The sequence below is a fragment of the Specibacter sp. AOP5-B1-6 genome (assembly GCF_052376555.1).
Classification (GTDB): Bacteria; Actinomycetota; Actinomycetes; order Actinomycetales; family Micrococcaceae; genus Specibacter.
The window spans coordinates 1-57671 of the sequence record NZ_JBQSVT010000021.1 but is presented as its reverse complement, the minus strand read 5'-3'; the positions used below and the strand labels follow the sequence as shown (position 1 = coordinate 57671).

Below are 57671 nucleotides of genomic sequence, written 5' to 3'. Positions count from 1 at the left end.
AACCTCCCTGGTGGAAAGCCTGTCCCGGCTGTGCAGCAAAACCCAGCGCGAGGCCGCCGCCCGCGGGGGCTCGCTGCGGTGCAGCTTCCGGCTGGACGGCGAGCCCGCCGAGCTGCCGCAACCCTACAAGGTGACCCTCCTGCGCGCCGCCCAGGCGAGCCTCGCCAATGTCTGGCTGCACGCGAAAGCCAAGTCCGCCGTCGTCAGTTTGGCGTTTCTGGGCAGCGAGGTGACCCTTGACGTGTTCGACGACGGCCGGGGCTTTGAGCCGGACAAGCTTGCGGACACTGTGGCCGGGCGGGCGGACGGGAGCGGCTTTGGCCTGCGCTCACTGCGCGAACGTGTGGTGGCGCAACGGGGGACGATGACCATTGAGTCGGCCCCCGGGGAAGGCACCGTGGTGGCTGTCCGACTGCCGTTGAATGGGGGCCGCATCGGCTCCGGCGCAGAACAGTCAGGCACTGAACAATTTGGCGCTGAACAATTTGACGCAGAACAGGGGGAGAGCGCGTGAATGAGATTCGGATTTTGTTGGTGGATGACCACCCGGTGGTGCGTGCCGGGTTGCGGGCCATGCTCACCGAATTTGAGGGGTTCACCGTGGTGGCTGAGGCACCGGAGGGTGGTGCCGCCATTAAGGAAGTCGAACGCCTGCAAACCTTGGGTGAACCGGTGGATGTGGTGCTCATGGACCTGCAAATGGGTGACGGGATGGACGGTGTGAGTGCCACCAAGGCCATCAAGGGGCTGCCGACTGCCCCTCCTGTTCTGATCCTGACCACCTATGACACCGACGCGGACATTTTGGCAGCGGTTGAAGCCGGCGCCAGCGGCTACATGCTCAAGGACGCCCCTCCCGAGCAGATCCGCGGCGCGGTGCAGTCGGCTGCTGCCGGGCAGACGGCGCTTGCCCCGGAGGTCGCCGCACGGCTCATGGGCCGGATCCGCAACCCCGCCCCGGTGTTGTCCGCACGGGAGGTGGAGCTGGTTGAACTGCTGGCCACCGGAATGACGAACAAGGCCATCGCCAAGCAGCTGTTCATCTCCGAGGCAACCGTGAAAACACACCTGGTGCACATTTACGACAAGTTGGGCGTGGACAACCGGACCGCAGCCATTTCCGTTGCGGTCTCGCGCCGGATCATACGCAGCGCGGGATAGCCGGTCGCGGTTGTGGACCGTGCCCCTGGAGCGGGTCCCGGCGTGGAAATTGCGCCGAAACTTGGCCCGAAACCTGAACCGGCCGACTGCCGGGGGACTGCCGGAAACTTGCTGCGTAAAAAAGGGTGCGCCGAGGACCCGGATGCCCTAGGCTGTGACGTATATGACATTCGTTTGGAGTAATCCCGGCCAGGGTGCGCTCCTGAAATGTCGAGTTTCTTAGTGGGAATTTCTTAGTGGAAAAACCTCTACGTTTCTGAAAAGCGGCGTAGGCTCGTCACTACCGCGTGCAAGGAAGCAGGGGGACCACCGAATGACGTTTTCGCAACGAAGGTCGCGGCCGTACCAATTGAGCATGGCGGTGGTTTGCACCTTGCTTGCCTCCAGCGGGTTTGTGGCGGCCGGCTACGTTGGCACGTCTTCCGCGGACGCGGCCGCTGCCGCCAGTGCCCAGGAAACCATCCAGGCCACCACCGCCGCCGTCAAAACCAGTGAAGCCGTCCCCGCCGGATTTGATTCCCTTGCCGCCCAGGGCCTGGGTGTGAAAATGTCCTTCGCCGATACCTTGATCCAGGCCAAGAAGCCTGCCGCCAAGAAGATTTTTGACCTGACGGACCCCAATGGCAACACCCCGCACCTGGCCCAGGGCATCAACGCCATGCGTGGCAGTGCTCCGGAAATCTCCGCAGAGTTGATTTCCCAGGTCCGCAAGGACATCTTGACGGCCGCCTACCAGGGGCTCGGCCATCCCTACGTTTGGGGCGGCACCAGTTTTGCAAACGGCTGGGACTGCTCCGGGTTCGTTCAGTGGGCCTATGCCCAGGCGGGGGTTGCCCTCCCACGAACCGAGCAGTGGCTGCCCATGGTTCAAACCAACAATCCCCAACCCGGCGACATCGTCGTGCAAAATCCCGACGGACCCAACCACTGGTCCCACATTGGCATCTACATTGGCAATGGCAAAATGATCAGCGCCTTGAACCCGTCCGTGGGAACGTTCATGCATGCGCCGGGCGACGTCAGCAGTTCCTCGAGCTACTTCACGATGCCCGCCTTCGCCTCGGACGATGAAAAGGCACGCTCCGACGCCGAGAAGGCAAAGGCAGCGAAGGACAAGGGCGAGGAAACGCCGAAACCGGCCGAAAGCACAGCCCCCGCCGCAGAGCCCTCGACGGAGCCGGCCACAAGCAAACCGGGTACGACCAAGCCGGGCACCACCAACCCCACCACCAAGCCCGGGACGACTGCCCCGAGCAAGCCGGCGCCGACCAAACCTGGCACGACCGCCCCGAGCAAGCCAGCGCCGACCAAGCCCGGGACGACTGGGCCAACCAAACCGGCACCGACAACAACACCCCCGGAGGCCACAACGCCGCCGGCCACGACCGTCCCAGCCCCAACTCAAGCCCCGACGACTGCACAGCCGACGACCGGGACCCCGAGAGCGTCGGAAACCACAACCGCACCGGCAAAGAGCTCTCCGTCCGGCGTGGTGCCCGAGTCACCGGTCACCACCAGTGCGGATTCAAGCAGCTCGCTGTCGGCAGATCCCCAGCCTGGTCACAGCGGGGTTCCAACACCCTAGCTCCAGCAAAGCCCCACGCCGCGTCAAGGCCCCGATCCACGTCACAGACATGACGATGGACGGGGCTCCGAGCCGGTCAAGCTGGCAACAGTGAAGGCTGCCGACGACGGCTCGGCGACGCTGACGGCGGTGATTCCGGCAGCATTCGCGGCCGGGGCACACGAGCTGACACTGGAGCAGGACGGCGCAGTCGTGGCCCGCACGGCAATTGTGATTACGGCTGCAACGGTTGATCCGCCGGTTACTGAAACACCGGATCCCGAGCCGACAGCGCCTGCGCCAACTGCGCCAACGACAGTACCCGAACCGACAACGCCAACGGCGACAGTTTCGCCAACGACAGCACCGGATCCGTCAGCGCCAACGACGGTGGCCCCGACGACGACAGTCCCGGCTGGGGACCACGGCAGCAACAGCGGTGGCGGCTTGGCCGCAACGGGCGCCACAGTCCTGCTGCCGGCAGGCATCGCCCTGCTGTTGTTGCTGGGAGGTGCCGGTGCGCTGGTGGTCATCCGCCGCCGTCGTGCGTAACTAGCGCAGCGCCGCAAAGCAGTACGGCAGCGCAACAGTGGGGGCACATGGGGAGAAATCCCCATGTGCCCCCACTCGTATCCTGGCTAAGCTCAAGCAGGACAAAGGAGTGAACATGGCCGATGGATTTCTGGGCGCCGAGCCCCAACAGCTGGTTGAGCTTGCGGGCACCATGCGGGACGCCGCCGCAAAACTTGATGGCGCCTCAAAATCCCTGACCGGCAAGATCAGCCTGAACTTGCGCTGGCAGGGACCGGACGCAGCTCGGCTCAAAAGTGACTGGCACTCACGCCATTTGCCTCGAATTGCCGCCGCCTCCGCCATGCTAAACAGCTCCGCCGATGGAATTATCAAGCAGGCCAACGAGCAAATTTCGGCCAGTGCCGCCATGGGGATGGCTGACGGGGCAGGCAGTGCCGGGGGAACGACTGCACCGCCGCCGCCCAGCGGATCCAGCGCAGAAGACGTAAAAAAGTGGTGGGACTCCATGACGGACGACCAGCGGCAAGACTATGTCAAAGCCCACCCCGCCGAGGCCGGGAACACTGACGGCATTCCCATGGAGGCGCGCGCGGAGGCCAACAGGATTACGGCCGATCAGCGGCTGCACGAGCTGGAAAACACTGCCAACTACACCGAAGAGTCCACGCGCGAGAAGGAATACCTGCGAAAGGTCATCGACGGGAAAATCCAGTTGGTGGCCTATGATCCCAAGAACGGCAACTTGATTGAAATGATCGGCACGCTGTCCCCGCACACCACCACGGTGCTGACCTATGTGCCTGGGACGATGGCCAATGATGAAGGATTCTTCGACGGAAGTGCCCAAGGAGTGGCGCATTATCTGGCGAGGGCTGACACCACCGGCGGAACCGTCGCATTTGTCTACAAGAACAGCGAATTCCCGCAGGACCCGACGATGCTGCAGTCAAAGGACCAGGAATTTGGCATGGCGGCCGGCCAGAAATTGCACGACTTTGAATCCGGCCTGGGCCTCGAGGTGCCGCCAGGGGCCCAAACTGTGGCGGTCAGCCACAGCTGGGGTGAAGGCGCGGTCTCCTCTGCCGAATATTACGGCTCCCACTATGACAAGCAGATTTCCTTGTCGGGAGCATGGATGCCCGACGACTGGAAGGCTGATCCCAACACGGAATACCACCACTTCAGCTACGACTTTGACGCTTTGCGGACGGCGCAGGAATTGGGTGTGGTTGCCGAACAATATCCCGGCCACGACCCGTCGTTCACCCAGCACGTCTACGATGACCCCAACGACAATTTTCAGATTGGCTCGGTGAAGATCACCACCAATCCAAATGCGAAGATTGAGAACCACTCCTTGATTGCAAACGCAGACGATCCCAGAAACCGGCAGGCCATGCAGGACTTGGCAAGGGCGGTGTACTGATGAGCCTGGCAATGACTGCCGAACAGGCATCTGGCGTGCGACGGCGGCTTGGCCGCAGCGGTGTGGTTGTCCTGCTTCTACTTTCCCTGCTGGTGACACTCCTTGCCGCCGGCTGTGCCAAGACCCAACAACCCGAAAGGCCTGCCGTGGACCTGCAGACAGCCAAGAGCACCACCATGGCGAATGAACGCGACATGGTTGCCGTCATCGCCCCGGAAAACATTGTTGAGACAAAACAAAACCAAATGTCCAACCTGCTCGGCTGCAGTGACGGCGAGTACTCCTGGACAGGCCAAATCAACGTGATGCTTGTGCCGGGAGCCGACGGGCCCGGTTATGTGCAAAAGATCAAGGAAGCGTGGACCGGCAAAGACGACTGGAACGTGGCCGAACGCAGCACGGCGCAGGGCGAGACAGTCGTCGACATTACCAACGATGCCGGATACAGCCATGGCGTTGACTTTTCGGCAGAGCACAACGCCATCCGGGTCATGTCCTTTTCGCCCTGCTTCACCATGGACCCGCCCTATGAGTACGGCAACGAGTACTGACGGCACACCGGAAAACGGCGCAATTTCGGCTCAGCTGCTGCGTTGCAAGAAGCTGACCACGGCAAGCACGCGGCGGTGGTCGTCGGCGCTTTGCTGCAGCCCAAGCCTGATGAAAATGGCGCTGATGTGCTTTTCCACGGCACCGCCGCTGACGACCAGCGCCTTGGCTATGCCGGCATTCGTCAGTCCCTGGGCCATCAATTCCAGCACCTGCGACTCGCGGGGGCTCAGCGTGTTGAGGGGATCGGCGGCGCCTCGGTTGGCAAGCAGGGCGCTGATGACCTCAGGATCGATGACAGTGGCTCCGGCGGCAACACGCTCGATGGCGTCCGCGAAATCCTGGAAGCGGGCAACCCTGTCCTTGAGCAAATACCCCATGCCAGCGCCGTTCGAGGCTCCGGCCAGCAGTTCGCTGGCGTAGCTCAGTTCCACATATTGCGAGAGCACCAGGACAGCAACCGACGGGAATCTTCGCCTGATTTCAAGGGCGGCCTTGAGACCTTCGTCGCGGTGCGAGGGTGGCATCCGGACATCGGTGATCAGCAGCTCGGGGACGTGCTCCTCGACGGCGTGGAGGAGTTCGGTGCCGTCGCCCACGGCCGCGCAAACCTCGGCCCCCGTCTCTTCAAGCAGTCGGACAAGGCCTTCACGGAGCAGGACGGAATCTTCAGCCAGGACAACACGCATAACCTCAGCGTAGCCGCTGGCTGGACCGTCGGCTCCCCTGGATCAAGCGCGCAAAGGGATGCTGGCGCGAAGGGTGGTGGGACCGCCGTCGGGACTGCTGATGTCCAAGGAGCCGTCGACGCCGGAGAGCCTGTCCACCAAGCCGGCCAGGCCGTGGCCCTTGCCCACATGGGCGCCACCGTTGCCGTCGTCGCTGACTTCGATGAGCAGCTCGCTCGGATTGGCGTCTACGCTGATGGCGGCCTGGTTGGCACCCGAATGCTTGGAGACGTTGGCCAAGGCCTCGGACACCACAAAATAGGCGGCATTTTCGGCACTTTCAGGCAGCCGGGTGCCTTGGCCAAGATTTCCGGAGACGGCCACGGGGACTGCGGACTTGCCGGCCAACGACTCCATGGCCGTGCGCAGGCCCCTGTCAGCCAGCAGCGGTGGGGCAATGCCACGAGACAGCTGGCGCAGTTCCGCCAGGGCCTCGCGGCTCTGCTCCAGGGCGCCGTCCATCAGATCACGGGCGGCTTCCGGATCGGTGGTCATGCGGCGCTGTGCCGCCTCAACATCCATCTGCAACCGGATGAGCCGCTGCTGGGGGCCGTCGTGCAGGTCTCGCTCGATCTTGCGCAGCGTGCTGGCTTCCTCCGAAACGACCTGCGCCCGACTGGTGGCCAGTTCCTCGCTGCGGGCGCGGAGGGCGGCTGTTTCGTTGGTGAGCAGGGCACGGGTGGTGGCGGCATCGGCTACGGCGAGCAGGTGGGTGATGAAAGGGAGCAGGAGCAAAAGGACTGCACCGTAGAACAGGCCCAGCCAGGCCTCGGCTATCTCCGGGCTGACGCCCAGGTACTTGTCCAGGCCGATGAGTTCAGCGAGGGGGGTGTTGCCGGCAGGCAGGAACCGGAGCCAGATCCACTGAGTCAGTCCGCCCAGCGTGGCGGCCGGGATGGTGACGGCCACGCAGAACGTAGCTGTGCGCAGCGGAAAAGAGACGAGAAAGCCGTGGATGAAGTCCTTCCACAACTGAGGATCGGCAAGGTTCTTAAACATGCCACCAATGGAAAATTTGTGTCGTTCCCGGTAGTGAACGGGAGGGATTTCCCCGGCCCAGCGCCGCAGGGCGCTGCGGTTAACGTTGGCAAACCATCGGGCCGTGGCCAGGCAGGCCACGAGGATGGGCAAGCCGATCCAAATGACGATCGTGGACAATCCCAGCGAGAACAACGCCACCAAGACGACGAAGGAAACAATCGAGATGAAGAAGCCGGGCAGGATGTATGCCAGGTCGGCGCCGATCTGCCGCCACGTGGCGGGGCGCAGGATCAGCCAGGACTTGGGTGCCGTGGTGGCAGTTGAGTTGTTCATGGTTCAATCCTTGCCGGGGCCGGGTGCTGAAACCATCATGCCAGCCGGTGAATCCGGGGTGGGGATAACCCCACCAGGATGTCCACCCTGATTCCCCGGGACTTGCCCGCCGCGGAGGGGAGCGGCGCTGGAGGGAGGTTCCGGCGTCGTGCTTCCACAGCGCATGGCTGGGAAGGGGGCACGAAGATGCGAGAATTGCAGCGTGGGACATATTGACGTTGCAAACATTGACTACTTTCTCTCCGATGGCCGGCAGCTGCTGAACGGGGTGAACTTTCGCGTCTCCGACGGCACCAAAACGGCGTTGATCGGCCCCAACGGCACGGGCAAGACCACGCTGCTGCGCATCATCTGCCAGGACATCAAAGCCGATGAGGGCGCGGTGTCGCGCTCCGGCACCATGGGTGTCATGCGCCAGTTTGTGGGCCAGGTGCGGGACGAAAGCACCGTGCGCGATCTGCTGCTCTCTGTGGCGGCCGCCAACATTGCCTCCGCCGGCAAGGCCGTGGACGCTGCCGAGCTGGCCATGGTGGAGCTCGACGACGAGCCCAGCCAGATGGCGTACGCACAAGCCATCGCCGACTGGGGCGACATTGGCGGCTACGAGATGGAAACCATTTGGGACGAAGTGACCATGGCCGCCATGGGCATGGACTTTTACACGGCCCAGCACCGGAAGGCCGCTTCGTTGAGCGGTGGCGAGCAAAAGCGGCTGGTGCTTGAGGCCTTGTTCTCCGGACCCGACGAGCTCCTGCTCCTCGATGAGCCGGACAACTACCTCGACGTGCCGGGCAAGCGGTGGCTCGAAGCGAAGATGGCCGAATCGGACAAGTCGGTGTTGTTCGTCAGTCACGACCGCGAGCTCCTGGCCAATGCCGCGAACCGGATCGTCACGCTCGAACCCGGCATCAACGGTGCCTCCAGCTGGACGCACGGCGGCGGCTTTGAGTCGTACATCAAGGCGCGCGAGGACCGCAACGCCCGCTTTGAAGAGCTGCGCAAACGGTGGGACGAGGAGCATGTCAAGCTCAAGGAACTCGTCATCATGTACAAGACAAAGGCCGCGTTCCGTTCCGACATGGCGAACCGCTACCAGGCCGCGCAGAGCCGGCTGGCACAATTTTTGGAAAAGGGTCCGCCCGAGGCACTGCCCATTGAGCAAAACGTGAAAATGCGGCTCAAGGGCGGGCGCACCGCCAAGCGCGCCATCGTGGCCACGAAGCTGGAACTCACGGGCCTCATGAAGCCGTTCACCACCGAGATCTGGTTCGGCGACAGGGTTGGTGTCCTTGGCTCCAACGGCTCAGGGAAGTCGCACTTCCTGCGGCTCTTGGCGGCAGGGGGCTCCGACCCGGACAAGGAACACCAGCCGGTGTCCGACGTCGAGATCGCCCATGTGCCCCACGAAGGGTCCGTGAAGCTTGGCGCCCGCATCCGCCCGGGGTTCTTTGCCCAGACGCATGCCCGGCCCGACCTTTTAACCCGCACGCTGCTGGACATCCTGCACCGCGGCGATGAACACCGTTCGGGGCTTGGCCGGGAAGCTGCCGCGGGGGCCCTTGACCGCTACGGCCTTGCCTCGAGTTCCGAGCAGAAGTACGACTCCCTCTCGGGCGGGCAGCAGGCGCGGTTCCAGATTCTCCTGCTGGAGCTGTCCGGCGCCACGCTGCTGCTCCTTGACGAGCCGACCGACAACCTTGACCTGCATTCGGCCGAGGCCCTGGAAAAGGCCATCGATTCCTTCGAAGGCACGGTCCTGGCGGTCACGCACGACCGCTGGTTTGCCCGTTCCTTTGACAGGTTCCTCGTGTTTGGATCCGACGGCAAGGTGTACGAATCCGACGAGCCGGTGTGGGATGAAAAGCGGGTGGAGCGGGCGCGGTAAGTCCGCTGTCCTTCATGCTTTGCAGCGGTGCCACGGCACGGCACTAGAGTTGAAGTGAAGCGCTTTCCTGCCTCCCTCCTGTAAAGAGTGAATTCACCATGAACCAGCAGACCGTCCGCCGCGCGGCCATTGCCACGTTTGCAGTCTTTGCCATCAACGGCTTCGTCTTTGCCAGTTGGGCCGCACGCATCCCGGCCGTCACCCGCATTCTTGAACTGTCTGCCGGGGACATGGGCCTGCTGCTGTTGACCATCGCCGCCGGATCGGTCATTGCGCTGCCACTGGCCGGAACTGTTGTGGGCCGGTTGGGCACGGCCAACACGATCCGGGTTGGCGGCTTCACGGCAGCCTTTGGCGGGCTGATCATTGCCATCGCCCTGGCGCAGCATGCCGTCCCGCTCACGGCGGTCGGCTTGTTCTTCTTTGGCATCGGCATTGGTCTCTGGGACGTGGCCCAAAACATTGAAGGCGCGGACGTCGAGCGGCACCTGCGACGGACAGTCATGCCCCAGTTCCATGCCGGTTTTAGCGGTGGTGCGCTCGTCGGCGCCCTCGTCGGGGCGGGACTTTCCGCACTGGATGTCAGCATGCCGTTGCACCTGCTGGCCATTGTCATCGCCGTCTGCGCGGCCATGGTGTTTGTGCCAAAATATTTCCTGCCGGAGACGGAGTTGAGCGGCAGCAAGCAAACACAGGCCACCACGACCCTGAAGGGCCGCAGCGCCTGGACGGAAAAACGCACCCTGCTGGTCGGCCTGGTGGTCCTCGGGGCTGCCCTGACCGAGGGATCCGCCAATGACTGGATCGCCAAGGCCAGTGTTGACGGCCTCGGCACCTCCGAAGCCGGCGGGGCCATCATGTTCGCCGTCTTCGTGGCGGCCATGACGTTGTTCAGGTTCTTCGGCGGAACGTTCATCGACAAATTTGGCCGGGTGCCGGTTCTGTACGGCAGCCTCGGCTCGGCGCTTGTGGGCCTGGTGTTGTTTGTTGTGGCACCGAACATGGTGTTGGCCGGTGTTGGTGCCGTGCTCTGGGGTGCCGGCGCAGCCATGGGCTTCCCCATGGGCATGTCCGCAGCGGCCGACGACCCGGCACGGGCCGCCGCCCGCGTCTCAGTGGTGTCAACCATCGGCTACGTGGCATTCCTTGCCGGCCCGCCACTGCTCGGATTCCTCGGGGACCACGTCACCATCCGCTGGGCGCTGCTGGCCATTGCCGTCGCCATCGTGGCCTCGATCCTGACCGCCCCGGCGGCCAAACCACTGCCTGAATCAGAGCACCAGCGCGTCTCTCCCTAAGCGGCCGGAGCTGTGGCCGACCCCGTCTGGGCAACAGGTCCCTGCGCCCTGCGGCTTGGTGCCTAGCGTGGTTGGGCAACGTTGGCGTGCTCATCGCGCAGCTGGCGTTTAATGATTTTTCCGCTGGGGTTCTTGGGCAGCGAGTCAGCGATCACGACGTGTCGGGGTGCCTTGTAGCCGGCCAGGATGGTGCGGGTGTGTTGGATGACCAGTTCCTCGGTGAGGACAGCACCGGGTTTGGGGACGACAACCGCGGCAACGGCCTCGACCCAGCGTGGGTCGCTCACCCCAAAAACAGCAACTTCGGCAACGCCGTCGAGCCGGTAGATGGCTTCCTCCACTTCGCGGCTGGCGACGTTCTCCCCGCCCGTTTTTATCATGTCCTTTTTACGGTCCACGACGGTGAGCCGGCCCTCGGCGTCGAGGCAGCCGAGGTCGCCGGAATGGAACCATCCGTTGCGGAAGGCCTCGGCGGTCTTTTCCTCGTCCCGGTAGTAGCCCAGTGTGGCGTGCGGGCTGCGGTGCACGATTTCGCCAACCGTGCCCGCAGGCACAGGCTGGTCGTTGTCGTCGACGATGGCTGTCTCGACGTTCAGCGTGGCCCGGCCTGCCGAACCGGCGTGGGAGAGCTGCTCGTCGGGGCCGAGGATGGTGGCCACCGGCGACATCTCGGTCTGGCCGTAGAAGTTCCACAACCGCACGTTCGGCAGCCGCCGCTGCATTTCCTTGAGGATTTCAACGGGCATGGGCGAAGCGCCGTAGTACCCCTTGCGCAGCGACGACAAGTCCGTGGCGTCGAACTCGGGGGCGCGCAGCAGCGAGATCCACACCGTGGGTGGCGCGAAGAATTTTGTGACTTTCTCCCGCTCCATGGCGCGCAGAATCAAGGCCGGGCTCGCACCGGGCAGCAGGATGCTGCTGGCGCCCAGGTAAATGTCGGGGCCCAGGAAGCAGTCCAGCTGGGCGCAGTGGTACAGCGGCAGGGCGTGCAGGTCGACGTCGTCCGCGTCCATGCCGCCGTCGAGGGTGGCGCTGACGTACTCCCACAGCAGTGAACGGCTCGACAACAGCACACCCTTGGGCCTGGACTCCGTGCCGGAGGTGTACATCAGGCGCAGCGGGTCGTCGTCCGCAACTGCCACCTCGGGTGGTGGGCCCGCCGCGTTGAACCAGTCGGCCACATCGCTCCATCCGGCCGGCGCACCAGCGCCGGTGCGGCCAATGCAGGCGCGAATGGTGACGGCGGCCGAGGCTGCGGATTCCACTGCCTGGTCCATCACCGGAACCAAGGCAGCCTCCACCACGACGGCCGATGCGCCGCTGTGGTCCAGGATGTAGGCGATCTCGTCGGCGCCCAGCATGAAGTTGACGGGCACCAGGACGATGCCCAGCCGGGCGGTCGCGAAGGACAGGACCGCGAACTCCCAGCAGTTGTGGGAGAGCAGGGCCAGCCTGTCAGCCTTGGCCATCCCCGCACGGGACAGTGCCGCGGCGGCACGGTCGACCAGGGCGTCAAATTCGGCGAAGGTGAGCCGGGTGTCCCCGTCGGCAATGGCAAGTTTTTCCGGAAAGCGGCGTGCGGTGCGTCGCGGCAGGTCACCCAGTGCCTGCTGCCGGACCTGCTGGACGAGTGTGCTGGAATCCATGATTATCTCCCTTGATAATGGCCTCCGGATACTGGAATCCCCGTCCCGCTGCTGACCCGGACGATTCCTGCATCAGCTGTTGGGTCGTGCCAAGTCCTAAGATAGCACCAGGGTCTGCGTCAGCGGCCGGAAATATTCCGTTGCAGGCATGCGTCCTTGACTGCCGACCACAACAGGAGCGTGAGTCCGGCCCCCAACAGCGCTCCGGCAACGGTGTCGGAAAACCAGTGCGCGCCCAGATAGGTGCGGCTGTACATCATGGCCACACTGAGGATTGCACCGCTGATCCACATCCACAATCTTCCAAGCACGACGGCGGTCACCACCATCGCTGCCACCGTCCCGCTGACATGCCCAGACGGGTATGAACCGGAGTCGACGGCCACCAGGCGGTCGTCCGGGCGGGGCCGGCCCACCAGGAGCTTGATCAGGTGGGTGGCGCCCAGTGCGCCGAGGTTTGCGCCCGCGGAAAACAAGGCCAGCCGCGGGTGGCGGCGCAGCAGCACAAGGAACAGCAGCGCACAGTAGATGACCATGCCGGTGTTTCCGACAAAGTTCAGCACGCCGTTCGCGGAAGTCAGCCACGGTGTGCGCGAGGCCAGCATGAACTGGTTCCAGCCGGCGTCGAACGCTCCGAATGGGGGATTGTTGCCGGACGCCCACACCATCAAGGCGCCAGCCACGAGGAAAGCCAGCGCTGGCAAGGAGATCCACAGGAGGCGGGAGCGCGGGCAGTTCAGCGGCAGCAGTGCACCGCGCCTCGGAGGCTGGGGATGCGGCGGTTGTTGGGGCATCTGACGATTCTAGGCTGCTGCCGAAAGATCCGCTCAAACACCGCCGATACAAGCACCGGAACCGCTGAGGGCGCGACCACCCGGCCATCATCCATTCGGACTACCCTGAGTAAACCCTGAATCATCCCTGAGGTAGAAGAAATTCCCCGGATCGTTGCGTACGGTGGTTATAGATTCGCAAGCCGGGCTGCAACGGTCCGTCAGACCATCCAAAGGGGTGTCCACATGATTGAGGCAGTAAACCTGGCCAAGCACTACGGTGCCAAGGCCGCCGTCGGCGGTGTCACGTTCACCGTCAAACCGGGCATGGTGACAGGCTTCCTGGGCCCCAACGGTGCCGGCAAGTCAACCACCATGCGCATGGTCGTCGGGCTGGACAAGCCCTCGGCCGGCACAGTGACCGTCAACGGCAAGCGGTACGCCGAGCACCGCGACCCGCTGCATCAGGTCGGTGCCCTGCTGGATGCCAAGGCGGTGCACACCTCACGCAGCGCCTACAATCACCTGCTGGCCATGGCGGCAACGCACAACATCCCCACCAAGCGCGTCAACGAGGTCATCGACATGACCGGACTGGCCGCCGTCGCCAAGAAGAAGGCCGGCGGATTCTCCCTCGGCATGGGGCAGCGCCTGGGCATTGCCTCGGCACTGCTGGGCGATCCGCAGACGTTGATCCTCGATGAGCCGGTCAACGGGCTGGACCCCGAGGGTGTCCTCTGGGTCCGCAATTTGGCCAAGCACCTCGCCGCGCAGGGCAAGACAATTTTCCTGTCCTCGCACCTGATGAGCGAAATGGCCCAAACCGCTGATCACTTGATCGTGATTGGCCGCGGGCAGATCATTGCCGACGCCCCCATCGCCGAAATCCTTGCCGGCGCACAGCAGGCAAAGGTGCGGGTCCGCACCTCGGACGTCACACGGTTGAGCCAGCTGCTGGGCAGCAATGGCGTCAAGGTGGAGTGCAACGAGAATGAAACCCTCGAGGTTACCGGGCTCGACGCACGCCAGATCGCCGCCATTGCCCTGGAAAACCGGGTGCTGGTCTACGAGCTGACACCGCTGACGTCGTCCCTGGAAGAGGCGTACTTCAACCTGACCAAGGACGCGGTGGAATACCACTCGCAAGAATTGAATGACACCAATACTGGCCCTGATACTGGTTCCGAGCCGGTTCCCGCCGCTGTGAAGGGACTCTAAAGATGAGCACGACGACGATTTCCGCTCCGCACCGCTCGGTTGGCGGCTCATTGACGTTCGCCGGCGTCGTACGCAGCGAATGGATCAAGTTCCGGTCGCTGCTGTCTACGCGTCTGCTGCTGCTGTTCACGTTCCTGGCCGTTGTGGGTGTCGGGGCCATGGCTGCATGGGTTCAGGCCATGTCACTGGAAACGATCATGAAGTACGGCTCCGGCATGGGCATGGAAGGTGCTCCTGCACAAGGCATGTCACTGGCTGAGGCCGAACAGTTTACTGGTTTCAACCTGTACGCCATCCCCAATGCAGGCCTGCAGATTGGCATCCTGATTCTGGGAGCATTGGCCGTGCTGCTGATTTCCTCGGAGTTTGGGACCGGAATGATCCGCTCCACCGTGACTGCCGTGCCCACAAGACTGCCGGCATTTTTCGCCAAGGCCGTGGTCTTGGTCGTTGTCTCTTATATCTTGACACTGCTGGCCGCTGTCGTAACGACCCTGGTAGCCATGCCGATCTTCAGTGCCTACGGCATCGAATTGTCTTTCGTCTTGGACGGCGTGGTGTATTCCATCCTCATGGGTGGGCTATACGTAGCCGGGGTGGCACTGATCGGGCTTTCCCTGGGTACGCTGCTGCGCAGCTCGGCTGGCGGCATCATCGTGCTGGTGGTCGTGTTCTTCCTGCTCGACTTCGGTACGCAGCTGATGAGCATGATGCCCGGTGAATTCTGGAAGTATCTCAACCAGTATGTCCCGAGCGTGGCTGGTGGGCGCATGTTGGAAATCAATGACAAGTTGGCCTTCATCTCGCCTCTGTCCGGTGGCCTGATCTTCATCGGCTGGATTGTGATTTTCATGGTGCCGGCCATCATCGCCCTCAAGACTCGTGACGTCTAGGATCCGCTGACAGCCCGCCACAATTTCGGGGGGCAAAAGCTCACACTTATGCGCACATATGACCAGGCGGGGGACGCGGAACGAACGGCCGCATCCCCCGCCGACTTACGTTCCGCTGAGCGGCGGGCCGCTGAATTTGCGGCCCGCCGCCGCGGCGTTGTCAGAAGGTACTTTCACGCCCACCCCCGCATCATGGATGTGGTGGTGGTTTTGGCGTATCTGGTGGCCGGGTCAGGCATCTTCTTCAGCGGCAACTTCAAGGACGACCTGGGAGCCCACACGGTTCTTGTGCTGGCCTCGGCCACGGTGCTTATGTTCCGCAGGGACAACCCGCTGACCGTGCTGGCCATCCTGTCAGTATTTGAAATACTCAACGTTGCCGTGGTGCCAAATACCGGCAACGTGGGTGCCAGCCTGTGGTTTGCCTTGTACGCCGTCGCGGTGCGCTACCGGGCGGTTGTCAGCTTTGCCCTGGCAGTTGTCGCCGCGGTTCCCCTGGTCCTCTACATGTTGTTCCTCTTCGAGTACCCGGCGGCTTACATGGTCGAGGGCGGTCCCAGCGCAGAGGTCAACAGCATCATTTCCTCGATCGTCATGTTGTTTTCCAACATCATCGCTGTTGGCATCGGCGCGTCGGTGCGGCGCAGCCGCGCCCATGAGGACGAGCTGCGCCAGTGGGCTGTGCGGAACTCGCAACTGGCCTCGGTGGCCGAGCGCAACAGGATTGCCCGCGAAATGCACGACGTGGTGGCCCACTCGCTCACTGTCATGGTGGCGCTGTCAGACGGGGCCGCCGTCGTGGTCAAGCGTGACCCCGCCCAGGCGGGGGAGGTGCTGGGGCAGCTGTCCCACACCGGCCGCACGGCACTGGCCGACATGCGCAGGGTGTTGGGGGTGTTGCGCGATGATTCCGGCTCCAACAGGTCCCCGCAGCCGGACCACACCGACATGGGCGCGTTGATCGAGGGGTTCCGGCAGGCCGGACTGCCCATCACGTTCACCCAATCCGGGCCGCCCACCCCTGAGGACCCGGCGCTGGCACTGACCGTCTACCGGATTGTGCAGGAATCACTGACCAACGTGCTGCGCTACGGGACGGCCGTCTCGCGGGTCCGGGTGACCGTGGACAACAACCTGGTCCGCGGCGAGCTCTCGGTGCACATTTCCGATGACGGGCGCGGCACCATGAACACCTCGGTTGGAACAGGCCGCGGCATTGTGGGCATGCGTGAACGCGCAGGCATTTTTGCCGGTACTGTCGACGCCGGACCAGCGTCACACGGCGGCTGGTCAGTCAAAGCGCTGCTGCATCCCGCAGAGGGGCCGGAATGAAGGAGAAGGCAATGAGCGAATCTGTCGTGGAGGGTGCGGCCGGAGTTCCCGAGCGAATCAAGGTGCTGCTGGTCGACGACCAGCCGTTGCTGCGAATGGGGTTCCGGCTGATCCTTGAAGGTGAGGAGGACCTGCATGTTGTGGGCGAAGCGTCCAACGGCATTGAGGCGCTGGCCGCCGTCGAACGTCTGGACCCCGACGTGGTTCTCATGGATGTGCGCATGCCCCTCATGGACGGCATTGAAGCCACCGGCAAAATCAGCGCGTCCCCCTCCGATGCCAGCATCATCATCCTGACCACCTTTGACATGGACGAGTACGCTTTTGCCGGGCTGCAGGCCGGGGCCAGCGCGTTCCTGCTCAAGGATGTGGCCCCGTCCGAGCTCGTGCAGGCCGTTCGGCTGGTTGCCAGCGGAGACGCCGTGGTGGCGCCGCGGCTGACACAGCGGCTGCTGGAAAATTTTGTCCGCAGCCGCCCCGTCCGCCCCGTGATTCAACCCGACCCGCTGCTGGAGGAACTCACGCCGCGGGAACTTGACGTGGCGCAATGCATCGCCCAGGGGCTTTCCAACGCCGAGATTGCCCACAAGCTCTTCCTGTCCGAGGCGACCGTAAAGACCCACGTGCGGCGCATTCTCACAAAGCTGCACCTGCGGGACAGGGTCCAGGTGGTTGTCTACGCCTACGAAACAGGCATGGTTATTCCCAGCAATCCGGACTACTAACTGCTTCCGAACGCCGAACTGCAACAATTCTTGGGTTGCAAGCAGGCACGGCAGGCACCTGCGCTGTCAGCCTTCGTGATTGAATCGAAGCATGACTTCTGTTGAGCACATTCTGGACCTTCGCGACTTCATCGAGGCGTCGCCGTCGAGCTTTCATGCGGCCCGCGAATCGGGGCGGCGGCTGGCAGCAGCCGGTTTCACCGAGCTGGCGGAGTCGGCTCCGTGGCCTGTTCAAGGCAAGTACTTTGTGATTCGCGACGGTGCCATCATTGCTTGGCTTGTGCCGGAAAATGCTGCAAGCACCACGGGGTTCAATATTTTGGGTGCGCACACCGATTCGCCGTCGTTCAAGCTCAAACCAAAACCGACCACGGGGCGTTTTGGCTGGCTGCAGGCTGGCGTGGAGGTTTACGGCGGTCCCCTCATCAACTCCTGGCTTGACCGGGAGCTGCAGTTCGCCGGCCGCCTGGTTGACCTGGACGGTGCGGAGACGCTGGTGGCCACGGGCCCGCTGCTGCGGTTCCCGCAACTGGCCATTCACCTTGACCGGAGCAGCAATGACGGGCTGAAACTGGACAAGCAGCAACACATGAACCCGATTTGGGGCCAGGGGAACGCCGCGGACGAGGACCTGCTCGGACTGCTGGCGGACCGGGTGGGCGTGGACGCCTCGACGATTGGCGGCTACGACATTGTTGTGGCCGACACGCAGCCCGGGCAGGTGTTTGGTGCCAACAATGAGTTCTTTGCTGCCGGGCGCATGGACAACCTGACCTCGGTGCACGCCGGCCTGCTCGCGTTGATCGCTGCGGCGGAGTCGCCCGCAGCCGACGTGATTCCGGTCCTGGCCGCCTTCGATCACGAGGAAATTGGTTCTAATTCCCGCTCGGGGGCCTGCGGACCCATTCTGGAAGATGTCCTGACCCGGGTGTCGGACGGCCTGGGCGCCTCGGTGAGTGAACGCCGCCGGGCGTTCGTCAACTCCCTGTGCATCTCGGCCGACGCCGGGCACGCGGTCCACCCGAACTACTCCGAACGGCACGACCCGGCGAACCTGCCTGTCCTCAACGGCGGACCGCTGCTGAAGATCAACGCCAACCAGCGCTACGCCACCGACGGCGTTGGCGCTGCCATGTGGGCGAAACTCTGCGCCGCGGCGGGTGCCCCGTACCAGGAATTTGTCTCCAACAACAACGTCCCCTGCGGATCCACGATCGGCCCGCTGACGGCCACGCGCCTGGGCATCAGGACACTCGACGTGGGCACGCCGCTGCTGTCAATGCACTCGGCCCGGGAGTTGTGCGGCGTCGCCGATCCCTATTATTTGGCGCAGATCACGAAGACGTTCTTTGGCGGGCTGCCCGCCTAGCCTGACCCAACACAGAAGCGTCGCTGCCATCCTGCGGCAGGCCGGGGCGTAGTATTTTGCTCGGAATGCCAGCTCCCATCCGTGCGAAGGAAAGAGCGCCACGTGTCCAAGAACCGCATCAGCCATGCCTTCTCCAAAATGGGTGGCAGGGATCCGCAGGAAAAGGGGCGCGTTTCCACGCCCCTTGAACTGTTCTTTGACCTGACCTTTGCCATTTCCTTCGGTGTTGCGGCTGCACAATTCGCCGCAGCCTTGGCGGACGGCCACGTCGGTGCCGGCCTGATCGGCTTTTCCTTCGCCATGGTTGCAGTGGTGTGGGCGTGGATCAACTTCAGCTGGTTTGCCAGCGCCTACGACACGGACGACTGGATCTTCCGGCTTGTCACCATGGTGCAGATGGTGGGCGTGCTCATCCTCGTCATGGGGCTGGAACCCATGTTTGCTTCCATCGCGGCCGGTGAGCATGTCGACAACCGGGTCATGGTCCTGGGCTACGTTGTCATGCGGGTGGCCCTTGTCTTCCAGTGGCTGAGGGCTGCCAAACAAGACCCGCTGCGCCGTGACACGTGTCTGCGCTACGCGAAATACCTGACGCTCGCCCAGCTCGGCTGGGTGGCCGTGATCATCGTTGAGACCAGTGTTCCGGTGATGTTCTTGATGGCGGCGCCCCTGTTCATCCTGGAAATGAGCACCCCGGCGATTGCCGAACGCAAGGCCAAGACTCCGTGGCACGCCCATCACATCGCCGAGAGATACAGTTTGCTGGCCATCATCGCACTGGGCGAATGCCTGCTGGGGACGGTTGAAGCGCTGCGCGCCCTGGTCGCCGTCAGCGGGTGGACCCTGGATACGGCGGTTGTTGGCCTGGCGGGGACGGGGCTGGCGTTTGCCATGTGGTGGTTGTATTTCATCCTGCCGTCCGGGCAGGCCCTGCATGGCCGGCGGAACCGCTCCTTTGTCTTTGGCTACGCGCACATGCTTATTTTCGCTTCGATCGCCGCAACGGGGGCGGGCCTGCACGTGATGGCCTATTACCTTGAGGGCCGCACCGTCATTGGTGAAGGTGCTGTGGTTGCGGCCGTGGCCGTACCGGTCGTCATTTTTGCCCTGACGTTGACGGTGTTGTACGCCGTCATGGTGGAGGTTGAGCCGCTCCATTTCTGGCTGGGCGGCCTCCTGCTGGCCCTGTCTGCAGGCGCTGTTTCACTGGCGGCAGCGGGGGCACCCGTGGCGGTTTGCCTCGTGCTGATCGTTGTGGGCCCGGCGGTCATGATCGTTGTTGACGAAAATGTCGGGGACCGGCGCCGGCAGGCCGTGATGCAACGGTTGGCGGCCGGGAGCGCGGAAGACTAGGCGGTCAGGCTGACCACGAGGTTGATGGTGGTGGCCAGAATGCCGGTGCCAAACACAAAGGCCAGCAGGCTGTGCCGCAGCACCGCCGACCGCATGGCCCGGGTCGTGATGTTGGTGTCCGAGACCTGGTAGGTCATGCCCACGCTGAAGGCCATATAGGCAATGTCGGTGTACTGCGGCGGTTCCGCCTGGTTGAAGCTGATGCCGCCGGGCTCACCGGCATAGTAAATTTCGGTGTAGCGCAGGGTGAACAAGGTGTGCACCATGAGCCAGGACATGGCGGTGCAACTCAAGGCCAGCAACGCCAGCAGGAACCGACCCGTGCCGTGAACATCTGTGCTGCCCACCACAACAAGGACGACGGCGGCCAGGGAACCCACCGCGGCCAGCAAAATCAGCACATCGGAGATTCGGCGCCCGGGGTCTTCCTCCGCCGCGTAGGCGGCTGTGCGCCCGGCATCCATGGGCACAATCTGCAACCACACGGAGGCGTTGTAGAACAAGGCCGCCACCGCCCAGCCGACGGCGGGAGCATAAAACCAGGCACCCAGCACGACCGTCAGAACAGTGGCCAGGGCGCCACACAGCACCATCACGAGCAAGCGCCGCCGCCGGTGCCGTGCCCGGGACGAGATCACAGTGTTCATGGTGTGATCATGCCATGGTCGCGGTGCTGTTTCCCTGTCCAGCTGCGCACAGTCCGATGAAGGCCCCCAACTCGGCCATGCCCGAGGGCTTGCCCGGCATGAAGTTGCTCAGCCCCGGGGACCGGATGATGACGGCCCGCCACTGGCCGCGCGACACGGCCACGTTGATGCGGTTGCGGTTAAGCAGGAACTCCATGCCGCGCGGGGCGGCCGCGGGGTCGGCGCAGGCCATGGTCACCAGGACCACGGGGGCTTCCTGGCCCTGAAACTTGTCCACCGTGCCCACTCTGACGTCGGGCAGTCCCGCATTGTCCAGCGTTTCGCGCACCAGATGGACCTGGGCGTTGTACGCGGCGACCACCAGGATGTCACCCTGGTCCAGCGGACGTGGTTGTGCATCCGGGCCGGGCGTCCACATCAGCCCAAGGTGCGCCCGTGCCTGGGCCACCACCTCGGCGGCTTCCTCGGGGGAGGACTGCTTGTTGTCCTTTTCGTTAGCCGGGTCCTGGCTGATGTACACGGTTTCGACGCCGGGCGCCCTGCCCTCGAGGTGGCGCCGGGTGGCCGCCAGGGCGGATGACAGTTTGCCGTCGTAGCTCAGGCGAGACACCGCGGCGCACAAGTCCGGGTGCATGCGCCAGGAATCGGCCAAAAAGTATCCCAGCTCTTCAGGCAGCGTGGCATGACCCTCCGACAGCCAGCCCAGTGCCGATTCATCCACGGGTGCCGGATGTGAGCCCTGCGTGACCTGCGGCAGCTGCTGCGGATCGCCCAGCAGGAGCAGGTTCCTTGCCGCCCGGGAGACGGCGAGGGTGTTGGCCAGCGAATACTGCCCCGCCTCGTCAATGACAAGCAGGTCCAGCGATCCCGCCGGGACGTTCGCTCCGGTCATGGTCCACGCCGTGCCGCCAATCAAGGCGCCGCCGTCACCGTTCAGCAGCTTGGCGAACTGCTTGTCGTCGGTGATCTTCCATGGCACCTCGTGGGGTGCCGCGAGCTTTTTGCCCACACGCCCGGGGTCGGCCTTGGCCTTCTCGATCGCCGCACGCAGCATGTTTTCCACCACGGCGTGCGATTGTCCCACCACACCAATCTTCCACCCCTTCTTCATGAGCCGCGCGATGACGTGCGAGCCCACATGCGTCTTCCCGGTGCCGGGCGGGCCCTGGACGGCAAGATAGGAATGGTCAAGGTTCAGCACCGCTTCGGTGATGGCGCTGACGTAGTCATGCTCCCGGGTGCTGTGCCCGTCCCCAAGCACGACGGCGGCGGGCAGGTTCCCGCCGTCGGCCAGCCTGGGCGCGGCCTTGCGGAGAATGTCCAGCCCGGGGTGCTTGGGCAGGCGGGGAAGGCCGCCGCCCACCGTACCGGCGAGTTCCGACAGTGCCGCCCGGATGCTTGCCGTGGGGACTGGCTTGTTGGGGGCCAGCGCGATGGGCAGCTGGTTGTAGGGCTGCACCTTGGTGGTGGACTTCTCGGCGACCAGCAAGGTGGTCAGGTCCGGGGTTGCCGGGTCGGACATGTCCTCGAGCACGGTGATGTTGAAGAGACCGCCGCGCATGGCGGGATCCTTGCCTGATTCGGCAGGGTCCTCCTCCATGCCCTCGGGCAGTGGGGCGTTGTACATCCCAAACCACGTGGTGCCGGCCCGGAAATCCGAGCCCTCGGTGGCAGCCCCGGTCACCTTGAGCGTGCGGGATTCTGTCCGGGCCCGGGGCTTGTCTGCTGGTTTCGCCCAGTCGTCAACCACGTCAACGCCATCGATGCGGAGCATGTTGCGTTCCTCTGCCCAGGCTTCCGGGCCCTTCTCCAAACGGTCAAAGTGGCCCCACCAGAACTGCTTGTCCTCGCGCCGGTGGTAGCTGGCAGCAGCCGAGACCATGTCGATCGCATTCTCGTCGGCAGTGAGCTGGTAGCCCTTCTGCCCGCGCAGCCCGGCGATGAACTCATCGAGGCGGAGCTCCTCGGGGCTCGGCTCGTACGTGCTCGTCTTATCCTCTTGGAGCTTGAGCTTGCCACTGCCTGCCGTCCAGCTTTCCACCTGTGTGGCGGCACCAATTCTGAACAGCCAGTCCCGCAGGCGCAGTGTGGACACGCAGTCGTACTCGTTGTAGTCGCTGATTGACGACAAAGTCTCCGCAGCCTTGGCGGCCTGGGCAGCGTCTCCTGCGACTCCGGCGTCGCGCTGTGAGCAGTAGTCCGCGTAGGCCACCACGGAGGCCCCGGCATCCTTCACATCGCCGGAGCGGACGTTGGCGCCCATGTAAAAAGGTTCGAGCTTCTTGATGGAGTAGGAGCTCTCCGAAATGCGCACGGACTGGCGGACGGTGTCCAGCAGGTCGACGAGCAGGCCGGTGCGCAGCCAGTCGTCGATGATGTCCTCGGCCGCGCCGTCGCCGTGCATGACGGAGAGGTTGCGCAGCGCCGATTTTTCGTACGGCGCGTAATGGTAAACATGCATGTCCGGCCATGTTTTGCGGCGGGTCTGCACATAGTCAAGAAAGCGGAGGAACGCGTCACGTTCTTCGGCCCGGGAGTGTGCCCAGAACGGCTTGAAGACCAGATCCGCATCCGGCACGGACGCAGGGTCCACCCCGTCCGGCAGCGCCTCAATGGAGCCGAACAGGTACTCGATGCCCCATTTTTCCGTGACTGGGTCCTGCCACAGGGGGTCGCCCTCAAAGTCGAAGAAGATGTCGCCCGGGCTGGGAGCCGGGAGCTTGCTGACGGCCGGAAGCACCTTGAAGCTGATTTCATGAGCGTCGGGACCCTTGCCCGCAACGGCTGTCCCGTTGACGGCCTCCAGCCCCAGTTGAATGCGGGCCTGGTCGCGCAGGCGCACCAGCGGTCCCGCGGCAGCGGACGCCGGCAGGTCCGCCAATTCCTGCACGGTGTTGACGCCCTGGGCCATGAGTTTGCGGCGCTGGGACCCGGTCATGCCGTTGACCAGCAGCAGGTCCTGACGCTGGGCCACCTGCTCGGCGCAGTAGTCGCAGCGGCCGCAATAGTTGATGCCGTCCTGCCGCCAGTCAACGGGCAGCGGCTGTGCGCGGTGGGTGGCGGTCAGCGCCAGGAACCGCTCCCTGTGCTCACGGAACACGGGCAGCAAATCCGCCATGGGGTGGTCGCTGTGTTTCCGGTTGCCCAGCACCAGCGTCGCCACGGGGGCCACCGGGATTCCATACTTCTCCAGTTGGTCCCCGTAGGCGGCCAGCTGCAGCAGCGCGCTGACCCGGGCATGCCTGGCCAGCTTGGTGTCGTGCACGGCGTACGAACCGTCGGGCGCCTTCATAAGGAAATCCGCGAAGCCCACCATGGAACCGTCAAAGAACGTGGCCTGGAAAACCACCTCGGCACCGGTCCGCAAGGCCTCCAGGGTTTCTTCCCGCTTCGCTTCGAGGCTGGCCCATGTCGGGGCGGCGGGTCTGCCGTCCGGACCCGTGGTGCGGTCAACAACCTTCACGCCCTTGCCCGCGGCCGGATCCCAGTCGCCAAATGTGTCCCGGTACTCGCCGAGGATCTTCTCCTCGAAGGCGTCGCCCAGCCCGGCCGCGCGTTCCAGCATCTCGTCCTTGGCGAAGTCGGCACGGGGTGCCCGCCCCAGCTTTTCATCCAGGATCCGCAGCGTCCGGTACTGGCATTCGCTGGCTGTCACCAGGTCCGACGCCGAGAAAATCAGTGGAGCCCCGCCTGTTCCGGTCGTGGAATCTCCGGGGGAGTCGAGCAAAAACATGTCAGCGCCTTCCGTGCAGCGGGGATGCAGCACCTTGAATCTAGCAAGCGGCACTGACATTGCGTGCGTTGCAGGGACGGTGCGCGCGTTGGGGACGTCGCGGGTCGGCCGCCGCCGGGGCACACGCGACACGAATGCACCGCAATGGGGCAGGATGGAAGCACGACGCATCCAGGAGGCCGCCATGAGCAAGTTCCGCTATGAAACCGTACTTCCGCATTCCCGCGACGACGTCTTTACGTGGTTTACCCGGCCCGGCGCCCTGGTGCGGCTCACGCCGTCGTTCTTTGGGACCATCCTGGCCGAGCCCAGTGACGGCATCAACCCGGGTTCGACGGCGGCACTGGGCGTGGGTGCCCCCGGCGGGGCGGGCATGTGGCTGGGGTCCGCCGCCGGCAGTGTGCGCGGGCTGCTGCCGGCAGCCTTCGCCGGCAAGAAGTGGACGCGCCCGGAAATCCGGTGGGATGCGCTGCACACGGAACTGCTGCCGGGGTCGAGCTTCACCGATGTCATGGACAAGGGTCCGCTCGCCGCGTGGACCCACAAGCACACCTTCACGGACGGCGCCCCCACCCGCGCCACCACCGGCGACGTGGCCGATGCAACCGGGGCGGGCGGGACAGTCATGGTCGACAAGGTGGACTACGAACTTCCTGCACTGGCCCGCGGCGACTGGGCGCACAGGAAAATGGACGCCGAGCTGGGGCGCATGTTCGCGTTCAGGGAGCGGCAGCTGCTGGCCGATCTGGCCTTTCATGCCGCCCATCCGGGCCCGCCGCTGACGATAGCCGTCACGGGGGCGTCGGGGCTTGTGGGCCGCCAACTGTGCGCGCTCCTGGGTGGCGGCGGGCACACTGTCCTGAAGCTGGTCCGCCGTGCGCCGCAAACTGCCGCCGAGATCTTTTGGGATCCCGATGCCGGGGTGCTGGACCCGGACACCCTGGCGCAGGCCCAGGTGGTGATCCACCTGGCGGGGCATCCCATCGGCGGGCGGTTCACCGACGCCGTCAAGGATGCCATTTACGTGAGCCGGGTGCGGGGGACCCGGCTGCTGGCGCAGACACTGGCCAAGCTGGCGTCCGACGGCGTGCAGCGCACCCTGGTGTCCGGCTCCGCCGTCGGCTACTACGGGGCGGCTCCCCATGCCGGCACCGGTGGCAGTTCCCCCGCGGCGTCCCCCAAACCGTTGGTGGAAGAGGACCCGCCCGGCACGGATTTTCTGGCCGGCGTGTGCCGGGACTGGGAAGCTGCCTGCGCTCCTGCTGCGGAGGCCGGCGTCCGAGTGGTGAACGTGCGCACCGGGATTGTGCTGTCGGCTGCCGGTGGCGTGTTGCAGCGGCTGCTTCCCTTGTATCTGGCCGGTGCCGGCGGGCCGCTGGGGACCGGGCAGTGGCAGAGCTGGGTGGGCATCGACGACATCGCCGGGATTTTCGCCCACGCGGCGCTGTCCCCGCAGCTTGAGGGGCCCGTGAACGGCGTGGCCCCGCAGCCGGTGAAAGCTGAAGAATTTGCCCGCATCCTGGGTGCCGTGCTGAACCGGCCCGCGAAATTCAAGGTGCCGGAATTGGGACCGCGGCTGTTGCTGGGCGAGCAGGGCGCTGCGGAATTGGCCCTTGCCGACCAAAGGGTTTCGGCGCAAAAACTGTTGGCCGACGGATACAGCTTCAGGCACAGTGACCTGGAAACCGCATTGCGGCACATCCTGGGCGAGCAGGCCCGTTCCTGAACTCCCACTTCCAGCATCGGCGGCTCAATACCGGCGGATCAGCGCCCGGGAGGTCCGCCGGTTCCCGTCGTCCAGCCGTGTGGCGCCGACCCGCCGTTTGCCGCCGGTCCTGCAGTTCCCATGGGCCCGCCGGTTCCCATCGGTCCTGCGGTTCCTGTCGGCCGGGCGCGGCGTTTCACCGTGGCCCACCAAATGCCGCCGCCGATCGTGAGACCGCCGCCAATGAGCAGTCCGGCGATGCCGATGAACACGGCTGCAATGGTGGAGAAAATGCCGGTCAAGAATGAGCCGAACTCCGTTCCCTCCTTCACGATGACGTCCACCGGGCCGGAACCGTCGGTGCTTGGACCGGAAAAGTCGTATCCCGGCGTGACGGTGATGGTGTAGCTGCCGCTCTTGGTGGCAGTGAAGGATGCCAAGGTGGCAGCCTTGAAGCGGCCCGCGGTCGTGTTGCCGGAGACCTGGGTGTTCGTGACGTATACGGATTCACCGTCAGGGTTCCTGACGTCGACGTCGTCACGCGCCAGGTCAAACGCGCCGGAGGAGGCTGCCTGCACCTCCCAGAGGTCGTAGCTCGTGGCGCCGGGTGAGTCGAGCTTGAATTCCTGTGACACTGCAAAACCGGCGATTGCCGACTCGCCGGGGCGCCCGTCCTGGGTGACCACGTTCAGCGGCAGGCTGGCGATGAACATGGTGACAGCGAAGCCCGCGGCAACCACTCCGACCAGCAGAATCACGATCCCGCTGAACGTCATGATTTTTGGGCCACGCGTGGAGGGACGGGGTGGGGCAGGCGGCATGTTCATGAGCCGAGGCTACCATCCTGCTCAGCCCAAGGTGTCGGTGACATTCTCGGCCGGGGCGGTGTCCGGCGTCGTGCTTCCCAGGGCACGCAGGCCCAGCACAACGATGGGAACCAGGACCGCCAGTGCCACCATGTTGACCCAGAAGAAGCCGCCCGCGGTCAGGACGGGGCCGGCGAGGGCGGCCATGCCGGCGGCGCCAAAGTTCATCATCATGTCGGTGGCGCCCTGGAGCGGGACCCGGAGGTCGTCGGGCGCTGACTGGTTGAGCAGGGACGAGCCGCCGATCAGGCAGGCCGACCAGCCCAGGCCCAACATGACCAGCGCCAGCGACATCATGAGGGGATCGCTGCTGTCCGAGAATACGGCGCCGACGGTGATGGCGGCCAGGAAGATGCCGCAGCCGATCAGCACCACGGAAAGGGCCCCGAGCTTGTCGACCAGGATGCCAAACACCGGGCTTGCCGCGTACATGCCCAGGATGTGCAGGCTGATCACGATGCCGATGATCTCCAGGGAATGCCCGTGGGCGTCCATGGCAACAGGTGTCATGACCATGACGCCCACCATGATCGCATGGCCGCCGGTGACGGCCACCAGCGCAGCCAGGGCGCGCGGGTTGTGGCTGGCCAGGCGCAGGGCGCGCCATGCGCCGTGCTGCCTGGCGGGCCTGGCGGGGACGGGGAGTTCGGCGGGTACCGCGGGTGCCGGCGGTGCGAGGAAAAACACCGAGATGACGAGTGCTGCCGTGACAAAGGCGACGAGCGAAAACACGAACGGTCCTGACAAGGGCACCAGCCCGAGTTGGATGCCGAGCAAACGGCCGGGCTCGGAGAGGTTGGGCCCGGCGACCGATCCCACGGTGGTGGCCCAAATGACGATTGCCATGGACCGCCCGGCCTTTTCGGGCGGGGCACCGTCGACGGCCGCATAACGTGCCTGGAGACCGGCCGCTGTGGCTGACCCAAAGAACAACATGCCGGCAGCCATGAGCCAGAACTGGCCGAGGCTTGCGGCGAGCAGCACCAGTGCGGCGCCCGCGGCGCCGAGGGCAAAGCCGGTACTCAGTGCCCATCGTCGGCCTGCGCGCACCGCAAGGTTTGCCAGCGGCACCGCAACCAGCCCCGCACCCAAGGCGGACGCCGTCTGCACAAAGCCGGATGCCGCCGTCGTGCCTGCCAATTGGGCGGCAAGGATGCCGCCCACGGCAACACCGGACGCGACGCCGACTCCGGAAAGCAGCTGGCCGGCGACAAGCACCGCTTGGTTGCGGTGCTGGCGGGACATGGTGCGCATGGCTGGATCCTTGGGTGGGGGGATGTGGGGGATTTGCGTTGGCACTGCAGGTTGGGGCGGCTATGCCAGTGCCGTGGCAGCTGCCCGGGTCACGGCGGTTGTCAGCAGGTCCAGGGACGTTGACTGGATTTTCCACCGCTGCCAGAAAAGCGGGATGCTGGAGACATGGCCGGGAACCAGTTCCACCAGCTGCCCTGATGACACGCCGGGCCGGCACTGGGACTCCGGCAGGAGACCCCAGCCCAGCCCCATGGCCACGGCCTGGGCAAATTGCAGGGTGTCCGGGATGTAGTGCTGGGCGCCGACCAGCGGTGCCCCGGTGACGGCGGTGAAGAAGTTGCTTTGCAGGGTGTCGCTGCGGTCGAACTGGACTGTCGGGGCGGCAGTAAAATCTTCTGCCGAGAACCCGCGGGGAAACCAGCGGTCCATGAACGCTGCCGAGGCACACGGCCTGTAGTTCATGGCTCCCAGCGGGACCACGGAACAGCCTTGGATCGGGTCTGCGGCCGCGGTGACCGCTGCCATGACACCGCCGGACCGCAACAGGTCCAGCGAGTGCTGCTCATCCTCGCGAACCAGCTCGACTGTCAGGTGATGTGCCGCGGGGAGCAGGGCAAGCGCCTCCATGAACCAGGTGCCCAGGGAATCGGCGTTGACCACAACGGCCAAGGTGTTGTGGCTTGCGCCTTCAAGCCCCAAGTCTGCCGCAGCATCCGCTTCCAGCTGGCGCAGTTGGCGTGCCAGTCTGTGGACAACTACGCCTGCCGCCGTGGCGGTTGTGGGCGTGGTCCGCTGCAGAAGAATTTGACCGGCAGTCTGTTCCATGGCCTTGATGCGCTGGGAAACGGCCGAGGCCGTGACGTGCAGCTGCCGTGCGGCCGCGTCAAAGGTGCCGCACTCCAGGACTGACAGGAAGGTGCGCAACTGTTCGGTCTGGAACGATAACATTAGTTTTCCTTATGCAACCATAAAATAATTAGCTGTACTGTCTTTGCTGATTCTAGTAGTTTCAATGCTTGTGACACCACTGGATATTATTGCGACAGCAGCCACCGGCCTCGGCGCCGGGCTGGCCCTCATCATCGCCATTGGCGCCCAAAATGCCTTTGTGCTCCGCCAAGGCATTCGCGGTGAGCACGTGGGCTTGGTAGTTCTGGTCTGCATGCTCAGCGACATTGTGTTGATCGGGGCGGGAATCTTCGGCATCGGCGCCGTCATCACGGCCGTGCCTGCCGTGGTGGTGGTCATTAGGCTGGCCGGTGCCGCATTCCTGATTGCCTACGCGGTGCTGGCTGCACGGCGGGCGGTCCGACCTGGAACGCTGACGGTCGGCAAGCAGCAGGGCGCCCTGAGCCGGAAAGCCGCCCTGGTCACGGTGCTGACACTGACGTGGCTGAACCCGCACGTGTATCTTGACACCGTGCTGCTCCTGGGCACCCTGGCCAACCAGCACGGCGAGCTGCGCTGGTGGTTTGGGGCCGGGGCGGTGCTGGGCAGTGTGATTTGGTTTGGCGCCTTGGGACTGGGTGCTCGATTCTTGCGTCCCGTGTTCGCCAAGCCCGGTGCGTGGCGTGTGCTGGACGGGTTGATTGCCGCGGTCATGTTGTTCCTCGGCGTGAAAATGGCTTTTGGCAGCTGACCCTCCGCACAGCGTGGGCGCTAAATGAAGTCCATCTCCACCTGCAGGAACGACTCGGCGGAAATGATGGCGCCGGCGAAGGCTTCCTCCTCGGTCGGAGATTTATTGGGTGTGCGGGTGTACCACTCATGGGTGGTCATGTGGACCCTGAGGACCCCGCCGGCTGCGGGGGCGTAGAACAAGCCAAATCGCTGGACGGGCCACTCCGCTGATGTCTCGATGCCCACCAGCAGTGCCGCGTTCAGGGCCGGGTTGAACCATTGGGCGATGGGCCGGCGCCTGTCCTCAAAAAACAGTCCTGCGGCATAGCGGCTCGCTGCCGTTGCCCCCATTTCCAGGCTCAGCCGTTCCCGCCACAACGGCAAGATCTCCGTGTCGTGGCGCTGCCACACTGCTGGGGCCAGCGGATGCTCACTGCCAGGGTTCACAATTCAATTTTAGCCATTACACCGACACTTGCCAGAGGCTGCCGATAATTCTCCGTCGAACGCTCGCAGCCATGATGAGCCACTCCCGCGGGTGCACAAAGTGTCGAGCGCCGTGCGGCCTTATTCGCAGCCGACGCCGTCTCCGTCGCCATCGAACTTGGACTGAAAACCGGGCTGGCCGGCGAGGATCGGTGCCGCCCCGGCTGCCCGGACGGCGGAGCAGTTCTGGTAGTAGACGTCGGGTGCGGGTGCCTCGACGAGCGGGGCCGGAGCGGCGGGAGCTGCCGGGGGTGCCGCCTCAATCGGTGCTTCGACCGCTGCTTCGGCGGGTGCTTCAATTGGTGCGGGCGGTGGCAGCACCACGTGCTCCACCGGAGGCGGCGTCTGGTTGGTTGGCACCTCAACATCGGCGCAGTTCTCAAGTACTCGCGCCATGGCGTCATGCTCAGCCTGCGTCACCCACAGAGTGTACGTTGCCTTGACCGAGATCTGCCGGGCCACGTAGTCGCAGCGGTAACCCTTGTTGGGCGGCAGCCAGGTGGCCGCGTCACCGGCACCTTTGCTCTGGTTGCTGGGACCGTCAACGGCCAACAGGTTCAAGGGGTCGTTGGCGAAGGCCGTGCGCTGGGCCACCGTGAGCTGTTGGGCGCCCTTCTGCCAGGCGTCGTTGAGCGCAACGACATGGTCGATCTGCACCGCGCTGCTCGTTGCCGATCCACGCACAAAGTCAATGGTCGTTGCCGTGTACGGATCAGCCAAAATGCCTGTCAGCACCAGGCAGTCGCGGGTGCCCGGCTTGAAGGCCTTGGCCGTCAGGTCCCTGCCCAGCATGTCGTTGCGGGTGTCGCAGCCGTTTCTGTCAACGTCTGCCCAGGCCTGCCCGAATTCGGCGCGATCGTAGCCCGTTTTTGGTGCCCGGCCCTTGACCGCCAGCGTGTCCAGCACTTCCAGGGCCTTGGCGGCGAAGGGCGGCTGGACGTTTGAGGCCAGGTCGGCTTCCCCCGCGTCGGGAACCACGGCGGCGTCCAGCGGTGTTGCGTCCTCCGCGGACGGGGTGGGACTTGCCGTTGGGCTGCTGGCGGGACTGGTGCTCTGGCTTTGGGCGGGGGTGGCGTTGGCGGTTGCGCTTTGGCCGGCAGTGCTCGACGCCGGAGCGGCAGCCGGCGCCGGTGCGCCACCGCACGCCGTGGTCACGAAGAGGACGGAGGCAAGCACGGAGCCCATGATGAAATCGGTGGCACCAAGGGAACGGAACGGACGGGCTGCAGACAAGGCGGAGTTCTCCCCGGGATCAAGATGGACGGTGTCCCTTCAGCCTACCGGCGGGCACTGACACGACAGGACAGTCGTTGCCGGCTGGCCGGTTGCCGGGCGGGCCGCCGCTGCGCAGAATTCCGGGGGCGCCCGGGTCACGCCCCGGCGGGGGACACCTCGGCCAGGATGCGGCGCAGGATTTCCTCTCCCGCAAGGACACCCCGCACCGAGGTGAGGTGCAGGTGGGAAGCCAGGTATCCGGCGTCGTGCAATTCACCGTGGAGGGGGCGGAAGGCCAGGTCGGCGTTTTCCAGCATGCCCTGGTCCAGCAGCGAATCCCCGGCGGCGATGACGGTGCCGGCACCGGTGCGGCGGGCCACCTCGGCGAGGGTGTCCGTCTTGTTGATCGGCAGGGGCACGCAGTACAGCTTCCGGCCCTGCACCGACACGCTCCAGCCGGCGTCGGCGCACAACTGGGTCAGCTCCGCCAAGAAAGAATCGGGCATGAGTTCGCGGTCGATGATGGCGTAGACAAAGAGGTCCTCGGCCCGGCGCAGGCGCAGGATCCACGGGGAAAAGATGGGATTGGCCAGGTGGGCCTCGATGGTTTCCAGGGGTGCGCAGTCGGCTTCCATCCGGGCCGAGAGCCTGTCGTGCCATGCCGTATCCGGCACGCCGTGGTGGAGCAGGACCCCGCCGTTGGAGGTGATGGCGTACTCGGGAACGGGGCCGGGCAGCTGCACGCGTTCATATTGGGCCTGCGTGCGGGTGGTGACGGGAACGAAGACGGCGGCCGACTTCACCGAGACCAGCAGCTCCAGTGCCATGCGGGTCATGTAGGAAAGCGGGGCGCCGTCGTACACCTCGGCAACAACCATCGCCGGGGCGTCCTTGTCGGCACCGGTGAGCCAGAGGGCGTTTTTGGAGTAGATGAGGGTTCGGTCAAGGTCGCAGGCGACCAGTGCGGCCGCGCTCATGCGTTGTGCACGGCCTTGCCGTCGGCGCCCACGGCGCTTTTGTCGAAGGCCGGGTGGATCAGTCCCACGCAGCTGTACGGCAGATCCGGGACTTCCTCGACGGGGACCCCTCGTTGTTCGGCCAGCAGCAGCACATGGGCCACGTCGTCGCGTGCGGCGGGATTGACCAGCACACGCCACGGCACGCGGCGCAGCAGCACCCTGGTGGTTTCGCCCACGCCGGGCTTGACGAGGTTGACGTTGTTGATCCCGTAGTCGGTGCTGATCCGTTCAACGGCTTCCCAGCCCACCCAGGTGGGTGCCGGGGCTTCGGCCCGGTGCCGGGCCAGTTGCCGCGTTACGGCGGGGAGCACCGTCCCGAAGCGGTGTGAAATGGCGGCCAGGAAGTCATTTGAAACATCGCTGGGGGCAAGCTCGGAGTAAAATTTGGCTCCGTGGTAGTCGTGCGGGCCAATGTGGTCCACATTGAACACCGTGCGTGAGACCAGGCCCGACACCGTGGAATTCAGGCAGGCGGACGGGATCAGGTAGTCCTCACGGGTGCCAAACATCGACACGCAGTGCCCGGGATCGGCCAACACGGCAAGGTCGGCCGGGAAGCGGACGCCGGAGCTGGCGGCAAAGTCGTCAAGGGCGGCGGTGAGTTCGCGCGAAATGGCGCCCTTGCCGGTCCAGCCATCGACGAAAAGTATCCGTGCCGGGTCGTAATTGTCGGCCAGGTACCGCAGCGCGGTCTGGTCCAGCCCCACTCCGCGCACAATGCTCATGGTGAAGTGCGGCAGATCCAGGCCGTGGATTTCCAAGGCCCAGCGGCGCATCAAGATGCCGATGGGGGTGCCGGCCCGCGCCAGGGACACAAGCACCGGCTGGTTGTCCCGGGCCGCCAGGGCAAGCTCGGTCACGACACCCACGGCGGTGGCAACCCGCTCGCCGGCACGTTCAACCGCCTGCTCGTACAGGGCCTGGTACTCGGGGCTGGGCGAGTACTCCACCGGCAGCGATTCGGCGTAGTTTGCCGCCCCGGACTGGATGGCGTGCTCGCGATCGGCGGTCGGGGCCTCCAGCGCAAGATGGCTCAAATCCTTCAGCAGCCAGGTGACGTCGTCCGCCGGATAGGAACCAAAAGTCGGTCCGGTCAAGGGGGCGGGAAGGGGGTGCTGGGTCATGGGGCTACCTTGCTTGGGGTGTTCACGGACGGGTTGTCTGCCGGGAGAAGCACGACGACGACGTCATCGGCTGCCGCTGTCATGGCAACTGCCAGCGGTACAAGTCCGTCCGCGGCTCCGCCCTGCAGTGAACGGCTGTCCTGCGGACCAGCCGTGTCAGGGGCAACGTCGCTGCGGTTGGTGCCGGGTTCGGGGAAAACCACAATGGTGCCCGGGCGCCTGCCCGCGCCGGTGAGGTTGTAGGCGAAACGGGTGCCGGGCCCGTCGTTCGTCAGGTCGTGGCTGGCGAAGGACAGGGCGCCGGCAATGGCGTAGTCGGCCCTGTCGACGGGGACGATCGGGGATCGTGTCGTGGTGGAAAAACGCACGTCGACAGTTGGGAGGAGCGCCGCCAATGCATGGGCGGCCGCCAGCGGCAGGAACATGTTTTCCTCACACCCGACAACCACGACGGGCCCCCGGCAGTCCCGCTCTGCCAGCAGCCCGGCCACATGTCCGGCGATGGCAGCAATGTCAGCGGGCGCCGGCGGGGCGGCGTTGCCAAAACGGTCGCTGCGCACGGGCGTGACCTCTCCGGCAGCCAGGTCAAGCAGGGCCAGCCGGCCGGCGGGCGCAGGCCCGGCCGGGCTGGGTGCAGCGGACGGGTCGGCCGCAGCGTCGGGGAGCCCTTGAATCAACGTGCCGGCACGGTCCAGGATGTCATCGCCGAGCCCGATCCAGCCTGTTCCCAGGGCCGTCACGGCAATCCGGGCACCCAACTCGGCGCCCAGGGCGTCAAAGCGGGCGCGGTCGGCGGCGCTGCGCAGGTCAATCAACGCGGCCACAACATAGGTGGAGTGCGGGACCAGGGCGTGCAATTCACGAATCGTGTTGATGACTGTTGAGCCCGTGCTGAGCTCGTCATCAACCAAGACCACCGGCCCGTCCCCGTCAAGCCAGTGCGGGTCGGTGGGCACCATGGCGTGCGAGGTGGCGTGCGAGTGCCCTTCCTCGAAGCCGGCGACAGGCTGCACTCCGGGGGTGGCATGCCGCGTGGAGTGAATGTAATAAGCGCCCAGCGCATTGGCGACCAGCCGTCCCAGCCCCGTGGCGGTTTCGGCGTAGCCAATCACGACGGCGTTCGGAACCACCGCGCGCAGGCCAGCAACCTGAGCGGCAAGCACTGCGACGGCTGCCTGCCGTGCGCCGGCCGGGCTCTGCAGGACGGTTGTGAGTTGGGCTGCCGCCGCGGCAATGTCCGGCCCGGCAGTGTCGGTCGCGGCAATGTCCGGGGCTGCGGGGGACAGCGGGGGGAGGGTCCCGGCGTCGGGCATCAGCAGGGAAAGCTCCCGGGCGACACAGGCACCGAGTAGTTCCCCGGCGGCCATGACAAGGGCCGGCTCGGTGGGCACATGCTTGGCCAGGACCTGCGAGACGAGCAGGTGGGCGCGCTTGGGGTTCCGGCGCAGGGCCAAACCCACAAGGTCCTGCACGGCCACCGCACTGGCGGGGTCGCTGTGGATGGAGACATCCAGTTGTTCGGCGACGAATCCGCCGCTCCACACGGGCAACGCCGGGGAAGTTGATGAACTGGCGGTTGCTGCGGAGGCGTTCATGCCATGCTCGCTTCCAGGAGGTCGACGAAGGTGACATTGGCTGCGGCCACGCCAAAGGCGTCGGCGCGCAGCAGGGTGCGCCGGGCCCAGGCCTGGTGCGGTTTCATCTCGTTCATTTTGTTCCCGTAGGGGGAGGCCGCGGCGCCACCGTTTTCGTTGCCGGCGATGGCCAGCGCATCAAGGTATTCCTCATGGCTGACAACACTCATGGCATGCACCAGGGCAACGTGGGTGGGGTGGATGACCGTCTTTCCGAGCAGGCCGTTGGCCAGGTCGAGCTCGATCTCACGGATCAAGGTGTCAAGATTGGCGGTCATGAGGCGCTGGCGCAGCTGCTGCTCCTGCGGACCGGCAAAGGGGGTGGCGCGCAATTGCGGGCGCAGGACCCGTTCGGTGTTGGAGAAGTGTTCCCAGACGGGACCGGAAATGACAAAACCGCCCTGGGGCCTGCCCAGGATGTTCACGATGTCCCCGATCACACCGGCCACAACGTTGACGTCGTAAATGGTCAGGTCGCGCGAGCGGCGCAGGCCAAAGGCGCTCGACATGTCCGTGGCGCCGATCCGCACCGACAGGATGTCTTCGCGGTTGGCCGCGAGCAGTGTGTGGATGTTTATCAGCGCCGCGGCACGGCTCTCCAAATGGATCACGGCCGGCGATTCCAGGATGGGCATGATGCGCAGCCGGTGCCGGGGCGTGCGGGCACTCACCATGCCGGGGCCGTCCGGCGTGCCGCCGTTTTCCGCCAGGCCGCTCACCGCCACGCCACCGTCCAGGCCCAGCTCGGCCTGGATGAGATGCAGGGAGTTCAGGAACGCTGCACCAACGCCGGATTCGTTGTCGAACTTGGGGATCACGAAACCAGTCAGTACGCCTGTCGCGGCGCCTGCCCGCCGGGCTACGGACAGCATCTGCTCCGGGGTCCTGACGCGGACAAACAACAGCGGCAGGCTGTCCTGGCGGTCTGCCAGGATCGACAGCGTGGAAACGACATTTTCCTCGGCACGCGCCACGTCGCTGTCGGGAATTGAATCCTCCAGGCACAACACCATGGACACACAGCCTAGATCGCGCTGGCGCAGCACATCCTTGACCAGGTCCGGACGGTTTGCCGGGGTGTACAAGGTGCCGCCCAGGGCGACAGCCTGCAGTTCGGGCGCACTTTGTGCCGTAACTTCCATGGGCAGCCGATGAAAAAGCGCGGTGGCCTGGGTCGCGCCCAGGGACTGGAAATGTCGCATTGGCCCTTTCAATCTACGGTCGGAAGCGAAAACATGCCCCACCGGGAATATGGGCTAGCGTCCGTATGAGGAAGCGGGCGCCCTGTGGGTCATGGAAAAATCAAATTCACGCCAGATCTGCACATCGGGCCAGTCGCTCGGGACAGGCTCGGCGCGCAGTTCCAGCACATTGCCAATCCTGTGCACCAGCAGAACCATCTGGGTCCCGTCAGCGGCAGGTGGCAGTGCCACGGTTTCGCCGGAGAACAGCCGGACGCCCATGGCGGCGCGGCTGCGGTTGATGAAAATTGCGCGGCGAAGTTCGCGCACATGACGCAACGTTATCAAGGCATCCCGGCCCTGGTAACCCACGAGTTCACGGTTTCCCGCCGTCATCACGGGAGTCCCCGCCTTGTGGCCCTCAACTGTTTGCCCGCCCGTCACCCGATGTACACTTTCCCACGCCGCAGCCGTGCTGCCGCCGATGAGCATGGTGCCAACCGACGACTCGAGCGCCGACAACCGCAACACCCTGTCAACCAGGTTCAGCTCATACACCTCGGTGATGTTGGGCGCATCAAACAGCAGCTCGACCTCATGGTCCTCCCGCCGTGCCTTCTCGCGCTGCGCGTCAAGCTTTTGTGCCCGCGCGCTGGTGGACGACGGCGGGGCGCCGCCACCCAGCACGAGGCCGCCCTGGCGCTGTCCCCCGGATTGCGCACCAGCTGGTGCACCAGACTGTGCACCTGACTGTGCGCGGCCGGGGGTGTGGGTCAGGTTGAGGGACGGGGCGCTGGTTGGGGCGGGGGACTGCCGCGCCGGGGCAGGAGTCGTCGGGCCGGCGGCTGCTTGGGGAGACCGAAGCGTCAGGGAGGGGCCGGACCCGGATGTGGTGCGCGGGGACGCCGGTGATGTTCCCGCAGGGGCGCTGGCCGGTGCGTCCTCGCGGGGTCGGGAAAGGTTCAACCCTGCTGACTGCTGCCCTGCTGGCCGTGATCCCCCCGCGGGTTGGCGGGCCTGCGCACCTGGCTGTGCACCTGGCTGTGCCCCGGTCTGTGTTCCGGCCTGTGTTCCAGCCGGTGCCGTGGGTGCCTGCCCGGGCTTGATGCGGCGGCGCAGAAAGGCAATGTCTGTGCGTGGAGTCGAAGAATCGTTCACGTGATGGCTCTACAGACTGATTCCGTAGTCCTTGGCCACGCCGGCCAAGCCTGTGCTGTAGCCCTGGCCCAGGGCCCGGAACTTCCAATCCGCGCGGTGCCTGTACAGTTCGCCAAAGATCATGGCCGTCACGGACTCAAGCTTCACCGCCGACAGGTCGAAACGCACCAATTCCCTGCCTTCAGCCGTGGCCACCCGGATGTGTGCGCTGCGCACGGCAGCAAACGTGCCCTGGCCGCGGAATTCGGGATCCACGTAGGCCAGGAAAATAACCTTGGAAACATCGTCCGGAACCAGGTTCAGCTGGACGTCAATTTGTTCCTGGTCGCCGTCGCCAATGAAGGTGACGGACGAATCGGCGCTGACCAGCTGGTTGAAAAATACCAGGTGGTCGTTGGACACGGCCCGCCCGTCGGCATCGCACATCACCGCAAAGGGAACCAGTTCGGCCTGCGGCCCGTTGCTGTGGATGGTGTCCCAGCCCATGCCCACCACAACGTGGTCAAGACCCGGATTTTCAGCTGTCAGGGCGGCATTCGCCCCCGCCACTAGTGCTGCCAAGATTGGCCCTCCAAACGCAATGGGTCCCTTTCCGAAACTGGTTGTTGAAGTTGCAGGGCAGCATCCTGGGCGGAGAACTTGTCCGCGAGGAAGCGCCCGTGTGTGGAGAGTTCCTCGACGGCGCCGATACGAATCTGGTTGAGCAGGTCCGCAAGGGTTTGTTCGAGGGTGGCCAGCTGCTCGGCAAACAGAAACGTGGCCGCGGATTCCTCGTCGTGGTGTGTCGGCGGCAGCCCCAAATAAGCCTGCAGGGGCGTGGGCACATAGCTGCAGATCATGGCGTTGAGCAATACCCGCTGCTCCGTGGAGCAGCCCCTGATGCTGATGTCAGCGACGGCTTCGCGCATGAGGTCGCCCAAATGGCGCAGCTGAGACATCAGCAATGGGGGCAGCCTGCTTCCGGACCTGCGCACGGCAGCACGCAAACTGTCCACAGCGGCACCCATCTGGGAAATTTCCTCTGCCACGGGGTCAACTACGGGGCGGTCGGGCACCTGCGGTGCCGCACCGCCGCCAAACCTGCCCCCCACAAAACGGCCAATCATCGCCCTACCCTTGCCTCGTCGTCGTCAGATCCAGCCTACTCGCGTTCAGACTGGCGTGAACGCTCAAGGTAGGGCTTCGCCTTGGCCAGTCCGTCCTCGAGCGCGTGCACGGTGCCTGCCATGTTCTGGGCGGCCGAGGCGCGGAAGGTGTCGATGGCGTCCATGGTTTCAAAGACGTTGTCGAACGCCTTCTGCAGCGTCTCCACGCTCACACCGGAGCTGGAAGCCTGCTGGTGGATGCGGACGGTCTGGTCCTTGAGCATCTCCGAGGTCTTCAGGATCATGTTGTTCGTTGTGGTGTTGATGGCGTCGATCTGGTCCAGCACCATCTTCTGGTTGGCCAGCGCCTGGGCGACAATCACGGCCGTGCGCAGCGCCGAAATGGTGGTGGTGCGGGCCCTGTCAACACCCTTGATCAGTTCCAGGTTGTTCTTGCGGATCAAGTCCATGGCGAGGTAGCCCTGCACCGAGACGGCAAGCTGGGTCAGGATGTCCTGGTGGCGCTGGCGGATGGGGAACAAGACGTCGGCCTCAAGCTTTTGCGCCTGCTCCACCTGGCCTGAAGCGCGGGTGGCGTCGATCTTTTCCACGCAGGCTGCATCCAGGGCCTTGGCAAACACCGCATATTCGCTCAGGCCCTGCATGGTTTCCCACAGCTTGACCTTTTCGCCAGCCAGCGATGCGTTGTCCTTGAGGAGTTCATCCTGCCCGGCCATGAGCGACTTGATGATGGCGTCGATCTGCACCTGCGCGGATTCGTACTTCTGGAAGTACTTCGCCAGCTTGTTGCCGCCCGGCAGGAAGCCAAGAATCTTGCGGCCAACACCCAGATCGGCGTTGTTGGGGGTGAGGTCCTCCACGGTGCTGCGCAGGTCGTTCAAGGTGCCGGCAACCTGGGCCTGGGCGCCGTTGCCACTCTTTTTGGCCCCTGAAACGGATGTTGAGGAGCGCTCAAGCATGCGGCTCGAGGCATCCGATGACGTTGTCATTTCAGATCCGGCCAGCTTGGAAATGCCGTCAACCTTGGTGGTGAATTCCGGGCTGCGGGCATCGAAGGTGGCGATCTCGGCGATGTAGTCCTTCGCCTGGCGGTTGATCTCGGCCTGGCGCTCTGCGGGCACGGGAACCATGCCGGGGGCTTCGTCCGCCGCGACAATGCCGGGGGCGTCGGGAGCCTTCAGGACCAGGGCAGTCTCGGATTCGGTGGGAGGTGTCAAAGGTGAAGTCATGGTGAGATCCAATTTTCCAGTAGCAAGGTTTGCTGATGCTTAATTATGGGTGAGGCCCGCCAGCACGCCCGGAAGGCTGTGGCGGCGGACCTTTCCAACTGAATAACTGACGCGACCGCCAGTTGCTAGCCCATCGGCACGCCGAAGTCGGAAACAATGCCGGCCAGGCCGGAGGCGTAGCCCTGGCCCACTGCCTTGAACTTCCATTCGGCGCCGTTGCGGTAAATCTCGGCGAACAACATGGAGGTTTCGGGGGCTGCGTCTTCGCTGAGGTCAAAGCGCACAATTTCCTGTTCGGTGCCCTGGTTCAAGACGCGGCAGTATGCGCCGCGGACCTGGCCGAAGTTCTGGCCGCGCACATCCGCCTGGTCGATGGAGACAACAATGACAACGCGCTCGACGTCGGCGGCGACCTTGGTCAGATCGATCAGGATCTGCTCGTCGTCGCCCGCACCATCGCCTGAGCGGTTGTCACCGAGGTGCGTGACAGACCCGTCCTTGGCGGCCGGCTGGTTGTAGAAAATGAAGTCATCAGCGGAACGGACCTTGCCGTTGGCTGCCACGAGCAGCGCTGACGCGTCCAGGTCGAAAGCGTCCCCGGTGGTGGTGCGGGGGTCCCAGCCCAAGCCAACCAGCGCTTGCTGCAGGCCCGGGTCGGTCTTGGTCAAAGAAAGGTTGTTGCCTTTTGCAAGCGTGAGCCCAGCCATGAAATCGTGTCCTTAACATTGTTGGAATTCGATGGTGCCAAATATCTGGGGAAACCGGAAGCGGGTGCGCGGCCTGGGCCGCGCACCCGGGGGTGTTGCTAGTCGAGCACAATTCCGTAATCGGTCGCAATGCCGTGCAGGCCGCTGGCGTAGCCCTGGCCAACCGCCCTGAACTTCCATTCCGCGCCGTTTCGGTAGATCTCCGCGAAGACCATTGTCGTCTCGGATGCGGCATCCTCGGACAGGTCGTAGCGGACAATCTCCTGCTCGTTGCTCTGGTTGACCACGCGGCAGAACGCGTCACGGACCTGGCCAAAGTTCTGGTGGCGGGCCTCGGCCTGGTCGATGGAAACGACAATGACAACACGCTCAATGTCGGGGGAGACGGTGGCAAGATTGATCAAAATCTGCTCGTCGTCACCGTCGCCTTCACCCGTGCGGTTGTCGCCCTGATGGACGACCGAACCGTCCTTGGACTCCAACTGGTTGTAGAAGATGAAGTCGTCGTTGTTGCGGACCTTGCCGCTGCTGGTGACCAAAAGGGCCGATGCGTCCAAGTCGAACTGCTCACCGCTGGTGGTGCGCGGGTCCCAGCCCAAACCAATCATGGCCATCTGCAGACCGGGGTCTGCCTTGGTCAGGGAAAGGTTGCTGCCCTTGGATAGTGTCAAAGATGCCATGAAAACTAAACTCCTTTAATTGCGAAGACTAATTGCGAACACGCGCCGATGGGTGAAACACAAGATTCCTTTGGCGAAACCCTACAGGGCGCTGGCTGCCGGCTGGATCAAGTCCATCGCCGTGCGCCCGTTGGCGCGGTCGCCGATGGCCGTGAAGTTCCAGCCTGTTCCGTCGCGGGAAACCTTGGCCATGATCATGGCCGTGTGCGTCCCGGAATCGGTGAGCTGGAAACGGGCAACCTCGGGCGAACCGGCGGTTGAATCGTCAATCAAGCGGCAGAACGCATTCTCGATGCTGTCGAATGTCTGGCGGCTGTAGCTGCTGATGACAAACACAATCTGGGCAACAGCGGGGGAGACCTTGGACAGGTCAACCAGGATGGTCTCGTCGTCGCCCTCGCCCTCGCCGGTGAGGTTGTCACCCGTGTGCTTGGTTGAGCCGTCCTTGCTTTGGAGCTGGTTGAAGAACACCGTGTCAACGGCCTTGCCGCTGCCGTCAAAGAAAATGGCTGAGGCATCCAAGTCAACGTCGGCTGCCTTCTTCAGGCCGCCAAACAGTCCGCGCTTGGTCGGGGCTGCAGAGTCCCAGCCCAAGCCCATCCGCACCCGGGTGAGGGAAGCGCCGTCGTTCTTCTTCAGTGAAAGGGCCTGGCCCTTTTGCAAACTAAGTCCCATAGCGTTTTGCTCCTTTAAATAGGGTGTGGAAAATCGTGGTGGGTTGCGCTAGCTGGACAGCTGATTCACCTGTGGCTGTTCCGCTGCAGCGGCGCGTTTGTTTCGAACAATGGAGGACAGGAAGGCGGCGCCGATGAAGATGACGCCGATGACGCCGGTGATGACCTCGTTGACCTCGATGCTGATGGTCAGCAACAAGATGATGGCGAGGGCGCCGATGGCCCAGTGTGCGCCGTGGTCAAGGTATTCAAAGTCGTCGAGCGTTCCCTCGCGAACGAGGAACACTGTCAGTGAGCGGACAAAGATGGCGCCGATGAGCCCGAGGCCCAGGGCGATGATGATGGGGTCCGAGGTGATGGCGAAGGCGCCGATGACTCCGTCGAAGGAGAAAGAAGCGTCAATGACTTCGAGGTACAGGAACAGCATGAACGCTGCTTTGCCAACAGCCTTGCCGACGCCCTTGTTTGCCTTTTTGGCCAGGGCAGCAGCCTCGGGGCTTTCGTGTTCGTCCTCGTCGCCGTCGACGTTGAACATGTCGCCCAGGCCGTTCACGAGCATGTACGTCACCATGCCAAGGATGCCGGCAATCAGCACGTCAACTTCCTTGCCGGGGCGGACCATGGCAGCGGAGATGACAAGAATGATCAAGGCGATGGCCATGGACGCCCCGTGCAGGCGGCCAACGAACGCCAGCGGCTTTTCAAGCCATTTCAGCCAGTGGATTTCACGCTCTTCAAACATGAAATCCAGGAACAACATGAGGAGGAAGACGCCACCAAAGGCAGCGATTTGCGGGTGCGCGTCATGCAACAGGTACGCATAGCTGCCCGGGGTGTGGATGTCGCCCTTTTCCAACGCAAGCTGGATGGCTTCCACGGGGTTGAGGTTGGCGGTGACGCCCACGATCAACAGCGGGAACGCGATGCGCATGCCCAAAACGGCAATCAAAATGCCAACGGTCAGGAAGATTTTCTGCCAGAACGCGCTCATCTTTTCCAGGATGCGCGCGTTCACCACGGCGTTGTCAAAGCTGAGGCTGACTTCCAGGACACCCAGGATCGCACAGAGAATCAGTGCTTCAAGACCACCGTAAAAGAAGGCGACAACCAGTGCCACAGCGGTGATCCCGAAGGACCAACCAAAAGTTTTCATGAACACGTGCTGACAAGCTCCTCAAGAATTCCCTGAGTTACGTGCACAGGGATTTGTGGTCAATGTGGGTGGGCTTCACGCGGTCCGACGGCACTCGCGTGGATCCTTCAAAGTCAATTATCTCCATTCACGCTACATATTCCTAATGGTTGACCAGCCAAAAAAGTTCCATTTTGTTCCCCGGCGTGGTGATATCCACACTGCCACAAGCCACTGACAATGTGCTTGGAATGCGCCATAAGCGGAGTTCCTTGCTGCCTTCTCCGGGCTGGGCACGCGGTTCCGGCGTGCTTGGCGGGACACCCCGGCTCACCGGGGCGGGGCTGCGGGGCCAGCAATGCCGTACCAGAGCCAACCGCAATTCCTTCCGTCGCGCCTGACCAGGGTGGGATCGTGCAAGCAGTATGGTCATGCTCAGGAACATGAATGCCGTGGAACAAGCAGCCTGAGAAGACCAGCAGCGCTTCGACAGGCTGATTGCCAGCGGGTGGCCAACTTTCAAAGACGCAGGGAGCCTCGCACCATGAATGAAATTTCGCTCGACGCCAAGGGACAAAACAGGCTGAACATCCTGGTGCGGTGGGCAGCAGAGGTGACCCGCGCCGGGCTCCAAGTTCCTGGCCACAGCCAGCTGGAACTCATTGCGCACACCAAGGTCGTTGCCGTGGCGGGAGCGGGCGAGGACCTGGTCCTGCTGTGGGAGCCCACGATCAGCTGGATGCTCAAGCAGGCAGCCTTCGGCGTGTCCGACCCGTACCTGCACCTGCCGGACGAGCTGCGTGCGCCGGCAGGCAGTGCCACCCAGCCATCCGCCGTCGTGCTTGAAGAAATTGTGCTTGAAGAAATCGTGCTTGCAGAGGCGGTGCCCGCAGAGGGTGCGTCTGAACAGGCAGCTGCCGGGCGAGCAGCCGTGCCCCGGCAGGCCCCGGCGGCACCCGCTCCCAGGGCGGCCGGCTCCCAGGGGCCGCGGCTGCCAAAGTGGGAGATCGCTGCGATCGAGCAGGTTCATGACGCCATCAAGCGGTACATCAAGCCGCTTGAAGCGTTGCGGGCCCGCGACGCGAATGAAGGCGACACCCGCATGGTCGTCACCGACATGCTGTGCGAGGGCCTGGATTATGACAAATTCAAGGATCTCACCACTGAGTACATGGTGAAGCAGGACTTTGCCGACTACGGGGTCCGCATCGACAAACAGATGGTGGCCTTCATCGAGGTCAAGCGGATCAGCCAGAAACTCAATGAACGCCACCTGCGCCAAGTGTTGATGTACGCGGTCAACGAGGGTGTGGAATGGATGGTGCTGACCAACGGCGCCGTCTGGCAGGCGTACCACCTCACGGGTGGGCTGCCGGTCGTGGTGGACATGGCCTTTGAAATCGACCTGCTGGGTCCGGCGACCCTGGCCGAGAAAACCGAATTGATGTTCCTGCTGCACAAGGAGGCACTCAAGCGGCGCCGCATCGACGAGGTCTGGCGCCACCGTGCAGCCACCGAACCGGGGGCGCTGCTGGATGTGATCCTGTCGGGGCCGGTGCTGGACGAGTTGCGCAAGGAGGTGCGGCGCAGGACCGGGATTGCCACCACTGCGGAGGCGTTGAGTGAGGTGATCCGCACCGAAATAGTGGATCCAAAGCTCCTTGCCAAGCGGTTCAAGGCTTAGCTGTTCACGGCCCAGCCACCGCCCCCTGCGGCGGTGGCGGCGCCCGTAGACTGGTCCGATGACGCATTCACCTGACGCCACCATTGACCCTGCGGCCCTTGCGGCGCTGCCCAAGGCCGAGCTGCACCTGCACATTGAGGGCACTCTCGAGGCGGAACTGATCCTGGAGCTGGCCGCCCGCAATGGCATCACGCTGCCGTTTCCCACACTGGAAACCCTGAGTGCGCAATACGAATTCACCGACCTGCAATCGTTTTTGAACCTGTACTACGCCAACATGGCCGTCTTGATCACCGAAGCTGATTTTGCCGACATGACCCGCGCCTACCTGCGCCGTGCCCGGGAATCCGGTGTCCGGCACGCCGAGATCATGTTTGACCCGCAGGCCCACCTGGTGCGCGGCATTGAACTGTCGACGGCGGTCAACGGCATCGCTTCGGCCCTGGCTTCCAGCGAGGCCGACTTTGGCATCACCACGGCACTGATTGCTGCGTTCCTGCGCGATGAACCGGAAGACTCGGCGCTGGAGGTTTTGGAAGCGCTGCTGGCCATGGAGGCTCCCATCATCGGCATCGGCCTGGATTCCGCAGAGGTTGGCAATCCGCCGTCGAAGTTTATCCGCCTCTATCAGCGGGCCGCTGCGGCAGGGCTGCGGCTGGTGGCCCATGCCGGTGAGGAGGGTCCGCCCAGTTATGTCGAAGACGCACTGAACCTGCTGGGCGTTGAACGCATCGACCACGGAATCAGGGCCGTTGAAGACAAGTTTCTGGTCCAGCGGCTGGTTGCGGAACAGGTGCCGCTGACTGTCTGCCCGCTGTCCAACGTGCGGCTGCGCGCGGTCGACACGCTCGCCGCCCATCCGCTGCCGCAGATGATCGACGCAGGACTGAATGTGTGCGTCAATTCTGATGACCCGGCGTATTTTGGTGGCCATGTGGGAGCCAACTTTGCCGCGCTCGTTGCGGAGTTCGGGTGGGATGGGGCCACAGTGGAAAAGCTGGCCCGGAACTCCATCCGCTCCTCTTTTGCCGCTGCCGGCCGCAAGGACGAATTGCTGGACGAACTCGCGGCCTGGAGCGCCTCGCAGACGTAGGCAAGGGGCCGACACCGGGCCCACACCTTTTCGGTGCGGGCCCGGGGCCACTTGGCGTGGGATCGTGGGCCGAACTCAGACGGCGAGGATGGTTGCCAACGGCTCGCCAGCCCTGATGCGGGCCAGGATTAATGGTTCGGCGGCGTCCGATTCAAGGGCCTGCCGCAGCACCTTCCCGGCTTTCTCGGGGGAGAGGGTCAGCACACCGTTGTCGTCACCGAGCACCAAGTCTCCGGGATTGACGGTCACGCCGCCGCACTGCACCGGGACGTTGACTGCCGATCCGGTGCCGTAGACACGCTTGGTGGTCAGGCATGACGTGCCGCGGGCAAATATCGGCAGCCCGGTGTCCCTCAGTTCCAGGACATCTGTTGCAACGCCATCCACCACGATGGCCACAGCGCCCCGTGCGACTGCGGCAGCGGCGGTGACGGCGCCGACCGGTGCGTGCCGGTGGTCCCCTGACATGTCCACCACCAGCACGCCGCCGGGCTTCATGGCCAGAAGCGCATGGTTCATGGCGATGGCGTCGTTGTCGGCAATCCGGACAGTGACTGCGGGGCCGGCAATCTTGACGCCGACCAGCAGTGACTGTATCGCCGGATCGACAAAGCCGTCTTCCAGAAAGTGGCCAATCGTCGGGTAACTGACAGCGGCCAGGTTTGGCAGGAGAGTTGCAGTCATGATGTGGCCCCGTTCATGGACGTTGTGACGGCAGTCCGGGACGCCAGCACGGCCACGCACTCGATTTCCAGGGCAACTCCCCAGAGGCTGACGCAGACGGAGGTACGGGCCGGCTTGGCTGGACCGAAGTATTCGGCGTACACCCGGTTGTATTCTTTCAACTGGTCCTGGCTTGTGAGATAGGTGTTCACCTTGACTACATGTTCCAAGTCCGACCCGGCCGCTTCCAGGACAGCCCGCAGGTTTTCGATGGTCTGGCGGACCTGCCCCTCGAAGGTGCCAGGCTGGTCGTCCAGGCTGGTGATGGCCGGGATCTGGCCGGAGGTGAAGATGAATCCGTTGGCCACCACTGCGTGCGAGAAAGGTCCGACAGCCGGAGCCTGCCCTGGGATCTCGGAAATCCGATGGATGCCGGTCATGCTGCGGCTGCTTCGGCCGGGGAAACGTCGACGGCATCGATGTTTCCGTGCCGGGTCTCGGTCAAAACGAAGAGGGCGCAGAGCGAGACGAGTGCGGCACCCATGATGTACCAGGCGATCGAGGAACTCTGGTGCGTGATGCCGAGCAGCCATGTGGTGATGAACGGTGTGGCTGCACTGCCCAGCAGACCCGAGAGCATGTAGGCCACGGACAGTCCGGAATAGCGGACCTTGGAGCCAAACAGTTCGGCCAGGAAGGTGGCGATGGGACCGTAGTTGGCGGCAAAAGCTGTCATCATGACCAGGTAGGCGACGAAAAGCAGCGCCACGGACTTGGTGTCCATCAGCCAGAACATGGGGAAGGCAAAGAGTGCTTCGGCTGCAACGCCGGCGTAGATTATCGGCTTGCGGCCGTACTTGTCGGAGAGGTTTCCAAAGAATGGGATGAGCACGAAGCACAAAGCGCAGGATGCCAGCACGACCCAGAGCATGAGACTCTCCGAATGGCCCAGCTCTTTTTTGCCGTAGGCCACGCCGGACGCAACGAGCAGGGTGAAGGTGCTGCCAGTTGAGAGAGTTGCAACGCCGCCGAGGACGACCTGCTTCCAATATTTGGCCATGAGGCTGGCAAACGGCATCTTGGCCTTGGCGCCGGCCGACTTCACTGCTTGGAATGACGGGGTTTCCTCGATGTGGAGGCGGATGTAGATGCCTACGGCGACCAACAATGCTGATGCCAGGAAGGGAATGCGCCAGCCCCAGGCGTGCAGTGAGTCGCTGCTCATGGTCAAGGCGGCAATCAGGAACACGATGTTTGCGATCAAGGTGCCGGCGGGGACACCCACCTGGACCAGGGAGCCGTAGAAACCGCGGCGGTGTGCGGGTGCATGTTCCACGGTCATGAGAACGGCGCCACCCCATTCACCGCCCAAGGCCAGGCCCTGGATGACGCGAAGGAGCAGCAAAAGTAGCGGTGCCATGACGCCGATGGTGTTGTAGTCAGGCAGCAGGCCAATGGCAAATGTCGCCGCACCCATGGTGAGAAGGGAGACCAGAAGCATGGATTTGCGTCCCACCCGGTCACCGAAGTGGCCAAAGATGATGGCACCAATCATGCGTGCCACATAGGCAGACGCAAAGGTTCCAAAGGCGAGCATGGTGCCCACCAGTGGATCAAAGCTGGGGAAGAAGATCTTGTTGAAGACCAGCGCCGAGGCCGTGGCAAAGACGAAGAGGTCGTACCATTCGACGGTGGTTCCGATAACGCTGGCGAAAGCAATCTTTCGCATCTTTACGAGGTCGAGCCGCGCCGATGCGGCTGTGGGCGTTTCAAGAGATTGGGTCATCGTGTACTCCAGATGAGGGTCGTGCAGGTGAAGAAAGCGGGATGCATTCAACTATGGTGTGTCACACGGCACAGTTCAATGGCTTATTTGCCAGTAAAGAACGCCAAAAAATGTGTGTTCACACATGTTCTGTATTTTGCCGGACAGGATGGACTCAGGCCCAGGCCACCACCAGCCGTGCCGCCTGATCGGGTACTGTCAGGCTGATCCCGGTCAGCTCCTCAAAGCGATTGAGCCGGTTGAGGATCGTGTTGCGATGGCAGAAGAGCTCCTGCGCCGTGGTGGTGATGCTGCCTGTTGTAAGGAAGTGGCGGACCGTTTCCTCGAGCCGCTCACGCTCTCCGCTCCGGCAGTTGGCAAGGCTTGCATCGAGGTCGGCCCACAGGTCCAGCCCGGCGCCCTGAAGTTGCTGTTTTGCCAGCCTCGCCCAGGCTGCTCCCGCGGTCAGGGGTCCGTGGTCGTCTGGCTGCAGAAGAAGGGCCAGGCGTTCGGCCGTGCGGGCCGCCGGAGGGAGTCCGCGCAGTCCCATGAAGCCAGGCACGAAACCGCAGGGTATTCCGTTGATGGCTGCGGGAATGTAGTCCTGCCCGCCGTCGGATGCGCTTTGGCCGGTGGCGCGCGGCAAGGCCCAAAATACGTATGTACTGCCCCCAAACTCGTGCGTGAAAAGTCGCTGGTGCGGCTGGTTCCAGCCACCCTGGGCGGCCGCTGTTCGAAGTTTGGAAGCGGCATCCCCGCTTGCCGCCACAATGGAAAATCTGGCCTCGGCGTCTGTGGCCAGTGCGGCGCCTGCCTGGCTGACGGTGGCGGCGGACAGTTCGGATTTGCTGAACAGCCGGGAAATGAACTCCCGCCGGATGTTGGATTCTTCCTGTGCCATCCGGACGCGCTCCATCGCGTAGCTGGCATGGGTTTGGGTGGCAAATTCATCAACAACACGCCAAACGCGGTCTACGCGGGTGGTCAGCAGCGCTGCGTCCCCGGGATCCGATATTTCCAGCAGATCGGCCCATAGGATGCTGAAGTCAAGCCGCACCGCGGACGTCAACGCCTCGGAGGAGACGCCGGCCCGTGCGCGCTTGGCGCCCAGTTCAGAGGAGAACTGCCGCAGTGTGTCTGAGGCGTCCCCTTTGCCGCGGTGGTGGCAAGGTTCGTCGCGCAGTCCGTCGACAAGCCGGCTGAACGTCTCCCTGGCAGTATCTTGCATTTCCGTCAGGCTGACCCGGCCTTCCACATATTCGGGGATCTCGGCAACGCGTGCCATGAATGAACTGACCAGAACGTTCAGGCGCCCCCGCAGGCGTTCGACCAGACTGTCCCAGCGGGCATCTTCGCCCGTGAACTCAAAATTGTGCATTCTCACATTCTAGAGCCATATTTCCGTGACGGACTGCTAGTTATTTTGGGTAAAACTACTGGCAGAATTGAAACAGACCCAAGAGTGAGTCCAGTCACATCCCTACTGGTGTGGCTGGGCTGTGCCGATATCCATCGCCCGGACAGGTTCCTGGGCTCCCGGGCAGGCCCCAAAGAAAAGGTATGACGCATTGAGCACTACAACTGCAGGCCATCTGATCGTCGCCCAACTGGAGCGGGCGGGCATCAAGCGGGTATACGGTGTCCCGGGTGAAAGCTATCTGGACGTCCTGGACGGGCTCCACGACTCCACAATTGAAACAGTGGTTACCCGTCATGAAGGGGGTGCCGGGTTCATGGCCCTTGCCGAGGGACGGCTGACCGAACTCCCCGGGGTCGCCATGGTGACACGCGGCCCGGGTGCCGCCAACGCGTTCATCGCCATTCACACCGCACACCAGGACGCCACGCCGCTGGTCCTGTTTGTGGGCCTGATCCCCGTGGCCGATCGCGGAAGGGAGTCCTTTCAGGAATTCGACATCAACGCCTGGTTCGGCAGCACGGCAAAAAAGGTCGTCACCCTGGACGACGCCGCCTCGGCAGCACGTGTCGTTGACGACGCGATGTTCACCTCGATGAGCGGACGGCCGGGGCCCGTAGTGATCGGGCTTCCGGAGGATGTGCTGGTCCACCAAGTTGCCACGGGCATCGTTGAGCCGCGAAGAATCGCCCAGTCGGGTCCTGCCGGCCCGGACCTTGACCTCCTCGAATCCGCATTGGCGAAGGCTGTCCGTCCGCTCATCGTCGTCGGCGGGGAGGGTTGGACGCAGGACGCGGGGGCAGCATTGTCTGATTGGGCCGCCCAGCACGGGATCCCGGTCCTTGCCGACTTTCGGGCCTATGATGCCGTTCCCCACAGCTCCGAGTCCTATGCCGGTTTTCTGGGTTATGGTCGCAGCGATGCCAATGCCCGGCGCCTGGACGACGCGGACCTGATCCTCTTCCTCGGCTGCGTTCGGGGGGACGTGCTGTCAGATGGGTACACCCGCGGCCTCGAAGCCCATACCGTTGTGGTCAATCCCGATGCCGACCTGCTGGGGCACTTCGGCCGGGTGGATCAGCACATCACAGTTGGGGCCGCTGCCTTCGCACGGGCTCTGGCCACCGTGGAATCCGCGGTGCAACCGACGGCAGGCTGGTTCTCCGATGCCCGCACCGACCAGATCAAGTTCACTGCGGCGCAACCTGACGGTGGAACGGGGGTGGACCTCGGCGTCGTCATGGGACTTCTGAAACAAGAGCTGGACGACGACGCTGTCCTCACCTTTGGTGCCGGAAACCACGCGCTCTGGCCGGCCAGGTACCTGGAACACCAAAGTGCGAACTCGCTTGCAGCCCCGCGCAATGGGGCCATGGGCATGGGCATTCCAGCCGCGGTGGCGGCGTCCCTTGCCTATCCGGGGCGCCAGGTCATCTCCGTCGCCGGGGACGGCTGCTTCATGATGAACGGCCAGGAAATGGCGACGGCCATGGCCTATGGTGCCAAGTTCATCGCACTGGTGGTGGACAACGGCATCTTCGCCACCATCCGCGAACACCAGGAAAACCATTACCCGGGCCGCCCCTCAGGAACGCACATGACCAACCCCGACTTCGCCGCATTGGCCCGCTCCTACGGCGGGTATGGCGAACGGGTGGAAACAGCCGCCGGCTTCACCGCAGCATTCCGCCGCGCAGCAGCCTCGGGCCTGCCCGCCGTGCTGCACATGCCGCAGGACCCCGCAACCCGTTCGCCCAAGAACAACTGACTGGAGCCCCACATGATCACGCTCAGCAACATCATTGACGGCCAGGCCATGGACGCCGCCGAAACCCTGCCGTTCTTCGACCCCGCGACCAGCGCCCAGATCGGCACGGCACCCGACAGCGGCGCGGCCGTCGTCGACCTGGCCTTCCAGGCTGCGGACAGGGCATTCGCAAGGTACAAGCGCACGACGCCGGGCGAACGGCAGGCCCTCCTGCTGCGCTTCGCAGACCTCATAGAGCAGAACGTCGACCGGCTGGTCGATGCCGAGGTGGCTTGCACCGGCAAACCTCGCGCGGCCACCCGAGAACTTGAAATCCTGCGTGGGGCTGACCAGCTGCGCTTCTTCGCCGGGGCCTGCCGGGTGGTCTCCGGCACCGCCTCCGCTGAATACGTTCAGGGATTCACCTCCACCATCCGACGCGAGCCGCTGGGTGTGGTTGCCCAGATCACGCCATGGAACTATCCCTTCATGATGGCCATCTGGAAAATCGCTCCGGCACTGGCGGCGGGCAACACCCTGGTGCTCAAGCCCGCCGACACCACGCCGTGGTCGACAGTGATCCTGGGCGAGCTGGCCCAGGAAGTGTTCCCGCCCGGCGTCGTCAACATCATTTGCGGTGGCCGCGGTGCAGGTGCCGCAATGGTGGACCACGAGATCCCCGAAATGGTGTCCATCACCGGCTCCACCCGTGCCGGTGAACAGGTCATGTCAGCAGCCTCCAAGACGCTCAAGGACGTGCATCTGGAACTCGGTGGCAAGGCCCCCGCCATCATCTTCGCCGACGTCGACCTTGCCAGAACGGCCGGGGAAATTGCGCTGGCAGCCTTTTTCAACGCCGGCCAGGACTGCACTGCCGTCACCCGCGTCCTTGTGGCGGAGAGCATCCATGCCGAGTTCGCCGCCGCACTTGCGGCGGCTGCCGATGCCCTTGAGGTGGGTGGAGACTCGGCCGACCTTGGCCCGCTCAACAGTGCCGCGCAGTTGGCGCGGGTCGAAGGATTCATCGCACGCCTGCCGGAACATGCCCGGGTGCTCGCCGGAGGCAAGCGCACTGGCACGGGCTACCATTTCCCACCCACCGTGATTGACGGTGTTGTCCAGGGCGACGAGGTGGTGTGCGAGGAAATCTTTGGTCCAGTCGTGACTGTGCAGCCGTTCGCCACGGAGCGCGAAGCGGTGGTCTTGGCCAACAGCACCAAATATGCACTTGCGTCCAGTGTCTGGTCCGAAAACCACGGCGTGGTCACGCGCGTCTCGAATGAGCTCGACTTCGGCTCCGTGTGGATCAACTGCCACCAGGTCATCCCCGCGGAGGCCCCTCACGGCGGCTTCAAACATTCGGGGACCGGCAAGGACCTCTCCGTCTTCGGTCTCGAGGACTACACCCGCATCAAGTCCGTCACCACATCACATCGCTGACAGCAGCCATACCCCATTTCCTGACAGAATCCCAGAGGGGAAAATCATGACCACAACCGCCGTCTTTACTGACCTAGACACAGCCTTCATCGAAGACTTCCGCACCATGAGCACTTTCGGCGCCACCGGCAAGGGCGGAGTGGACCGCCAGGCGGCCACCCTCCCGGACGGTGAGCAGCGGCGCTGGCTCGCCGGCCTGCTGCAAGAGCGCGGCTTCACCGTGAAGTTTGACCGAGCTGGCAACCAGTGGGGGCTTTTCGAAGCAGTGTCCGGGGCGCCATATGTTGTGATTGGTTCGCACATGGATTCCCAACCCACTGCGGGCCGGTACGACGGCGCCTACGGGGTGCTGGCCGCGGCACATGCTGCGTTCCGGCTTGCAGCGGCGTGGGCGAAGACCGGTGCACCGCAGCCCAGGTACAACATCGCCGTCGTCAATTGGTTCAACGAAGAAGGTTCCCGATTCAAGCCCTCCATGATGGGATCCTCCGTTTACACCGGCAAGCTGGCGCTGGAGACGGCGCTGGCGACGACGGACGCGGCCGGCGTGTCCGTACAGGAAGCGTTGGATGCGATTGGCTGCCGGGGCGACTTTGGCGGTCCGGAAGCCGCTTACTGCGCCGAGATCCACATCGAGCAGGGTCGCAGCATGGAGCGCGAAGGCGTCACGATCGGCCTGGTGTCCTCAAACTGGGCCGCCAACAAGTACGAATTCGTTGTCCATGGCGAGCAGGCACATACCGGGTCCACTGTGATTGAGGACCGCCAGGATGCACTGTTGGGCGCCTCCATGCTGGTGGTGGCCGCCCGGGAACTGGCCAACGAATTCCCCGGCGTCCTGCACACCTCCGTGGGGCAGCTGAGCGTTTACCCGAATTCGCCGGTTGTGGTGCCGTCGCGGGTCAACCTCCTGCTGGACCTGCGCAGTGCCGACGAGGCGGTCCTTGCCGAGGCTGACTCGCGCCTGCACCGCCGCATCGCCGAGATTGAGGCGCTCGCCAATGTTTCGGTGGAGCAGCACCAGTCCCATTCCTGGCCCGTGACCCCGTACCAGCGCGAGGGCGTCGAACTTGCCGCTAAAGTTGCTGCCGATCTGGGCCTGTCCAACAAGGCCGTAATGACGCTCGCCGGCCACGACTCCACCAACATGAAAGATCTGGTGCCCACCGTCATGCTCTTTGTGCCGAGCGTCGACGGGATCTCCCACAACGAGCACGAGTACACCACGGACGAGGACATCGTGGCTGGCCTTGCCATGCTCACCGAGGTGGCCAACCGGCTGTGCCAAGGCGTGCTCGAGGGCTGAACGGAGGCTTTCCGGGGTTGCCCAGTTTGTCCGGAGACAAGCACGACACTGGGCCCGCACCGTTTGGTTGCGGGCCCAGCCCCCTGTAGATCCCTGCCTGCGGTGGCGTCTGGTCTGCCCCGGCAGGGAGCCTCCCGAGTCGGACGTCAGCCGTGGACCAGCATCCGCCCGGCGGCCTCGGTGACCGGCCCGATTTGCCCCACAAGCAGCACTGCGCCCAAGGCGCACATGATGATGCCGCTGGAGAGCGTGACCCCCTTGGCCGCCGTCGGCCTGGAACGGAGCAGTTTGCGGGAACCGGCAGCCACCAGCGTGTAGATGACCGCCGTCGAAGCGACAAACGACAGGCCCAGAATGACCGACTGCAGCGGCACCGGGAATGCGGCGTCGGCTGTGATGAACTGCGGGGTCAGGGCCACGAAGAGCAGCAGCCCCTTGGGGTTTATGCTGCTGGTGCCGAATCCCTGCAGGAACGCACCCCAAGACGAGCCTGACGTGTCGGTTTCGGAAGCCTCGCTGCCTGGGGTTGTGGGCGCTTCCATTGCGGATCCGGCAATGGCGTCCGGAGCCAGCTCACCGCTGGGGCCAACAGTGACGAAGCTGGGACCGCGCCATGACCTGGTCGTCCTGTAGCCGAGCCACAAAAGGTATATGGCACCAGCCACCGTCAGCCACAGCAACAAGCTCGGCACGGCGGCCATGAGGGCCGCAATCCCTGCCGCCAGCAAAATGGTGAGAAGCACGTAACCGGCGCACAAGCCTGCAACGGCCGGGACAAAGCTGCGCCTGCCAAGGCCCGCAGCAATGGCGAAGGCCCAGTCGGGACCGGGCGTGCATGTCAGCGTGATGGCAACGATGAGGAAGCCGATGAGTGCCTGCGGTTCCATGAAACTCCTGTCTGGATGGTGAACTACAGCAAGCTTAGAAAATTTCCAGACATATGTGCTTGCTTTTTTCGCGCATATTCAACGTTTCCGCGATAGAATATTCCTGTGATTGATGCCATTGACAAAGAAATTTTGCGCGCACTCCAGGGGGACGGCCGCATGAGTGCCACCGCGCTTGCTGCGGAAGTGGGGCTGACGGTTGCCCCGTGCCACCGGCGACTGAAGGATTTGGAGGCCTCCGGAGTCATCAGCGGCTACCGGGCGATCGTGGAGCCGCGCGCGGTGGGCCTGGGCTTTGAGGCCTTGGTGTTTGTGTCGCTGGCCCAGGTGGATCGCGCCACCATCGACGATTTTGAGGCGCAGGTGTCCGGCAATCGCCACATCACGCAGGCCCAGCGCTTGTTCGGCGATCCGGACTACATCCTCAAGATCCTGGCCAAGGACCTGGATGACTATCAAAAGTTCTATGACACCGAGCTGACGAGCCTCCCCGGCGTCCTGCGGCTGCGTTCCACCCTGGTCATGAAGAACCTCAAGCCCGGCGCGGGGCTGCCGCTGTAGCAGCGCCGCCCGCGCCGTTTCCGAGACCGGCCCCCTCATGCTCGACGGCAGCCACGGCCAAGGCACCCTGGACGTCATCATCCTGAGCTAAAAACCGGCTGCCCGACAAGGGTTCCCAATCCGCGGCTGCGGTGGCAGCATGGCGAGCATGGAAACCTCGGATTTGCTGGAAGACGCATTTGGCCGGATTGGCACGATTGTTTCGGGCGTGCTGAACGGGCTGGAGCCAGACAAAGCGAACTGGCGCCCGGGCGGAACCGGCAATTCCATCGCGTGGCTTGTGTGGCACCTGAGCCGCGGCCTGGACGAACAAATTGCCGACGTCGCCGGGCTGGAATCGGCATGGAACAGCGGCCGCTATGCGGGGCGGTTCGGCTTTGCCCTGGATCCAGGCGACACCGGCTACGGGCATTCCGCGGCGCAGGTTGACGCCGTGCGGGTTGAATCCGTGGACCTGCTGCGCGAATACCACGAGGCTGCCCTTGCCCAAAGCCTCGGGTACGTCCGCGGACTGGATGCGCAAGCTCTGGACCGGGTCGTGGACCAACGCTGGGATCCGCCCGTCACGCTTGGCGTTCGCCTTGTCAGCATCGTTGACGACTGCGTGCAGCACGGCGGGCAGGCGGCCTACGTCAAGGGCCTTGCCGGGGAGCAGCGGAACGGCTAACTGCTGTTCCGGGCGCAGTTTACGCGGTCGGGAATGCTGCGGTCCGGAGCCCCCAGAACCGCCAAGCAGGCCTGGTCACCACCCCGGTCATCAGCTGCGTGGGCGCCTTGGGCGCCGCCCCCTTACATATTCCTCCGGGGCGACTTAGACTGACGGTGACCCCACTTTCCGTCCTCTGTCAGGTGCTTGTTTGTGCGCTTGAAGTTGCCAAAAATTAGCGGCCGGGGTTGATTTCTCGTTGCACTGGAAGGTGTCAAGGGATGCCTTCTGAACTAACTTGGAAGGAAGCAAACCATGTCAGGAAACAAAGCCGTTGCCTACAAGGGACCCGGAGTCGTTGAGGTCATCGACATCGACTACCCCACATTTGAACTCAAGGACGGGCCCGGCGTCAATCCGGCCAATGTGGGACGCAAGGTGCCCCACGGGGTCATCCTCAAGACTGTCGCAACCAACATCTGCGGCTCCGACCAGCACATGGTGCGCGGGCGCACCACGGCCCCGTCGGACCTCGTCCTGGGCCACGAGATCACCGGTGAAGTGGTTGAAACGGGCCCGGATGTGGAATTCATCAAGGTGGGGGACATCTGCTCGGTCCCCTTCAACATCTCGTGCGGGCGCTGCCGCAACTGCAAGGAGCGCAAGACCGGCATCTGCCTGAACGTGAACCCCGACCGGCCAGGAAGTGCCTACGGCTACGTTGACATGGGCGGCTGGGTTGGCGGCCAGGCCGAGTACGTGCTGGTGCCGTATGCGGACTGGAACCTCCTGAAGTTCCCCGACAGGGACCAGGCGCTGGAAAAGATCATGGACCTGACAATGCTCTCGGACATCTTCCCCACGGGCTTCCACGGCGCAGTCTCTGCCGGGGTGGGTGTGGGCTCCACCGTTTACATCGCAGGTGCCGGGCCCGTTGGCCTGGCCGCGGCGACAAGCGCGCACCTGCTGGGTGCCGCCGTCGTCGTTGTCGGTGACATGAATGCGGAGCGGCTGACCCAGGCACGCACGTTTGGTTGTGAAACGATCGACCTCTCCGAGGGCGATCCCGGCTCGCAGATCGAGCAGCTGCTCGGCGTTCCCGAGGTTGACTGCGCGGTGGACGCGGTGGGCTTCGAGGCGAAGGGCCACGGCCATGGTGCGGGCGAGGCTCCGGCCACTGTCCTGAACTCGCTGATGGACATCACGGCGGCCGGCGGGTCCCTGGGCATTCCGGGCCTGTATGTGACGGGCGATCCGGGTGGCATCGATGCTGCCGCGCAAAAGGGTTCGCTGTCGCTGAGCCTTGGCACTGGTTGGGCGAAGTCGCTCGCGTTCACCACAGGTCAGTGCCCGGTCATGAAGTACAACCGCGGCCTGATGATGGCGATCCTGCACGACAAGGTGCAGATCGCCAAGAACGTCAACGCCCAGGCGATCGCGCTCACCGATGCGCCGCGCGGCTACGCCGAGTTCGACGCCGGTGCCGCCACGAAGTACGTCCTGAACCCCAACGGATACCTGAAC

General features: G+C 64.1%; 52 protein-coding genes (1 of these 52 running past the window's edge). 24 read left to right on the top strand and 28 right to left on the bottom strand.

Going from position 1 to position 57671, the window contains the following annotated elements; genetic code table 11:
- The 6 genes from ACT3TS_RS12145 to ACT3TS_RS12120 all read left to right on the top strand — a co-directional run.
- Positions 1-514 carry the 3' portion of a sensor histidine kinase gene (locus ACT3TS_RS12145; RefSeq protein WP_444531773.1) on the top strand. The gene continues 830 nt to the left of window position 1, outside the view, so the window shows 514 of its 1344 coding nt (coding positions 831-1344); the start codon falls outside the window, past its left edge; it ends in the stop codon at positions 512-514.
- The gene (locus tag ACT3TS_RS12140) at positions 511-1161 is read left to right on the top strand and encodes a response regulator (protein ID WP_444531772.1); all 651 of its coding nucleotides are present in this window, start codon (positions 511-513) and stop codon (positions 1159-1161) included. Before ACT3TS_RS12145 ends, ACT3TS_RS12140 begins: the two co-directional genes overlap by 4 nt.
- Positions 1162-1516: 355 nt before the next feature.
- Entirely contained in the window at positions 1517-2746 is a 1230-nt protein-coding gene (locus ACT3TS_RS12135; RefSeq protein ID WP_444531771.1) for an NlpC/P60 family protein, read from the top strand.
- 90 nt (positions 2747-2836) lie between these two features.
- Entirely contained in the window at positions 2837-3277 is a 441-nt protein-coding gene (locus tag ACT3TS_RS12130; RefSeq protein WP_444531770.1) for a hypothetical protein, read from the top strand.
- A gap of 115 nt (positions 3278-3392) precedes the next feature.
- Positions 3393-4685: a hypothetical protein gene (locus tag ACT3TS_RS12125; protein WP_444531769.1), complete on the top strand. Its 1293-nt coding sequence runs from the start codon at positions 3393-3395 to the stop codon at positions 4683-4685.
- A gap of 11 nt (positions 4686-4696) precedes the next feature.
- A complete protein-coding gene (locus ACT3TS_RS12120; protein WP_444531768.1) occupies positions 4697-5236 on the top strand; it encodes a hypothetical protein in 540 nt (179 codons plus the stop codon).
- A 30-nt stretch (positions 5237-5266) separates the two neighbouring features.
- On the opposite strand, the gene ACT3TS_RS12115 is transcribed toward ACT3TS_RS12120, so the two are convergent.
- The gene (locus tag ACT3TS_RS12115; RefSeq protein WP_444531767.1) at positions 5267-5923 is read right to left on the bottom strand and encodes a response regulator transcription factor; all 657 of its coding nucleotides are present in this window, start codon (positions 5921-5923) and stop codon (positions 5267-5269) included.
- Between the two features lie 42 nt (positions 5924-5965).
- Positions 5966-7276, bottom strand: coding sequence for a sensor histidine kinase (locus ACT3TS_RS12110; protein WP_444531766.1), 1311 nt, complete (start codon positions 7274-7276; stop codon positions 5966-5968).
- A 202-nt stretch (positions 7277-7478) separates the two neighbouring features.
- Here ACT3TS_RS12110 and ACT3TS_RS12105 point away from each other — a divergent pair, with 202 nt between their 5' ends.
- Both ACT3TS_RS12105 and ACT3TS_RS12100 read left to right on the top strand, forming a co-directional pair.
- On the top strand, positions 7479-9161 hold the full coding sequence (locus tag ACT3TS_RS12105; protein WP_444531765.1) for an ABC-F family ATP-binding cassette domain-containing protein: 1683 nt from the start codon (positions 7479-7481) through the stop codon (positions 9159-9161).
- 98 nt (positions 9162-9259) lie between these two features.
- Complete coding sequence (locus tag ACT3TS_RS12100; RefSeq protein WP_444531764.1) at positions 9260-10459, top strand: MFS transporter; 1200 nt, start codon at positions 9260-9262, stop codon at positions 10457-10459.
- 62 nt (positions 10460-10521) lie between these two features.
- On the opposite strand, the gene ACT3TS_RS12095 is transcribed toward ACT3TS_RS12100, so the two are convergent.
- A complete protein-coding gene (locus ACT3TS_RS12095) occupies positions 10522-12105 on the bottom strand; it encodes a fatty acyl-CoA synthetase (protein WP_444531763.1) in 1584 nt (527 codons plus the stop codon).
- Positions 12106-12224: 119 nt separating this feature from the next.
- Positions 12225-12899: a phosphatase PAP2 family protein gene (locus ACT3TS_RS12090; RefSeq protein WP_444531762.1), complete on the bottom strand. Its 675-nt coding sequence runs from the start codon at positions 12897-12899 to the stop codon at positions 12225-12227.
- 225 nt (positions 12900-13124) lie between these two features.
- Here ACT3TS_RS12090 and ACT3TS_RS12085 point away from each other — a divergent pair, with 225 nt between their 5' ends.
- The 6 genes from ACT3TS_RS12085 to ACT3TS_RS12060 all read left to right on the top strand — a co-directional run bounded on the left by ACT3TS_RS12085 (position 13125) and on the right by ACT3TS_RS12060 (position 19768).
- Positions 13125-14096: an ABC transporter ATP-binding protein gene (locus ACT3TS_RS12085; RefSeq protein WP_444531761.1), complete on the top strand. Its 972-nt coding sequence runs from the start codon at positions 13125-13127 to the stop codon at positions 14094-14096.
- 2 nt (positions 14097-14098) lie between these two features.
- On the top strand, positions 14099-14989 hold the full coding sequence (locus ACT3TS_RS12080) for an ABC transporter permease (RefSeq protein ID WP_444531760.1): 891 nt from the start codon (positions 14099-14101) through the stop codon (positions 14987-14989).
- 48 nt (positions 14990-15037) lie between these two features.
- Positions 15038-16321 carry a sensor histidine kinase gene (locus ACT3TS_RS12075; protein WP_444531759.1) on the top strand — a complete coding sequence of 428 codons (1284 nt, stop codon included), beginning with the start codon at positions 15038-15040 and terminating at the stop codon, positions 16319-16321.
- Positions 16322-16332: 11 nt separating this feature from the next.
- Positions 16333-17046: a response regulator gene (locus tag ACT3TS_RS12070; protein WP_444531758.1), complete on the top strand. Its 714-nt coding sequence runs from the start codon at positions 16333-16335 to the stop codon at positions 17044-17046.
- 91 nt (positions 17047-17137) lie between these two features.
- Complete coding sequence (locus ACT3TS_RS12065) at positions 17138-18415, top strand: M18 family aminopeptidase (RefSeq protein WP_444531757.1); 1278 nt, start codon at positions 17138-17140, stop codon at positions 18413-18415.
- 102 nt (positions 18416-18517) lie between these two features.
- Positions 18518-19768 carry a low temperature requirement protein A gene (locus ACT3TS_RS12060; RefSeq protein ID WP_444531756.1) on the top strand — a complete coding sequence of 417 codons (1251 nt, stop codon included), beginning with the start codon at positions 18518-18520 and terminating at the stop codon, positions 19766-19768.
- On the opposite strand, the gene ACT3TS_RS12055 is transcribed toward ACT3TS_RS12060, so the two are convergent.
- Both ACT3TS_RS12055 and ACT3TS_RS12050 read right to left on the bottom strand, forming a co-directional pair.
- Entirely contained in the window at positions 19765-20415 is a 651-nt protein-coding gene (locus tag ACT3TS_RS12055) for a DUF1345 domain-containing protein (protein ID WP_444531755.1), read from the bottom strand. The genes ACT3TS_RS12060 and ACT3TS_RS12055 overlap by 4 nt on opposite strands.
- A 7-nt stretch (positions 20416-20422) precedes the next feature.
- A complete protein-coding gene (locus ACT3TS_RS12050) occupies positions 20423-24148 on the bottom strand; it encodes a TM0106 family RecB-like putative nuclease (RefSeq protein WP_444531754.1) in 3726 nt (1241 codons plus the stop codon).
- A gap of 184 nt (positions 24149-24332) precedes the next feature.
- On the opposite strand from ACT3TS_RS12050, the gene ACT3TS_RS12045 reads away from it, so the two are divergent.
- Positions 24333-25874 (top strand): TIGR01777 family oxidoreductase, encoded by a 1542-nt coding sequence (locus ACT3TS_RS12045; protein ID WP_444531753.1) that lies wholly within the window; start codon positions 24333-24335, stop codon positions 25872-25874.
- A 38-nt stretch (positions 25875-25912) separates the two neighbouring features.
- On the opposite strand, the gene ACT3TS_RS12040 is transcribed toward ACT3TS_RS12045, so the two are convergent.
- The 3 genes from ACT3TS_RS12040 to ACT3TS_RS12030 are packed head-to-tail and all read right to left on the bottom strand — an operon-like array spanning position 25913 to position 28921.
- Positions 25913-26680, bottom strand: coding sequence for a hypothetical protein (locus ACT3TS_RS12040; protein WP_444531752.1), 768 nt, complete (start codon positions 26678-26680; stop codon positions 25913-25915).
- A gap of 21 nt (positions 26681-26701) precedes the next feature.
- Positions 26702-27973, bottom strand: coding sequence for an MFS transporter (locus ACT3TS_RS12035; protein ID WP_444531751.1), 1272 nt, complete (start codon positions 27971-27973; stop codon positions 26702-26704).
- Positions 27974-28033: 60 nt separating this feature from the next.
- Positions 28034-28921 carry a LysR family transcriptional regulator ArgP gene (locus tag ACT3TS_RS12030; RefSeq protein ID WP_444531750.1) on the bottom strand — a complete coding sequence of 296 codons (888 nt, stop codon included), beginning with the start codon at positions 28919-28921 and terminating at the stop codon, positions 28034-28036.
- A gap of 70 nt (positions 28922-28991) precedes the next feature.
- Here ACT3TS_RS12030 and ACT3TS_RS12025 point away from each other — a divergent pair, with 70 nt between their 5' ends.
- Positions 28992-29612: a LysE/ArgO family amino acid transporter gene (locus tag ACT3TS_RS12025; RefSeq protein WP_444531786.1), complete on the top strand. Its 621-nt coding sequence runs from the start codon at positions 28992-28994 to the stop codon at positions 29610-29612.
- Between the two features lie 20 nt (positions 29613-29632).
- On the opposite strand, the gene ACT3TS_RS12020 is transcribed toward ACT3TS_RS12025, so the two are convergent.
- The 14 genes from ACT3TS_RS12020 to ACT3TS_RS11955 all read right to left on the bottom strand — a co-directional run bounded on the left by ACT3TS_RS12020 (position 29633) and on the right by ACT3TS_RS11955 (position 42965).
- Entirely contained in the window at positions 29633-30040 is a 408-nt protein-coding gene (locus ACT3TS_RS12020; protein ID WP_444531749.1) for a hypothetical protein, read from the bottom strand.
- Between the two features lie 120 nt (positions 30041-30160).
- Complete coding sequence (locus ACT3TS_RS12015) at positions 30161-31312, bottom strand: GmrSD restriction endonuclease domain-containing protein (RefSeq protein ID WP_444531748.1); 1152 nt, start codon at positions 31310-31312, stop codon at positions 30161-30163.
- A 137-nt stretch (positions 31313-31449) separates the two neighbouring features.
- Positions 31450-32271, bottom strand: coding sequence for an HAD family hydrolase (locus ACT3TS_RS12010; RefSeq protein ID WP_444531747.1), 822 nt, complete (start codon positions 32269-32271; stop codon positions 31450-31452).
- Entirely contained in the window at positions 32268-33437 is a 1170-nt protein-coding gene (locus tag ACT3TS_RS12005; RefSeq protein WP_444531746.1) for a cysteine protease StiP family protein, read from the bottom strand. The genes ACT3TS_RS12010 and ACT3TS_RS12005 overlap by 4 nt, the downstream gene beginning before the upstream one ends.
- Complete coding sequence (locus ACT3TS_RS12000; protein ID WP_444531745.1) at positions 33434-35032, bottom strand: phosphoribosyltransferase domain-containing protein; 1599 nt, start codon at positions 35030-35032, stop codon at positions 33434-33436. The genes ACT3TS_RS12005 and ACT3TS_RS12000 overlap by 4 nt, the downstream gene beginning before the upstream one ends.
- The gene (locus ACT3TS_RS11995) at positions 35029-36273 is read right to left on the bottom strand and encodes an HpcH/HpaI aldolase/citrate lyase family protein (RefSeq protein WP_444531744.1); all 1245 of its coding nucleotides are present in this window, start codon (positions 36271-36273) and stop codon (positions 35029-35031) included. Before ACT3TS_RS11995 ends, ACT3TS_RS12000 begins: the two co-directional genes overlap by 4 nt.
- Positions 36274-36327: 54 nt before the next feature.
- A complete protein-coding gene (locus ACT3TS_RS11990; RefSeq protein ID WP_444531743.1) occupies positions 36328-37410 on the bottom strand; it encodes a hypothetical protein in 1083 nt (360 codons plus the stop codon).
- A gap of 9 nt (positions 37411-37419) precedes the next feature.
- Positions 37420-37971 (bottom strand): TerD family protein, encoded by a 552-nt coding sequence (locus ACT3TS_RS11985; protein ID WP_444531742.1) that lies wholly within the window; start codon positions 37969-37971, stop codon positions 37420-37422.
- Complete coding sequence (locus ACT3TS_RS11980; RefSeq protein ID WP_444531741.1) at positions 37959-38516, bottom strand: hypothetical protein; 558 nt, start codon at positions 38514-38516, stop codon at positions 37959-37961. The genes ACT3TS_RS11985 and ACT3TS_RS11980 overlap by 13 nt, the downstream gene beginning before the upstream one ends.
- A 35-nt stretch (positions 38517-38551) precedes the next feature.
- Positions 38552-39745 carry a toxic anion resistance protein gene (locus tag ACT3TS_RS11975; RefSeq protein ID WP_444531740.1) on the bottom strand — a complete coding sequence of 398 codons (1194 nt, stop codon included), beginning with the start codon at positions 39743-39745 and terminating at the stop codon, positions 38552-38554.
- Between the two features lie 125 nt (positions 39746-39870).
- Positions 39871-40452, bottom strand: coding sequence for a TerD family protein (locus ACT3TS_RS11970; RefSeq protein WP_444531739.1), 582 nt, complete (start codon positions 40450-40452; stop codon positions 39871-39873).
- 98 nt (positions 40453-40550) lie between these two features.
- The gene (locus ACT3TS_RS11965) at positions 40551-41132 is read right to left on the bottom strand and encodes a TerD family protein (RefSeq protein WP_444531738.1); all 582 of its coding nucleotides are present in this window, start codon (positions 41130-41132) and stop codon (positions 40551-40553) included.
- Positions 41133-41213: 81 nt separating this feature from the next.
- Positions 41214-41807 carry a TerD family protein gene (locus ACT3TS_RS11960; protein ID WP_444531737.1) on the bottom strand — a complete coding sequence of 198 codons (594 nt, stop codon included), beginning with the start codon at positions 41805-41807 and terminating at the stop codon, positions 41214-41216.
- 48 nt (positions 41808-41855) lie between these two features.
- Positions 41856-42965 (bottom strand): DUF475 domain-containing protein, encoded by a 1110-nt coding sequence (locus tag ACT3TS_RS11955; RefSeq protein ID WP_444531736.1) that lies wholly within the window; start codon positions 42963-42965, stop codon positions 41856-41858.
- Positions 42966-43482: 517 nt separating this feature from the next.
- On the opposite strand from ACT3TS_RS11955, the gene ACT3TS_RS11950 reads away from it, so the two are divergent.
- Together ACT3TS_RS11950 and ACT3TS_RS11945 are read left to right on the top strand one after the other, a co-directional pair.
- Positions 43483-44622 carry a hypothetical protein gene (locus ACT3TS_RS11950; RefSeq protein ID WP_444531735.1) on the top strand — a complete coding sequence of 380 codons (1140 nt, stop codon included), beginning with the start codon at positions 43483-43485 and terminating at the stop codon, positions 44620-44622.
- 58 nt (positions 44623-44680) lie between these two features.
- Positions 44681-45715 (top strand): adenosine deaminase, encoded by a 1035-nt coding sequence (locus ACT3TS_RS11945; protein ID WP_444531734.1) that lies wholly within the window; start codon positions 44681-44683, stop codon positions 45713-45715.
- Between the two features lie 75 nt (positions 45716-45790).
- Here ACT3TS_RS11945 and ACT3TS_RS11940 read toward each other — a convergent pair whose 3' ends face one another.
- From ACT3TS_RS11940 to ACT3TS_RS11925, 4 genes are all read right to left on the bottom strand, one after another.
- Complete coding sequence (locus ACT3TS_RS11940; protein WP_444531733.1) at positions 45791-46399, bottom strand: RraA family protein; 609 nt, start codon at positions 46397-46399, stop codon at positions 45791-45793.
- Positions 46396-46818: a RidA family protein gene (locus tag ACT3TS_RS11935; RefSeq protein WP_444531732.1), complete on the bottom strand. Its 423-nt coding sequence runs from the start codon at positions 46816-46818 to the stop codon at positions 46396-46398. The genes ACT3TS_RS11940 and ACT3TS_RS11935 overlap by 4 nt, the downstream gene beginning before the upstream one ends.
- The gene (locus ACT3TS_RS11930; RefSeq protein ID WP_444531731.1) at positions 46815-48164 is read right to left on the bottom strand and encodes an MFS transporter; all 1350 of its coding nucleotides are present in this window, start codon (positions 48162-48164) and stop codon (positions 46815-46817) included. Before ACT3TS_RS11930 ends, ACT3TS_RS11935 begins: the two co-directional genes overlap by 4 nt.
- A 154-nt stretch (positions 48165-48318) precedes the next feature.
- A complete protein-coding gene (locus tag ACT3TS_RS11925) occupies positions 48319-49521 on the bottom strand; it encodes a helix-turn-helix domain-containing protein (RefSeq protein WP_444531730.1) in 1203 nt (400 codons plus the stop codon).
- A gap of 190 nt (positions 49522-49711) precedes the next feature.
- On the opposite strand from ACT3TS_RS11925, the gene ACT3TS_RS11920 reads away from it, so the two are divergent.
- The 3 genes from ACT3TS_RS11920 to ACT3TS_RS11910 are packed head-to-tail and all read left to right on the top strand — an operon-like array spanning position 49712 to position 54053.
- On the top strand, positions 49712-51328 hold the full coding sequence (locus ACT3TS_RS11920; RefSeq protein ID WP_444531729.1) for a thiamine pyrophosphate-dependent enzyme: 1617 nt from the start codon (positions 49712-49714) through the stop codon (positions 51326-51328).
- Between the two features lie 12 nt (positions 51329-51340).
- Positions 51341-52747, top strand: a complete 1407-nt coding sequence (locus ACT3TS_RS11915) for a gamma-aminobutyraldehyde dehydrogenase (protein WP_444531728.1) — start codon at positions 51341-51343, stop codon at positions 52745-52747.
- 46 nt (positions 52748-52793) lie between these two features.
- Positions 52794-54053 (top strand): M20 family metallo-hydrolase, encoded by a 1260-nt coding sequence (locus ACT3TS_RS11910; RefSeq protein ID WP_444531727.1) that lies wholly within the window; start codon positions 52794-52796, stop codon positions 54051-54053.
- Positions 54054-54199: 146 nt separating this feature from the next.
- On the opposite strand, the gene ACT3TS_RS11905 is transcribed toward ACT3TS_RS11910, so the two are convergent.
- On the bottom strand, positions 54200-54940 hold the full coding sequence (locus ACT3TS_RS11905) for a LysE family translocator (protein WP_444531726.1): 741 nt from the start codon (positions 54938-54940) through the stop codon (positions 54200-54202).
- Positions 54941-55045: 105 nt separating this feature from the next.
- Between ACT3TS_RS11905 and ACT3TS_RS11900 the strand changes: the two genes are divergently transcribed.
- The 3 genes from ACT3TS_RS11900 to fdhA all read left to right on the top strand — a co-directional run.
- Positions 55046-55501: an Lrp/AsnC family transcriptional regulator gene (locus ACT3TS_RS11900; protein ID WP_444531725.1), complete on the top strand. Its 456-nt coding sequence runs from the start codon at positions 55046-55048 to the stop codon at positions 55499-55501.
- Between the two features lie 148 nt (positions 55502-55649).
- Complete coding sequence (locus ACT3TS_RS11895) at positions 55650-56168, top strand: mycothiol transferase (protein ID WP_444531724.1); 519 nt, start codon at positions 55650-55652, stop codon at positions 56166-56168.
- A 294-nt stretch (positions 56169-56462) separates the two neighbouring features.
- On the top strand, positions 56463-57671 hold a 1209-nt coding region (gene fdhA / locus ACT3TS_RS11890), incomplete at its 3' end, for a formaldehyde dehydrogenase, glutathione-independent (protein ID WP_444531723.1).

Excerpts from the sequence above, each read along its gene's own strand:
- ACT3TS_RS12115 (WP_444531767.1), bottom strand. The coding sequence starts at position 5,923 with ATGCGTGTTGTCCTGGCTGAAGATTCCGTCCTGCTCCGTGAAGGCCTT.
- ACT3TS_RS12090 (WP_444531762.1), bottom strand. The coding sequence starts at position 12,899 with ATGCCCCAACAACCGCCGCATCCCCAGCCTCCGAGGCGCGGTGCACTG.
- ACT3TS_RS12045 (WP_444531753.1), top strand. The coding sequence starts at position 24,333 with ATGAGCAAGTTCCGCTATGAAACCGTACTTCCGCATTCCCGCGACGAC.
- ACT3TS_RS12010 (WP_444531747.1), bottom strand. The coding sequence starts at position 32,271 with ATGAGCGCGGCCGCACTGGTCGCCTGCGACCTTGACCGAACCCTCATC.
- ACT3TS_RS11925 (WP_444531730.1), bottom strand. The coding sequence starts at position 49,521 with ATGCACAATTTTGAGTTCACGGGCGAAGATGCCCGCTGGGACAGTCTG.
- ACT3TS_RS12055 (WP_444531755.1), bottom strand. The coding sequence starts at position 20,415 with ATGAACACTGTGATCTCGTCCCGGGCACGGCACCGGCGGCGGCGCTTG.
- ACT3TS_RS12050 (WP_444531754.1), bottom strand. The coding sequence starts at position 24,148 with ATGTTTTTGCTCGACTCCCCCGGAGATTCCACGACCGGAACAGGCGGG.
- ACT3TS_RS12030 (WP_444531750.1), bottom strand. The coding sequence starts at position 28,921 with ATGTTATCGTTCCAGACCGAACAGTTGCGCACCTTCCTGTCAGTCCTG.
- ACT3TS_RS11970 (WP_444531739.1), bottom strand. The coding sequence starts at position 40,452 with ATGGCTGGGCTCACGCTTGCAAAAGGCAACAACCTTTCTTTGACCAAG.
- ACT3TS_RS11915 (WP_444531728.1), top strand. The coding sequence starts at position 51,341 with ATGATCACGCTCAGCAACATCATTGACGGCCAGGCCATGGACGCCGCC.
- ACT3TS_RS12120 (WP_444531768.1), top strand. The coding sequence starts at position 4,697 with ATGACTGCCGAACAGGCATCTGGCGTGCGACGGCGGCTTGGCCGCAGC.
- ACT3TS_RS12005 (WP_444531746.1), bottom strand. The coding sequence starts at position 33,437 with ATGACCCAGCACCCCCTTCCCGCCCCCTTGACCGGACCGACTTTTGGT.
- ACT3TS_RS11935 (WP_444531732.1), bottom strand. The coding sequence starts at position 46,818 with ATGACCGGCATCCATCGGATTTCCGAGATCCCAGGGCAGGCTCCGGCT.
- ACT3TS_RS11930 (WP_444531731.1), bottom strand. The coding sequence starts at position 48,164 with ATGACCCAATCTCTTGAAACGCCCACAGCCGCATCGGCGCGGCTCGAC.
- ACT3TS_RS12110 (WP_444531766.1), bottom strand. The coding sequence starts at position 7,276 with ATGAACAACTCAACTGCCACCACGGCACCCAAGTCCTGGCTGATCCTG.
- ACT3TS_RS11945 (WP_444531734.1), top strand. The coding sequence starts at position 44,681 with ATGACGCATTCACCTGACGCCACCATTGACCCTGCGGCCCTTGCGGCG.
- ACT3TS_RS12000 (WP_444531745.1), bottom strand. The coding sequence starts at position 35,032 with ATGAACGCCTCCGCAGCAACCGCCAGTTCATCAACTTCCCCGGCGTTG.
- ACT3TS_RS11895 (WP_444531724.1), top strand. The coding sequence starts at position 55,650 with ATGGAAACCTCGGATTTGCTGGAAGACGCATTTGGCCGGATTGGCACG.
- ACT3TS_RS12040 (WP_444531752.1), bottom strand. The coding sequence starts at position 26,680 with ATGAACATGCCGCCTGCCCCACCCCGTCCCTCCACGCGTGGCCCAAAA.
- ACT3TS_RS12070 (WP_444531758.1), top strand. The coding sequence starts at position 16,333 with ATGAGCGAATCTGTCGTGGAGGGTGCGGCCGGAGTTCCCGAGCGAATC.
- ACT3TS_RS12135 (WP_444531771.1), top strand. The coding sequence starts at position 1,517 with ATGGCGGTGGTTTGCACCTTGCTTGCCTCCAGCGGGTTTGTGGCGGCC.
- ACT3TS_RS11980 (WP_444531741.1), bottom strand. The coding sequence starts at position 38,516 with ATGATTGGCCGTTTTGTGGGGGGCAGGTTTGGCGGCGGTGCGGCACCG.
- ACT3TS_RS11910 (WP_444531727.1), top strand. The coding sequence starts at position 52,794 with ATGACCACAACCGCCGTCTTTACTGACCTAGACACAGCCTTCATCGAA.
- ACT3TS_RS12035 (WP_444531751.1), bottom strand. The coding sequence starts at position 27,973 with ATGCGCACCATGTCCCGCCAGCACCGCAACCAAGCGGTGCTTGTCGCC.
- ACT3TS_RS11950 (WP_444531735.1), top strand. The coding sequence starts at position 43,483 with ATGAATGAAATTTCGCTCGACGCCAAGGGACAAAACAGGCTGAACATC.
- ACT3TS_RS11965 (WP_444531738.1), bottom strand. The coding sequence starts at position 41,132 with ATGGCATCTTTGACACTATCCAAGGGCAGCAACCTTTCCCTGACCAAG.
- ACT3TS_RS12125 (WP_444531769.1), top strand. The coding sequence starts at position 3,393 with ATGGCCGATGGATTTCTGGGCGCCGAGCCCCAACAGCTGGTTGAGCTT.
- ACT3TS_RS12100 (WP_444531764.1), top strand. The coding sequence starts at position 9,260 with ATGAACCAGCAGACCGTCCGCCGCGCGGCCATTGCCACGTTTGCAGTC.
- ACT3TS_RS12080 (WP_444531760.1), top strand. The coding sequence starts at position 14,099 with ATGAGCACGACGACGATTTCCGCTCCGCACCGCTCGGTTGGCGGCTCA.
- ACT3TS_RS12085 (WP_444531761.1), top strand. The coding sequence starts at position 13,125 with ATGATTGAGGCAGTAAACCTGGCCAAGCACTACGGTGCCAAGGCCGCC.
- ACT3TS_RS11975 (WP_444531740.1), bottom strand. The coding sequence starts at position 39,745 with ATGACTTCACCTTTGACACCTCCCACCGAATCCGAGACTGCCCTGGTC.
- ACT3TS_RS11960 (WP_444531737.1), bottom strand. The coding sequence starts at position 41,807 with ATGGGACTTAGTTTGCAAAAGGGCCAGGCCCTTTCACTGAAGAAGAAC.
- ACT3TS_RS12065 (WP_444531757.1), top strand. The coding sequence starts at position 17,138 with ATGACTTCTGTTGAGCACATTCTGGACCTTCGCGACTTCATCGAGGCG.
- ACT3TS_RS12075 (WP_444531759.1), top strand. The coding sequence starts at position 15,038 with ATGCGCACATATGACCAGGCGGGGGACGCGGAACGAACGGCCGCATCC.
- ACT3TS_RS11905 (WP_444531726.1), bottom strand. The coding sequence starts at position 54,940 with ATGGAACCGCAGGCACTCATCGGCTTCCTCATCGTTGCCATCACGCTG.
- ACT3TS_RS11940 (WP_444531733.1), bottom strand. The coding sequence starts at position 46,399 with ATGACTGCAACTCTCCTGCCAAACCTGGCCGCTGTCAGTTACCCGACG.
- ACT3TS_RS11995 (WP_444531744.1), bottom strand. The coding sequence starts at position 36,273 with ATGCGACATTTCCAGTCCCTGGGCGCGACCCAGGCCACCGCGCTTTTT.
- ACT3TS_RS12095 (WP_444531763.1), bottom strand. The coding sequence starts at position 12,105 with ATGGATTCCAGCACACTCGTCCAGCAGGTCCGGCAGCAGGCACTGGGT.